Here is a 52,031-nt window from a genome sequence, read left to right on the forward strand (position 1 = left end):
ATCATGGCAAAGGAAAAGTTTGAGCGTACCAAGCCGCACGTTAACATCGGCACGATTGGGCATGTTGACCACGGCAAGACGACGCTTACGGCGGCGATCACGAAGCAGTTTGGCGACTTCAAGGCGTATGACGAGATTGACGGCGCGCCTGAGGAGAAGGCGCGCGGGATCACGATCTCGACGGCGCACGTGGAGTACGAGACGGACGCCCGTCACTACGCGCATGTCGACTGCCCCGGCCACGCCGACTACGTCAAGAACATGATCACCGGTGCGGCGCAGATGGACGGCGCGATCCTCGTGGTGAACGCCGCGGACGGCCCGATGCCGCAAACGCGCGAGCACATCCTGCTGGGCCGCCAGGTTGGCATCCCGAAGATGGTCGTCTTCATGAACAAGGTCGACCAGGTCGACGACGAGGAGCTTCTGGAGCTCGTCGAGATGGAGATCCGCGAGCTTCTGGAAAGCTACGAGTACCCGGGTGACGACATTCCGATCATCGCGGGCTCCGCGCTGGCCGCCCTCGAGGGGCGTGATCCGGAGATCGGCGAGCAGAAGATCGCCGAGCTGATGGCGGCTGTGGACGAGTATATCGACACGCCCGAGCGCGCGGTGGACCAGCCGTTCCTGATGCCGATCGAGGATGTGTTCTCGATCTCGGGCCGCGGCACGGTTGTGACCGGTCGTGTCGAGCGTGGCGTGATCAACGTGGGTGATGAGATCGAGATCGTCGGCATCCGCGACACCACCAAGACGACCTGCACGGGTGTGGAAATGTTCCGCAAGCTGCTGGACCGCGGTGAGGCGGGCGACAACATCGGCGCGCTGCTGCGTGGTGTGGACCGCGAAGGCGTTGAGCGCGGGCAGGTCCTGTGCAAGCCGGGCTCTGTGACCCCGCACACGAAGTTCGAGGCCGAGGCGTACATCCTCACCAAGGAAGAGGGGGGCCGTCACACGCCGTTCTTCGCGAACTACCGCCCGCAGTTCTACTTCCGCACGACGGACGTGACCGGGACGGTGACGCTGCCGGAAGGCACCGAGATGGTGATGCCGGGGGACAACCTGAAGTTCGGTGTCGAGCTGATCGCGCCCATCGCGATGGAAGACGGCCTGCGCTTCGCCATCCGCGAAGGCGGCCGCACCGTCGGCGCCGGCGTCGTCTCCAAGATCATCGAGTAACCACATCGCGCAGGGCCGGACAAAAACCGGCCCGCATGGTTCGACGAGGGGGGTGCGCTGCATCCTCCTCCTCTCAACTTCAAGCCGTGAAAGGCACTGACCAATGGCCATTCAAAGCCAGAACATTCGCATTCGCCTCAAGGCGTTCGACTACCGTGTGCTGGATGCCAGCACGCAGGAAATCGTTAACACTGCCAAGCGGACGGGTGCACAGGTGCGCGGTCCCATCCCGCTGCCGAACAAGATCGAAAAATTCACCGTGCTGCGTGGTCCCCACGTGGACAAGAAATCGCGCGATCAGTTCGAGATCCGTACGCACAAGCGTCTTCTCGACATTGTTGATCCGACGCCGCAGACGGTGGACGCGCTGATGAAGCTCGACCTCGCCGCTGGCGTGGACGTGCAGATTTCGGTCTGAGGAGGGCAACAGTGATGCGCTCTGGAATTATCGCAAAGAAGGTGGGGATGACCCGCCTGTTCATGGAAGATGGCAAGCAGATCCCAGTGACTGTCCTGCAGCTTGATAAGCTTCAGGTCGTCGCACAACGGACCGCTGAAAAGGATGGCTACTCGGCTGTCCAGCTTGGTGCGGGCACAGCGAAAGCCAAGCGCGTGAGCGCGCCAATGCGCGGGCACTACGCCGCCGCAAAGGTCGAGCCCAAGCGCAAGCTGGCCGAATTCCGTGTCGCCCCTGAGAACCTGATCAACGTCGGTGAGGAAATCACCGCGGACCATTACTTCGAAGGTCAGTTCGTCGATGTCTCCGGGACCTCGATCGGTAAAGGTTTTGCCGGTGCGATGAAGCGGCACAACTTCGGAGGTCTGCGGGCGTCCCACGGTGTGTCTATTTCCCATCGTTCGCACGGCTCCACAGGTCAGTGTCAGGACCCGGGAAAGGTGTTCAAAGGCAAGAAGATGGCCGGTCACATGGGCGCTGCCCGTGTCACTACGCAGAACCTTCAGGTCGTGAAAACGGATGCTGATCGCGGCATCATCATGATCAAGGGCGCGGTGCCTGGCTCCAAAGGTGGCTGGGTGACGATCAAGGACGCGGTCAAGAAGCCGACGCCCGAGAACGTGATCCTGCCCGCGGCTCTGAAGTCCGCAGGCGAGGAAGCCAAACGTCTGGCGGAGGAAGCTGCAGCTGCAGCGGAAGCCGAGGCGAAAGCCGCTGAAGAGGCCGCTGCAGCAGAGGCCGCAGCTGCAGAAGAGGCAGCTTTGAACGCGGCAGAAGCCGACATTGAAGCCGAGAAGAAGGAAGGTGACGCATGAAACTGAACGTCATCACTCTGGACGGCGGAGACGCGGGCTCGGTCGAGCTGTCCGACGATCTGTTCGGTCTCGAGCCGCGTGCGGATATCCTGCACCGTGTGGTCCGTTGGCAGCGTAACAACGCGCAGGCCGGTACGCACAAGGTCAAGACCCGCTCCGAGGTCAAGTACTCCACCAAGAAGATCTATCGCCAGAAGGGCACCGGCGGTGCACGACATGGCGCGCGCTCTGCGCCGATCTTCCGCGGGGGTGGTATCTACAAGGGCCCGACGCCTCGCAGCCATGGCCACGACTTGCCGAAGAAATTCCGCAAGCTCGGTCTGAAGCACGCTTTGTCCGCGAAGGCCAAGGAAGGCTCGCTTGTTGTGCTGGACACGGCGACAGCATCCGGCAAGACGGCAGAGCTGGCCAAAGCAGTCAAGAACCTGGGTTGGAAGCGCACGCTGGTGATCGACGGGGCAGAGGTCAACGAGACCTTCGCAAAAGCCGCCGCCAATATCACTGGTCTCGACGTGCTGCCGACCATGGGCGCAAACGTCTATGACATCCTCAAGCGTGACACACTCGTGCTCACCAAAGCGGGTGTCGAAGCACTGGAGGCTCGACTGAAATGAGCGCGAAGGCAGAACACTACGACGTGATCCGCAAGCCGATCATCACCGAAAAGGCCACCATGGCGTCCGAGTTCGGCGCGGTCGTCTTTGAGGTCGCGATCGACAGCACCAAGCCGCAGATCAAGGACGCGGTTGAGGCTCTGTTCGGGGTCAAGGTCAAGGCGGTCAACACAACCATCGCCAAGGGCAAGACCAAGCGGTTTCGGGGTCAACTCGGCAAGCGCAAGGATGTCAAGAAGGCCTACGTGACCCTCGAAGAGGGCAACACGATCGACGTCTCAACGGGTCTTTAAGGTCCGCGATCAAAAGTTGAAAAGGCCGTGCCAGTATTGGCGCGGCCTTACCTGTTTTGGGCGTTGGATTTGCCGCCGCTGCGTTAGCCTTTGCATTTGTAGCATTGCTGCCTGCCCCTTCCGTCTGGAAGAAGGTCCTCAAAGTCTGCTTTTTCTGAGAGCTGTATTGGCGCCTGGAGGTGTTCTAAGTCGATCCCAATGGGCGGGTCATGGGCAAGGCGCTCCTTACGATCTGTGCGATCATGATGATGCGTCGAAACTTCAAGTATGTGTATAAAGAAGGGTACCATGTCAGCGGGCATCGACACTGCGAAACTGTAATCGGAGCGACGGGAAACCAGCCAGTGTCGCGCCGTATCGCTAAACAGATCACCGGGGGTTTCGACCCGGACTCCTTTGCGGCCTTGCGACGTCAAGCCGTGATCGAACGCGGCACATCCGAAGATCTCCTTCTCACGGTTCTTTGCACGAAAGCATGATCGTGCATCTCCGGAAAATACATGTGAAATGACCGCCGTCCCGCCATCCCCGGGGGCAAAACGACGGCACGACAGATTGCTGTTTGATGGCCGTCTGAATGCTCACAGCACAATTGGAACTCCGCAAGTATCGGCGGGCGCTATTATTGGCAGCCCCCATACACACTGTCGATTTTACGCCCGAGGCCACAATTGCGGAAAGAAGTCGCCTGCAATCCGGTCTCCGTTGCGGTACCCCGCGGCTTCGAACTGGGCGCGTTCCTCTTTGGCCCAGTCGCCACGGTACCGGATCATTCCGTCGGGCGCCGTCATGCGCAGGGTAAACCGGCGCACGGTTTCGGTCGGCGTGACCGAAGACAACCCGCCATGAAGTGTGCGCATGTCGAAAAAGATGCAATCGCCCAGATCAAGATCCCATTGCAGCAACTCGTACGCGTCCGGATCGGCATTCACATCCGGCGGTGGGTGGTAGGTCTGCCCGGCCACTTCCGTTGGTTCAAAGCTTGGATGCCCGTCGGCGAACCTCACGCGCATGAAAAGCTTGTCCCACAGGTGCGACCCCTTTACGAATGCAATTCCGTTTTCCTTTGTGACCGGTTCCAGTGGAAGCCAGAGCACACACATAGTGCCCTCGAAATCGAAATACGACAGATCCTGATGGAACGGCGGGCGCGACTTCGATCCCGCCTCTCGCAGAAACCAGTTGTCCATGACGAGGTTGACAGAAGGCACGCCCATGAGGCCTGCCGCAAGACGAGCGCAGGGGGAGTTGCGCACAAAATCCTCGAACTCGGGAATTTTGCTCCAGGCCCAGTAGTCCTCGATGTAGGCAGGTGCGTTCTCGTCTTTGGTGTGGCGTGCGAAATTCTCGGTCGGCTTGGCTATATCGGCGTCTATGCCCGCGCGCAGCGTCTCTATCCAGGACCGAGAGAAGCTGTTCCGCAAGACAATGGCACCGTCCCTTGAAAACGCCGTTCGGTTGTCGGGTGTGATGGTCGAAGTCGTAGACATCTCAGCCTCCCTGTTTGGTGTCGTCGCGGTGCCAGAGGTCATGCGCGGAGCATAGCCGCTTTGGCCCTGCATGAACGAAGTTTCTTTCCTGCGACGTGATCTGCGCATATTACAGCATCATTGCGTTCGATTTTTTGCCGCCAGCGAGAATCCGGCTGTGCGTGCCCAGGTACTTCTCAGGAGACGACATTGGTTAGAGTTTTTGACGATCAGACGCGCGTTCAGGGGCGCGACTATTTCATGGTTGGGCGGCGCGCAATCTTTGTCGGTGCATGTGCGGTCGCCGTGGTTGGTGGGTGCATTACGTGGGGGACTATGGCCATCGCGCTCCGTGCCACTTCGGAACCTCATCACCTGAGCGCAACGCAAGCGATCACGGCGATATCCGAATTGCCGCCTGAAGAGCCCCCAGAGAACCTTGGCGCAGCGGCCTTTCCCGCCGGCGCCATTATACTGATGTCCAAAGACGCGGGCTGTCCGGCAGGGACAACGCCGTTCGCTCCGGTCATGCTTCTTGTGAACAACAACGCGTCGGCCCTGTACGAAGAGGCGCTTGCTGCAACGCAAGACTCCCTCCTTGACGAGGGGATTTCGTGGGACGCACGGATTTTCTCCGCCTGCCAGTACCGCCGACCGACAGGCGGATCGGCAGGTTTGAATTGAACGGGCCTCTGATTGCGCAAGATGCAAGCCGCTTTTGCCTGAAAAGAACGGATAATACGCGCTCTCAAGCTTGACCCACCCGAAGCATTCTCTTACACGACCCCATCGGCATGGCCCCGGATTCGTCCGGGGCCTCGCTTTTGTTCGCAAGAACATCTCTACCGGGGACCTTCGGGGCCCTTCAAACTGAAAAGCCGGGGTACACCCGGCACGAAGCAACGGAAGACAGAAAGCATGGCACTCAAGTCGTACAAGCCAACGACGCCGGGCCAGCGTGGGCTGGTTCTGATCGACCGTTCCGAGTTGTGGAAAGGCCGCCCGGTCAAAGCCCTCACCGAGGGTCTGACCAAGAATGGCGGACGGAACAACACTGGACGGATCACGATGCGCCGCAAGGGCGGCGGGGCAAAGCGCCTCTATCGCGTCGTGGACTTCAAACGTCGGAAATTCGATGTCGAAGGCGTCGTGACGCGGATCGAATATGACCCGAACCGCACAGCCTTCATTGCGCTCCTGACCTACACGGACGGGGAGCAGGCGTATATCCTTGCACCGCAGCGTCTGGCTGTGGGCGACAAGGTCGTCGCGTCGATGAAAGCGGACATCAAGCCGGGCAACGCAATGCCATTCTCGGGCATGCCGATCGGTACGATCATCCACAATATCGAACTCAAGCCCGGCAAGGGCGGTCAGATTGCGCGCGCCGCAGGCACCTACGCCCAATTCGTGGGTCGTGATGGTGGGTACGCTCAGATCCGTCTCAGCTCCGGTGAACTGCGTCTGGTGCGTCAGGAATGCATGGCGACCGTAGGTGCCGTGTCGAACCCCGACAACTCCAACCAGAACTTCGGTAAAGCCGGCCGCAACCGCCACAAGGGCATCCGCCCGTCGGTCCGTGGTGTTGTGATGAACCCGGTCGACCACCCCCATGGTGGTGGTGAGGGTCGGACCTCGGGTGGTCGCCATCCGGTCAGCCCCTGGGGCAAGCCGACCAAAGGGGCTCGCACCCGCAACAAGAACAAGGCGTCGCAGAAGCTGATCATCCGCTCGCGTCACGCCAAGAAAAAGGGCCGCTAACACATGTCGCGTTCTGTTTGGAAAGGTCCTTTTGTCGACGCTTACGTCCTCAAGAAGGCCGAGAAGTCCCGCGAGTCGGGCCGCAACGAGGTCATCAAGATCTGGTCGCGCCGCTCGACCATCCTGCCGCAATTCGTGGGCCTCACCTTTGGGGTCTATAACGGCCAGAAGCATATCCCGGTGAACGTTACCGAAGATATGATCGGCCAGAAGTTCGGTGAGTATTCGCCCACGCGGACCTATTACGGTCACGCGGCGGACAAGAAAGCGAAGAGGAAGTAAGTCATGGGTAAGGAAAAAAATCCCCGCCGCGTGGCTGAGAACGAAGCGATGGCCAAGACGCGCATGCTGCGCACCTCGCCGCAGAAGCTCAACCTCGTAGCGCAAATGATCCGTGGCAAGAAAGTCGACAAGGCGCTCGCCGATCTGACCTTCTCGCACAAGCGGATCTCCGAAGACGTTAAGAAGTGCCTTCAGTCCGCCATCGCAAATGCCGAGAACAACCACGGTCTCGACGTGGACGAACTGGTTGTGGCCGAGGCCTATGTTGGCAAGAACCTCACCATGAAGCGCGGACGTCCGCGGGCGCGTGGCCGGTTCGGCAAGATCGTCAAGCCGTTCGCAGAGTTGACCATCAAGGTCCGTCAAGTTGAGGAGCAGGCATAATGGGTAACAAGGTAAACCCCGTCGGTATGCGGCTTCAGGTCAACCGGACCTGGGACAGCCGTTGGTACGCCGACACCAAAGACTATGGTGATCTGCTTCTGGAAGACATCCGGATGCGTGAGTTCATCAAGGAAGAGTGCAAGCAGGCCGGCATCAGCCGTGTGATCATCGAACGCCCGCACAAGAAGTGCCGCGTGACGATCCACACCGCACGTCCGGGCGTGATCATCGGCAAGAAAGGTGCCGATATCGAAACCCTGCGTAAGAAGCTGGCGGCGATGACCGACAGCGAGCTGCACCTCAACATCGTCGAGGTCCGCAAGCCGGAGCTCGACGCGGCACTGGTCGGTGAAAGCATCGCACAACAGCTGGAGCGCCGGGTGTCTTTCCGCCGTGCGATGAAGCGGTCGGTGCAGAACGCCATGCGCATGGGTGCGCAAGGGATCCGCGTGAACCTCGCTGGTCGCCTTGGTGGGGCCGAGATCGCGCGGACAGAGTGGTATCGCGAGGGCCGCGTGCCCCTGCATACCCTGCGCGCCGATATTGATTATGCACATGTCGAAGCCATGACGCCCTACGGCATCATCGGGATCAAGGTGTGGATATTCAAAGGTGAGATCATGGAGCACGACCCGCAAGCGCGTGATCGCAAGCATGCGGAGCTTCAAGAAGGTGGTGGACCGCGCCCGCAGGGCGGCCGTCCGCGCCGTGACCGCTGAGGAGTAGAGAAAGATGCTGCAACCAAAGCGCACAAAATTCCGCAAGATGCACAAGGGCCGGATTCGCGGTCTGGCCAAAGGCGGTTCCGATCTGAACTTCGGCACCTTCGGTCTGAAAGCGATTGAGCCTGAGCGTATCACTGCCCGCCAGATCGAAGCCGCCCGCCGGGCCATGACGCGTCACATGAAGCGTCAGGGTCGCGTCTGGATCCGTATCTTCCCGGACCTGCCGGTCACGGCAAAGCCGATCGAAGTGCGGATGGGTAAAGGTAAAGGCTCCGTCGACCGCTGGACCGCCAAGGTCAAGCCAGGGCGGATCATGTTCGAGATCGACGGCGTGTCCGAGCCAGTTGCCCGCGAGGCCCTGCGCCTCGCCGCGATGAAGCTGCCGGTCAAAACCCGCACCGTGGTTCGCGAAGACTGGTAATTTCCGGATTGCTGGTTGGCGTTAAGCGCGTAACCCTTTTAAGCCCTCGCCACTGGCGGGGGCTTTTTCGTTGGATCAAGGCACTTTTTAGGGACTGCCACGCGGGCGCAACCTGCGCGCACGCGTCAGTGTAGCGGCCACGCCCTTACACTCTCGCTTCAACTCTGAAATGCGCAAAATCCGGGTCGCTCCCACCCGGTACGGTTTCTTATCCGTAGGTCGAAGAACCAGCGGAGTGACCTGTCCATGGACTTTCAGATCCGAGCCCTTCCGGCCGCAGAGTTTGAACATCTTTACGATCTCAGTGACGCAGAACTGGTTGCGCATCAGGCTTGCAGGCAGATCGTGAAGACCAAGCCCGGAACGCCCTGTCGCGTTAGCATGCAAGACGCGGAGGTTGGCGAGACGGTGATTTTGGTCAACTACGAGCATCTTCCCGCCGAAAGCCCCTATTGCGCGCGCCATGCCGTATTTGTCCGACAGGATGCAAAGCCCGCGCAGATTGCGATCAACGAGGTGCCTGAGGTGATACGCACCCGCCTGATCTCGCTTCGGTACTATGATGCGCAGCACATGATGATAGACGCGAATGTTGTTGAAGGAACGTCTGTAGGTGAGGAACTTTCTGTGGCGTTCAAACGTCCTGAGATCGCCTATGCGCACATTCACAATGCAAAGCCGGGCTGTTTTGCAGCGTCAGCTCATCGCGTGAAGGTGTAAGGCAAAGACGCCTAAGTCTACGTGCCTCGGCGTGGGCTAGATGTCCTAATCTAAATCACTGATCAGGTTTAGCGCATCTGCCCTGCTGCGCACGGTAACCAAGGGAACCTTGGGGCCATGAAGCGCGAGGCCTTTAATGATTTTCGGGCTTTGGCGCGCCTCAAAGGTCCAGATCCACTCCAGGAATTCACGGTCTGGCAGTTTCTCAGGGCAGCCCTCCGCCATATCCGGGCGGACCTTCCCATAGCTGGACCAGACGCGCTTTGCCAGTTGCAACAATGCCCGGCGTCGCGTGGGCCGTATCCAGATCACAAGGTCTGCACGGGGCACGCGCAGATCAAAGCTCGACACGGTCGTGCCATCAATCACCCAACGCTCTTGCGCCACAAAACCCTCAGTCAGGCGTCGCTGTTCGCCCCGGTCTCGGATTCGCCAACCGGGAAGCCACCGCACATCCCGGTCGATAGAAATGTGAGGGAGGCCGTATCTTGCTTCGATGGACCGGGACAGCGTCGACTTGCCGCCGCCGGACACGCCAATCACGAGGACGCGGTGCGCCTTGGCTAAAATACTGCGCGCTTCCACGACGCTACAGTCCGTCGGCACGATCTACCCCCAGGCGTAATTGAAACTGACTGAGATACGCTCGTCCTCGGCCATGTTCATGGGCACCTCGTGGCGCAACCACGACTCCCAAAGCAGCACATCGCCAACCGCGGGCTTTGCGTAGACGAAGGTTTTCAACTCGTCCCGCGCGTCTTTCTTGCGGGCGGGCGCGGCCATCATCCGGGCCGAGCGGGGATCTTCGAGCTTCAGCGCAGATGTGCCCTTGGGCATGGACACGTAGGTTGTGCCTGAAATCACCGAGTGCGGGTGGAGGTGAGAAGAATGGGTGCCACCCTCGGGCAGGATGTTGATCCAGATATCCTCCAACCGCAGGTCTTTGCCGTCCAGATCGAATTCCAGATCTTCGGCAAAAGCCGCGACGTGCTGATCCAATACTGTGACAAGATCCTTGAAGATCGGAAAGCGCCACGGCAGGTCAGTCAGCGACGCGTAAGAGGTGTAGCCGGGGTACCCTTCGGCCTCGCACCATTCTTGTCCCGCCTCGTCATCTTCGGCGATGCCGTAGCATGCAATCTCCAACTCTGCGGTGTCGATCTTGGGCGCAAACTCCGCCAGTTGCGCGCGGTAGAGGCGGGTCACGAACAGCGAGGTGATCGAGGGCATGTTGGGTCCTTCTAGGCTCAGATGCGGCAGCGCTGCGATGGCCCAAGAAAAACAGGGAAATCAGTGCTTGCCATGTGTCTCTAACGGGCCTATACGGCCCTCTCATCTTGAACTCCACCAGAATCGAGGTGACCCGGCGTGCGTATCGCATGACCCAGGGGCCCACTGGTGATGTTGAAAAAGGAACATGGCGATGAACGCCCAAGACCTGCGTGCAAAGACGCCGGACGAGCTGCGTGACCAGCTCGCATCCCTGAAGAAAGAGGCTTTCAACCTGCGCTTCCAGCAGGCCACAGCCCAGATGGAGAACACGGCGCGCATGCGTCAGGTTCGCCGCGACGTGGCACGCGTGAAAACCGTGCTGAACGAAAAAGCCGCCGCGGCGGCAGAATAAGGAGCCCGCATATGCCCAAGCGTATTCTTTCCGGCGTTGTGACCAGCTCCGCCAATGCTCAGACAGTCACCGTTTCCGTGGAACGCCGTTTCACGCACCCGGTTCTGAAGAAGACCATCCGTAAGTCCAAAAAGTACCGGGCTCACGATGAGAACAACGCTTTCAACGTTGGCGACAAAGTCCGCATTCAGGAATGCGCGCCGAAGTCGAAAACCAAACGCTGGGAGGTGGTCGCAAGCTAAGCGGCCACGTCTCGGTTTTATCGAAACCCTGGGGGAGCTAATGAGAACAGCCCCCAAAGGTCGGGAGAAACCACATGATCCAGATGCAGACCAATCTGGATGTTGCTGACAACTCTGGCGCACGCCGGGTTCAGTGCATCAAGGTCCTGGGTGGTTCCAAGCGTAAATACGCCTCCGTTGGCGACATCATTGTCGTCTCGGTGAAGGAAGCCATTCCGCGCGGTCGCGTGAAAAAAGGCGACGTCCGCAAGGCCGTCGTCGTACGCACCGCCAAAGAAGTTCGCCGCGAAGACGGCACAGCGATCCGCTTTGACCGCAACGCGGCCGTGATCCTGAACAACAACATGGAGCCGATCGGCACCCGTATCTTCGGGCCGGTTGTGCGCGAGCTGCGTTCCAAGAACTTCATGAAGATCATCTCGCTTGCGCCGGAGGTGCTGTAAGATGGCTGCGAAACTGAAATCCGGCGACAAGGTCGTCGTGCTGGCAGGTAAGGACAAGGGCAAGGAAGGAACGATTACTTCCGTCAACCCGTCTGCCGGCAAAGCCGTGGTTGAAGGCATTAACATCGCCATCCGCCACACCCGCCAATCCCAGAACAGCCAGGGCGGTCGCATCCCCCAGGCCATGCCGATCGACTTGTCGAACCTGGCGCTTCTGGACGGCAACGGCAAGGCCACCCGCGTCGGCTTCCGCATGGAAGAGGGCAAGAAGGTCCGCTTTGCCAAGACCACCGGGGAGGCTGTCTGATGCTTGACGCTGCAACCTATACGCCGCGCCTGAAGGTGGCCTATTCGGACACGATCCGTCCGGCCATGAAGGAAGAGTTCGGCTACAAGAACGACATGATGATCCCGCGCCTCGACAAGATTGTCCTGAACATTGGCGCCGGCGCGGAGGCCGTTAAGGACTCCAAGAAGGCAAAATCGGCGCAGGAAGACCTGACCGCGATTGCTGGTCAGCAAGCGGTCATCACGAAAGCCAAGAAATCCATCGCGGGTTTCCGGGTGCGCGAAGAAATGCCGCTTGGGGCCAAAGTGACCCTGCGCGGCGATCGGATGTACGAATTCCTCGACCGTCTGATCACCATCGCACTGCCCCGCGTGCGCGACTTCCGCGGCGTCAAGGGCAACTCCTTCGATGGTCGTGGCAACTACGCCATGGGCCTGAAAGAGCACATCGTCTTCCCCGAGATCGATTTCGACAAGGTCGATGAGACCTGGGGTATGGACATCATCATCTGCACCACCGCGCCCACTGACGCGGAAGCGAAAGCGCTGTTGAAGCATTTCAACATGCCCTTCAACTCGTGACGCGCGGGGAGAGATAGTTATGGCTAAAAAAGCAATGATCGAACGCGAGAAGAAGCGTCAGAAGCTGGTGGAAAAATATGCCGCCAAGCGTGCTGCGCTCAAAGAGATCGCGAATGACGAAAGCAAGCCCATGGAAGAGCGCTTCAAAGCGCGCCTGAAGCTTGCCGAACTGCCGCGCAACAGCTCGGCGACCCGGCTCCACAACCGCTGCCAGCTTACCGGTCGTCCGCATGCGTACTACCGCAAGCTCAAAGTCAGCCGGATCGCGCTGCGGGATCTTGGGTCCAACGGCCAGATCCCCGGCCTTGTGAAGTCCAGCTGGTAAGGAGGGTTAGACAATGATGAACGATCCTCTTGGTGATATGCTCACTCGTATCCGCAACGCCCAGATGCGTGGCAAGTCCACGGTCCGGACGCCGGCGTCCAAGCTGCGTGGCTGGGTTCTCGATGTGCTTCAGGACGAAGGCTACATTCGCGGCTACGAGGCCGTGACAGATGGTCCGCACCCTGAGCTTGAGATCAGCCTCAAGTACTACGACGGCATTCCGGTGATCCGGGAGCTCAAGCGCGTCTCCAAGCCCGGTCGTCGGGTCTATATGGGCGTCAAGGAAATCCCCACAGTGCGTCAGGGTCTCGGTGTCTCCATCGTCTCGACCCCGCGCGGTGTGATGTCCGATGCAAATGCACGCTCTGCCAATGTTGGCGGCGAAGTGCTTTGCACGGTCTTCTAAGGAGGGGCCGATGTCTCGAATTGGTAAAAGACCTGTCGACCTGCCGTCGGGCGTAACCGCCACCGTGTCCGGTCAGACCGTCGAAGTGAAGGGCCCCAAAGCGACCCGCAGCTTCAAGGCGACCGACGACGTGACGATCAGCGTCGAAGACAATGTCATCACTGTTGCGCCGCGCGGCAAGTCCAAGCGGGCGCGCCAGCAGTGGGGCATGTCCCGCACGATGGTTGCCAACCTCGTTGCCGGAGTGACGGACGGGTTCAAGAAAGAGCTTGAGATCCAGGGCGTTGGTTACCGTGCTCAGTTGCAGGGGAATACTCTCAAGCTGAACCTTGGCCTGAGCCATGATGTGAACTTCGAGGTGCCGGAAGGTGTGAAGATCACCGTTCCGAAGCCGACAGAGATCATCGTCGAGGGCACTGACGAGCAGCTTGTCGGTCAGGTCGCCGCTGAAATCCGCGACTGGCGCAAGCCGGAGCCCTACAAGGGCAAAGGCATCCGCTACAAGGATGAGTATATCTTCCGCAAGGAAGGCAAGAAGAAGTAAGGACGCGAACAATGGCAAACAGCAAACGAGACCTGTTCTTGAAGCGCCGCCTGCGCGTTCGGAACAAACTGAAGAAAACCGCAGACGGGCGCCCGCGCCTGTCCGTGCACCGTTCCGGCAAGAACATCAGCGTCCAGCTGATCGACGATCTGGAAGGCCGTACACTGGCCTCCGCCTCGACTTTGGAAAAAGACCTCGGCGTGGTCGGCAAGAACAACGTCGAAGCTTCCGCCAAGGTGGGTGCGGCGATTGCCGAGCGCGCCAAGAAGGCCGGTATCGAAGAGTGCTACTTCGATCGGGGCGGGTTTCTCTTTCATGGCAAGGTGAAGGCTCTGGCCGACGCCGCGCGTGAAGGTGGTCTGAAGTTCTAAACACTGCAGGGCGCCTGTTCGGGGCGCCCTCGATGATCCGGGGCCAAATGGTCACCAGGATTGATCCAATTCAAGCGCATGGAGGCCTGTATGGCAGAGCGTGACAACCGTCGGGGACGCCGCGAAGACCGCGATGAGACCCCGGAATTTCAGGATCGCCTCGTTGCGATCAACCGCGTTTCGAAAACCGTGAAAGGTGGTAAGCGCTTTGGCTTCGCCGCCCTCGTGGTTGTTGGCGACCAGCGCGGCCGCGTCGGTTTCGGCAAGGGCAAGGCTAAAGAGGTGCCCGAGGCGATCCGCAAGGCGACCGAACAGGCCAAGCGCAACCTGATCCGCGTGCCGCTGCGCGAAGGCCGCACCTTGCACCATGACATCGAAGGGCGTCACGGGGCCGGCAAGGTTATGATGCGCACTGCACCGACCGGTACCGGGATCATCGCAGGTGGTCCGATGCGTGCCGTGTTCGAGATGCTGGGTGTTCAGGACGTCGTGGCAAAGTCCATCGGCTCGCAGAACCCCTACAACATGATCCGTGCAACGCTGGATGGCCTGAAAAAGGAAACCAGCCCGCGTATGGTCGCGCAGCGCCGTGGCAAGAAGGTATCGGACATCCTGCGTAAGCCTGATGCGCCCGAAGCCGAAGCCGCGCCTGAAACCGCAGACGCGTAAGGAGAGCGAGACATGGCCAAAACCATCGTCGTAAAGCAGATCGGCTCCCCGATCCGCCGCCCGGAGAAGCAGCGTCAGACGCTGATCGGCCTGGGCCTGAACAAGATGCACAAGACCCGTGAGCTTGAAGACACACCTGCCGTGCGGGGCATGGTCAACAAGATCCCGCACCTGGTCGAGATCATCGAAGAGCGCGGCTAAGCGCAACCTGATTGAGCAGGCCCGTCATGGGCCTGTTACTTAACAAACAAGAAACGCCGTGGTCGGGGGCTTTCGCTTCGATCCCCGCATCCGGCAAGGAGAAGCGATATGAAACTACATGAATTGCGCGACAATCCTGGCGCCACCAAACCCCGCAAGCGCATTGGTCGTGGCCCGGGCTCCGGCACCGGTAAGACCGGTGGTCGCGGTATCAAGGGTCAGAAGTCCCGCTCGGGTGTGGCGATCAAGGGCTACGAGGGGGGCCAGATGCCGCTCTACCAGCGTCTTCCCAAGCGTGGCTTCAACAAGCCCAACCCCAAGAAGTACGCTGTCGTGAACTTGGGCCTGATCCAGAAGTTCATCGACGCAGGCAAGCTCGATGCGGGATCGGCGATCACAGAAGACACTTTGGTGGCTTCCGGCCTCGTGCGGCGCAAGCTTGATGGTGTGCGGGTGCTCGCCAAGGGCGAACTTTCCGCGAAACTCGACCTGCACGTGACCGGAGCTTCCAAGTCTGCTGTGGCAGCAGTCGAAAAGGCCGGTGGCTCCTTGACGGTCACAACCGCGCAAGCGGCGGCGTAACGGCTTGTGAGGGGCCCGGTGGCCGCTTACATCTAACCCAAGTTTTCCTACGCCGCCGGATCGGGAAACCGTCTGGCGGCGTTTGCACGAATTAGGTCCAAGGAACAGGACATGGCATCAGCAGCAGAGCAAATGGCCGCCAACATGAGTTGGAGCGCCCTTGGCAAGGCGACCGAACTCAGACAGCGTATCTTCTTTACGCTCGGCCTTTTGATCGTTTACCGGCTCGGCACGTATATTCCCGTTCCCGGTATCGACGGTGCGCAACTGCGTGAATTCATGGATCAGGCGGCAGCCGGTCTGGGCGGCGTGCTGAACATGTTCACCGGTGGTGCGATCTCCCGCATGGGCATCTTTGCGCTGGGGATCATGCCGTACATCTCAGCCTCGATCATCGTGCAGCTGCTGACGGCCATGGTGCCCCATCTTGAGCAGCTCAAGAAAGAGGGCGAGCAGGGCCGCAAGAAGATCAACCAGTACACCCGCTACGGTACTGTTTTTCTGGCCACGTTCCAGGCGTATGGGCTTGCTGTCAGTCTTGAGTCCGGCGGTCTTGTCACAGATCCCGGCTGGTACTTCCGCGCGGCCTGCGTGATCACGCTGGTTGGCGGGACGATGTTCCTGATGTGGTTGGGCGAACAGATCACCCAACGCGGCATCGGCAACGGTATCTCGCTGATCATCTTTGTCGGGATCATCGCGGAACTGCCCGCGGCCCTTGCACAGTTCTTTGAATCGGGTCGGTCCGGTGCGCTGAGCACTCCGGTGATCCTTGGCGTCTCTCTTATGCTGCTCGCAACGCTCGTCTTCGTAGTGTTCATGGAGCGTGCTCTCCGAAAAATCCACATCCAGTACCCGCGCCGCCAGGTCGGAATGAAGATGTATGATGGCGGCTCGAGCCACCTGCCCGTCAAGATCAACCCTGCGGGTGTGATCCCGGCCATCTTTGCCAGCTCTCTGTTGTTGTTGCCGACCACGGTCAGCACATTCTCAGGCGGGCAAACCGGGCCGATCATGTCGACGATCCTTGCCTATTTCGGGCCGGGTCAGCCGCTGTACTTGTTGTTCTTTGCGGGCATGATCATCTTTTTCACGTACTTCTACACCGCCAACGTGTCCTTTAAGACCGAGGATGTGGCGGACAATCTGAAGAAGCAGAACGGTTTTATCCCGGGTATCCGACCGGGCAAGAAAACCGAGGAGTACCTCGACTATGTGGTCAGCCGCATCCTTGTGGTTGGCTCGGGGTACCTGGCGCTGGTGTGTCTCATCCCGGAAATGGTGCGGACTGAACTTGCGATCACAGCTTATTTCGGCGGTACGTCGATCCTGATTATCGTGTCCGTGGGGATGGACACGGTACAGCAGATACAGTCACATCTGCTGGCCCATCAGTACGAAGGGCTCATTGAGAAGTCCCAGTTGCGCGGCAAGAAGCGCACCGGGAAGGGGAGGAAAGGGCCTGCACGGCGATGAACATTATTCTTTTAGGGCCGCCGGGCGCTGGGAAAGGTACCCAAGCACAGCGGCTCGTCGACGAGCGGGACATGGTCCAGCTGTCGACAGGGGACATGCTGCGGGAGGCGCGCACTTCCGGAACCGAAATGGGTCAGAAGGTTGCGGCCATTATGGATGCCGGGGAGCTGGTGACTGATGAGATCGTGATCGGTCTGATTGAAGAAAAGCTTCAGTCTGCGAACGGTGGCGGGTTCATCTTCGATGGCTTCCCACGCACGCTTGCGCAGGCGGATGCGCTGGACGCCTTGCTCGAAAAGAACGGTCAAAGTCTCGATGCTGCGATTGAGCTGCGGGTTGATGACGAAGCGCTCGTACACCGTATCGTAAACCGCGCGAAAGAAGCGGCCGCCGCCGGGAAGCCTGTTCGGGCCGACGACAACGAGGAAAGCCTCAAGATCCGCTTGATGGAGTATTACAAGAAGACGTCTCCATTGATCGGCTATTACTATGCCAAACGGCAGCATCACGGGATCGACGGGCTCGCTGAAATCGAAGCCGTTGCCGGCGAACTCAAGAAAACGCTTGACAGCTTGTGATTGGGGTTGACGGCACAGGCCATCAATCTTAGGTCATGCCATCCCTGCCGGGTGATGAGTCGTTGATGACCCCCGCAGTGATAGATAAGGGCCCGTGGCGACCCCGCGGGCCTTCGGTTGTGAAAAAAGGTTCTGGAATTACGGAACCGCGACGAAAGGAAGAGACATTTGGCACGTATTGCTGGCGTGAACCTGCCTACGGGCAAGCGCGTACCCATCGCCCTCACCTACATCACCGGGATCGGACCGTCGTCCGCGCAGTCCATCTGCGACGCGGTTGGCATCGATCAGACACGTCGTCTGAACGAATTGTCTGACGCCGAGGTTCTGTCGATCCGTGAGCACATCGACGCGAACTTCACCGTTGAAGGCGACCTGCGCCGCGAAGTGCAGATGAACATCAAGCGTCTGATGGATCTTGGTTGCTATCGCGGCCTGCGTCATCGCCGTAACCTGCCCGTTCGCGGTCAGCGTACCCACACCAACGCTCGTACCCGCAAAGGCCCCGCAAAGGCCATTGCCGGCAAGAAGAAGTAAGGGGAGGGCGCAGACATGGCACGTGACAAGCAGCGCACGAAGAAAAAAGAACGCAAGAACATCGCCGCAGGTGTGGCGCATGTGAACAGTTCGTTCAACAACACCAAAATTCTGATTTCCGACGTTCAGGGTAACGCGATCGCATGGTCGTCTGCCGGAACAATGGGCTTCAAAGGCTCGCGGAAATCCACGCCCTACGCCGCTCAGATGGCAGCCGAGGATGCGGGCAAGAAAGCTCAGGATCACGGCGTCAAGACCCTCGAGGTCGAGGTGCAGGGCCCCGGGTCTGGCCGCGAAAGTGCATTGCGCGCTCTGGCCGCTGTCGGGTTCAACATCACGGCAATCCGCGATGTGACCCCGATTGCTCACAACGGATGCCGCCCGCCGAAGCGCCGTCGCGTCTGAGGCCGGCCAATTTCTTCCGAGGGCCCCGGTTTTCCGTGGCCCTTGGTGTCATTTTATCCTCGGGCGTTCCCGCCCCCGGATCTCGGACGGGAACAAGTATGGAGGCGACACCTATGATCCATAAGAACTGGCAAGAACTTATCAAGCCCACCCAGCTGGACGTAAAGCCGGGCAACGACCCGTCGCGCCAAGCAACAGTCGTGGCAGAACCGCTGGAGCGGGGCTTTGGCCTGACGCTTGGCAACGCTGTGCGTCGTGTCCTGTTGTCGTCGCTTCAGGGCGCGGCCATCACCAGCGTGCAAATCGACAACGTGTTGCATGAGTTTTCCAGCGTTGCAGGCGTGCGCGAGGATGTCACTGACATTGTGCTGAACCTCAAGCAGGTATCGCTGCGTATGGAGGCCGATGGCCCCAAGCGTGTCTCGATCTCGGCCAAAGGCCCAAAGGTCGTGACCGCTGGCGATATATCAGAGACCGCCGGGATCGAGGTTCTGAACCGCGACCACGTGATCTGTCACCTTGACGACGGCGCCGATCTGTTCATGGAACTGACAGTCAACACCGGCAAAGGCTATGTCCCAGCCGACAAGAACCGCCCTGAGGATGCGCCGATCGGCCTGATGCCAATCGATGCCATCTATTCGCCCGTCAAGCGGGTCAGCTATGATGTTCAGCCCACCCGAGAGGGTCAGGTGCTCGACTATGACAAGCTGACTTTGAAACTTGAAACCGATGGATCGGTGAGCCCTGAGGACGCTGTGGCCTATGCTGCGCGCATTCTACAGGACCAGTTGTCGGTCTTCGTGAACTTCGACGAGCCCGAGGCGGCCCGCAGCCAGACCGAAGAAGATGATCTGGAGTTCAACCCGCTTCTGCTCAAGAAGGTGGACGAACTGGAGCTTTCTGTACGTTCCGCGAACTGCCTGAAGAACGACAACATTGTCTACATCGGCGATCTTATTCAGAAAACCGAAGCAGAGATGCTGCGTACACCGAACTTTGGCCGCAAGTCGCTGAACGAGATCAAAGAGGTGCTCTCGGGCATGGGTCTGCATCTGGGGATGGATATCCTCGACTGGCCGCCCGACAATATCGAAGATCTTGCGAAGAAGTTCGAAGATCAGTTCTAAGGTGGTGGCGGGCTTCGGCCCGCTGCGCCTACCCCGGGCAATTCCGCCCCAATAAGGAGGACACCGCAACGCATGGTGTCCGGACAAAGTATCAAAATTGGAGACTGAACAATGCGTCACGCACGAGGCTACCGCCGCCTGAACCGTACTCACGAGCATCGCAAGGCGCTCTTTGCGAACATGGCCGGCTCGCTCATCGAACATGAGCAGATCAAGACTACGCTGCCTAAGGCAAAAGAACTGCGACGGATCGTCGAGAAGCTGATCACGCTCGGCAAGCGCGGTGATCTGCACGCGCGCCGCCAGGCAGCATCGCAGCTCAAGCAGGACAAGCATGTTGCAAAGCTTTTCGAGGTGCTCGGCCCCCGCTATGCAGAGCGGCAAGGTGGGTACGTTCGTGTGCTGAAGGCCGGGTTCCGCTACGGCGACATGGCACCGATGGCAATCATCGAATTTGTTGATCGCGATGTGGATGCCAAAGGGGCGGCTGACAAGGCGCGCGTTGCCGAGGAAGAAGCCGCAGAACTTGGTTAATTCTTAATCTGCGACATTTTAAAGCGCTAGAAAGTGAAGGCCCCGCAACGGCGGGGCTTTTTCGTACCTAGCTGGCCTTCAAACAGTGGTGCTGCGCTGGCTCACTCTGGTAAGCAAGGTTGTCAATCAACTTTTCCAGGCTCAGATCGTCTACCGGCGATCCGCCCAGGAATTCCAACAAATCCTCGCGCGGACCGTCCGGCAAAGACATCACGCGGGCAAACAGAGTGGGTTCGATCGGTGCAGGCATTTAGGACCTCGATACAACCTTTGGTAGTATCACTTTTGCAGCTTGACGCAGATTCAATCAACTAGTCTAAAAAGACATGTCCATTAAGGCAGGTATAGATCTGGAACTTCGAAAGCTGGGACTGTTGTCTCCGGCTGGATACTACGTGGGCCTCCACATCCGGTTCGCTGCCCCCCTGCTGGACTATCAGACTTATCCACAGGAATGGAAAGATCGTTATACTGAGCAGGCCTACGCGCTGCGTGATCCTCTTTTGGCTTGGGGGTTCGGCGTCACTGGGTCTGCGCGTTGGAGCGAGCTTGGCATTCCGGACCCGTTCGGCATCCTCGAAGATGCGGCACGGCATGGTCTGAGTTTTGGTGTCGCCGTTTCCTGTGGCGAAATCAAATCCCGTACTATCGCCGGTTGTGCGCGATCGGACCGGGAGTTTACGGATGACGAGATTTCGTCCATCCATGACATTGTTCTGCGGCTTCATGACACGACGGAGCCGCCGGACAGCCTGACCAAGGCGCAGATCGAGGCGCTCAGCTGCATTGCAGCAGGTGATCGTCATACAGCTGCCGCTGCGAAGCTTGGTATTTCCGAAAGCGCATTGAAAGCTCGTCTGACTGCCGCGAGGCAGAAGCTCATGGCCAGGACGACGGCTGAAGCCATCCAACGTGCCAAGGATTACAGGTTAATGTAGCGGGTTTTGCGCTAAGGTTTCCACCACCACCAAAGACAATGGAGACTGACCAATGGAAAGCACGACCCTATCGTTCGAGAACTTTCACAACCATGGCGAGTTATTTGCGAACCTATTTCGCGCCCGTAAACAGTCGTTCATAGTGCAAAACAAATGGGATCTGCCGGAGGCGATGGACATGGAGTACGACCAGTACGACACGCCAGCCAGCCGTTGGGTTGCGGTGCACGAGTTCGGTGAAGTGTATGCGGGTATTCGCCTGACCCCGACTACGGCCCGCTGCGGTGTGTACACCTACATGATCCGTGACGCGCAAATGGGGCTTCTCGACACGATCCCACAGGACCTCTTGTTCGGACCTGCACCGGTACAGGAAAACGTCTGGGAATCGAGCCGTGTGTTCGTGTCCCACACCACGCCGCAAAAGCTCCGCCGTCGTGTCCACGCCTACCTGATCGCGGAAATGACCAAGACCGCGCGGGAGCTTGGAGCCGCGCGCGTGCTGGGTCTGGTACCTGCGGTTTGGACGCGGTTTGCGGACCGGTTGGGTCTGGAGATCGAACCCGCAGGACGTATCATGGAGATCGATGGCATTGAAAACCAATGCGTGTCGATCGACCTGAGCCGCAAACTGCACTAGACGCCCCCGTTGGGGGATACCTTGCGTGACGGGGGCAGAGGGCGCATATCATCGGACGATGCTGCCAAATCGAAAACCGATGTGTCTTCTGCTCCTACCTTTGACAGCCGTGCTCCGGACCGGCGCGATGCATGATGCGGCCATCTCCAATGGCTGACCTGTTCGAGACCGATGCCGAGCAGGCATCCGCAACGCCACGGCCTTTGGCGGACGAGCTGCGACCCAACACTCTTTCACAGGTGATCGGCCAGGATCATATTCTGGCACCTGAGGCGCCCCTCGGTTCGATGCTCAGCAGTGGCCACCTCAGCTCGATTATCTTCTGGGGGCCGCCGGGCGTGGGCAAAACGACTATCGCCCGCCTGCTTGCGCAGCATAGTGATCTGAGCTTCGTGCAGATCAGCGCGATTTTCACCGGTGTTCCCGACCTGCGAAAAGTCTTCGAGGCTGCGAAGATCCGCCGTGCAACCGGCCGGGGAACGTTGTTGTTCGTCGACGAAATTCATCGCTTCAACAAGGCGCAGCAGGACGGGTTCCTGCCGCACATGGAGGACGGAACAATCGTTCTGGTCGGTGCAACCACCGAGAACCCGTCGTTCGAGTTGAACGCGGCGGTTTTGAGCCGGGCACAGGTTCTGGTTCTCAAACGCCTTGATGATGTCGCTTTGCACCAACTTCTGGCCCGGGCGGAGGAGCATCTCGGCCGCCAACTGCCGCTGAATGACGCAGCGCGGGCCGCCTTGATTGAGATGGCCGACGGTGACGGGCGCGCGCTTTTGAACCTTGCAGAACAAGCCGCTGTATTCGCGGGCGATGCGCCGCTTGATCCGGTGGCCTTGTCGACGCGCCTGTCGCGTCGGGCGGCACAGTATGACAAAACCGGCGACGGTCATTACAACCTGATTTCTGCACTGCACAAATCCGTACGCGGGTCTGATCCGGATGCGGCACTCTACTGGCTTGCACGCATGCTGACCGCTGGGGAGGATCCGCGATACCTGATGCGCAGAATCACCCGCATGGCGGTTGAGGATATCGGACTTGCTGATCCGCAGGCGCAGACGGTCTGCCTGTCGAGTTGGCAAACCTACGAACGCCTCGGGTCGCCCGAGGGGGAGTTGGCCGTCGCGCAAGCGGTACTCTACCTTGCGCTCGCCCCAAAATCCAACGCCGCCTACACGGCCTACAAGGCGGCGACGAAGTCCGCGAAGACGTCCGGGTCCGCGCCGCCGCCGAAAAATATTCTGAACGCGCCGACTGCGTTGATGAAAGAGCAGGGCTATGGCGAAGGCTACGCCTATGACCACGACGCCGAGGACGGGTTTTCCGGCCAGACCTACTTCCCGGACGGGATGGAGCGAACGGCATTCTATACCCCGGTGAAACGCGGGTTCGAGCGTGACCTCGGCAAACGCCTTGAGTATTTTGACCGTCTGCGCGCCAAGAGGCAGAGTTGACATCCTGCGCGGCACGCAGGACAGAGACGCCATGATGACCAGCCTCGTTCAAGTCGCCCTCGGAGGAGCCATTGGCGCCAGTTGCCGTTGGCTGCTGGGGCTGGCGATCGTGCGGACATTCGGCATGACACCTCTGCCGGTCGCGGTCATGGCGGCGAATGTGCTCGGGTCCTTTGTCATGGGCCTGTTCGTTGTTCTGGCCGCCCAAAGGGGGCTGACCCACCTGTCGCCGCTGGTCATGACCGGGCTCCTCGGCGGGTTCACAACATTCTCTGCATTCTCACTGGAAACCGTAACCCTACTGGAGCGGGGGCAAATGGGGCTCGCGGCCATCTATGTTTTGCTGTCCGTGGTGTTGTCGGTGGGCGGGCTGATGGTCGGGCTCTGGGTTGCGCGCGGGGTTTTCGCGTGAGCGGTGTGCGCACAGTGACTGTGGAGGCCGGCGAGGGGGATCAGCGCCTTGATCGCTGGTTTCGCAGGCGGTTTCCCCATGTCGCGCAGGGGCGTATCGAGAAAATGTGCCGCAAAGGCGAGATACGCGTGGATGGTGGCCGGGTGAAAGCGTCCACGCGGGTCGTTGAGGGGCAAGCCGTGCGGGTGCCCCCGTTGGCCAGTGCCGATCATGCGCCACGCCCGCAAGTCGGCCGGATACCGATCTCGGATGCAGATGTGCGCATGCTGCGGGCGGCGGTCCTTTACAGGGACGATCATGTTCTGGCTCTGAACAAGCCGCCCGGATTGGCGGTGCAGGGCGGCTCCGGTCAAACGCGCCATCTTGACGGTTTGTCCGAAGCACTGAAGTTCGAGGCCGAGGAACGCCCGCGTCTTGTTCATCGCCTCGACAAGGACACGTCCGGTGTCTTGCTCATGGCGCGGTCCCGTCAGGTTGCAGCAGCGCTGACTGCCGCCTTTCGGGCGCGCGAGACTCGCAAGATATACTGGGCCCCCGTTGCCGGAGTACCCAAGCCACGGATGGGAACGATCAAGTATGCGCTGATGAAAGCCACGGGGCACGGTCGTGGCGGCGAGGCCGAGAAGATGATCTGTATTGATCCGCGCGAGATCGACCAACATCCGGATGCCAAGCGGGCCACGACGGACTACGCTGTTTTGTCGGCCCTTGGACAGCGGGTATCCTGGTGCGCGCTGGTGCCTGTCACGGGACGCACGCACCAGTTGCGTGCGCACATGGCTGCAATCGGGCACCCCATTATCGGAGATGGCAAGTATGGCGGCAGTGGGCAGGAAAACCTCGGTGACGGGTGGGGCGCGCAGCTCGGGGGCGAACTGTCGAAGAAACTGCACCTGCACGCGCGCAGCCTGTCGCTGATCCATCCGGTAACCGGTGCGCGCCTTGTATTGACGGCCCCGATGCCAGATCACATGAAACGCACATGGGCGGATCTCGGATGGGACGCGTCGGATGTCCCGGCTGATCCGTTCGAAGACCTGACATGACACTGAAGCTGGTTCTTTTCGACGTTGACGGCACATTGGTGGACGGCCAGGCGCAAATCATGACCGCCATGACCCACGCATTCGACGCCGAAAATGTACCGGTCCCGACGCGCTCTGCCGTCCGGGGCATCATCGGTCTGTCTTTGCCAAATGCGATTGCACAACTGGCGCCAGACCGGTCAGAGGCACAGGTTGCGCGCCTCGTCGAGCGCTACAAGGACGCCTACGTCGCGCAGCGCGTATCTGGCGGCGCGGAGGCCGCGTCGCCGCTCTATGATGGGGCCTTGGATGCGCTGGAAGCGCTCGCGCGCGTGGACAATGTGCTGCTTGGCGTTGCAACGGGCAAATCCCGTCGCGGCCTGTCGCACATGTTTGACGCCTATGACCTCAGTCGGTTTTTTGTCACAACGCAAGTCGCTGACGACCATCCGTCAAAACCGCACCCCTCGATGGTCCTTGCTGCCTTGGCCGAAACCGGGGTGAAGGCTTCGGACGCGGTCATTCTCGGGGACACGAGCTACGATATGGAAATGGGGCGCGCGGGCGGCATCACGGCGATCGGTGTCAGTTGGGGCTACCACGAAAATGTGGACCTGCTGGACGCTGGTGCGTCAACCGTGCTCGAAACCTATGCCGCGCTGATGCCAGCCCTTGAAGCATTCTGGAGCAAGACATGAGTGGTTGGGCCTCGAAACGGTTTTGGCAAACAACATCGGTGGACATTGCAGAGGGCGGGTATGCCGTTGCGTTGGACGGGCGTCCGGTTCGCACCCCGCTGAAGAAGCCCCTTGTGGTGCCAACCGCCGAGTTCGCAAATGCAATTGCCGCCGAATGGGACGCGCAGGAAGATACGGTCGACCCTACCACCATGCCTTTCACACGTGCTGCCAATGCCGCCTTGGACAAGGTAAGCGCGCAGCGCGAAGAGGTGCGTCAGATACTCGCCGACTACGCAGGTACGGACCTGCTGTGCTATCGGGCCACGGGACCAGAAACCCTTGTGGCGCGACAGGCCGCGGCTTGGGATGCGCACCTCGACTGGGCCGCGCAAAGATACGGAGCCCCGTTGACCGTGACCTCCGGTATCGTTCCCGTCGCGCAGCCCAAGGGCAGCCTTGATGCCTACCGCGCGGAGGTTGCATGGTTCTCGGATTTCGAGTTGACGGGGTTCCACGATCTGGTCGCGATTTCCGGGTCTCTGATCCTTGCCTTTGCCGTGGCAGAGGGCCGTATTTCGGCTGCCGAGGGGTACGACACCTCTCGAATCGATGAACTCTGGCAGATCGAACAATGGGGCGAGGACGAAGAGGCCAGCGCGCTCGCAGAGCACAAGCGCTCCGAATTCCTGCGTGCGTTTCGGGTGATGCAGATGTCAAAGCCTGAAATTTAAGGCGATTTCACAAGTTGACGTTGCGTCCCCCTGAGTTTGGCCTACCTTTGCAGCGGGAACAGGTATTGATCCTTGTCAACAAGGCTCGACTGCCGCGCAATTGCTTGAGTTGATTGGAAAATGGCGACAACGAACTCAGTCTGCCCAATTCACAGGCAATTCCTTGCAAGAACGCGGTCAGCTTCAGAGTTGAACCAGAAAGGTTCGAGCGCCACTTGACGCCATTTTGGGAAAATGCCCAATTTGGCGGCGCTGGATGGGCGTACCCGTCCCGTGATTTCAGGGCCGGCTCCGAAAGGGTCGGGAAAAGCTGCACAAATGGCAGCGACCACCAGGAAGAGGTAAAAATGAACAAATCCGTATTTTTGGGCGCGCTTACCGTCGCCGGACTGATGGCGAGTGGCGCATCCGCCGATACGCTGCAAGAGGTGCGCGACCGCGGTGCGGTTAACTGCGGCATCAGCACCGGTCTCGTTGGGTTCGCCTCCCAGGACGCAAACGGCGATTGGCAGGGCTTTGACGTTGCCGTTTGTCGTGCAGTTGCGGCTGCAGTCTTCGGCGATCCGACGGCCGTGAACTTCAACCCTGTCACCAACCAGGTGCGGTTCGAGGTTCTGAACTCCGGCGAAATCGACATGCTGGCTCGGAACACCACATGGACATTCTCGCGCGACGTTGACCTCAAGCTCGAGTTCACCGGCATCAACTACTACGATGGTCAGGGCTTCATGGTGCCCCGCGCACTCGGCGTGTCGTCGGCTACCGAACTGGACGGCGCCCGTGTTTGCATCCAGAAAGGGACCACGACCGAGTTGAACCTCGCGGACTTCTTCCGCGCGAACAACATCAACTTCGAGCCGGTGCCGATCTCCACGGCGGCAGAAGCGCAGCAGCAGTATCTTGCGGAGGCCTGCGACGTCTACACGACCGACGCATCCGGTCTGGCGGCAACCCGCGCTGCGTTTGAAACTCCGGGCGATCACGTTGTCCTGCCCGAGATCATCTCCAAGGAACCGCTCGGGCCGCTCGTGCGCCACGGTGACAGCGAATGGGGCGACATCGTACGCTGGTCTCTGAACGCCCTGATCGCCGCAGAAGAGCTTGGCGTCACATCTGCAAACGTGGATGAACTGGCGGCTGGTACCGACAACCCGGAAATCAACCGTCTGCTGGGCACCGAGGGTAACCTTGGCGAAATGCTCGGCCTGTCGGCTGACTGGGCGGCCAACGTGATCAAGGCCGGTGGCAACTACGGAGAGATCTTCGAGACCCATATCGGTGAGAACACGCCGATTGGTCTGGCCCGCGGGCTGAACGCCCAGTGGACCGAAGGTGGCCTGCTCTACTCGCCGCCTTTCCGCTAAACACTTCAAAGGGCGCGGTCTACTCCGCGCCCTTTTTCCTTTTTCAGACCTTCCTGAATTAGCGGGCCAGCGCACAGACGCACATCCGATAAGCCCGCGCCGACTAGGGGACCAATATGACAACGTTTAGCGATCCACCGCAGGCCAGTGGCCCGCCCACGCAAGCGTTTTCGCTTGGAATGCTGATCAACGATACCCGATACCGCGGGTATACGTTCCAGTTCATCGCCTTGTGCGCCCTGATCTTTTTCTTTGGCTGGCTCGGGTACAACGCGGTCCAGAACCTCGCGGCGCTCGGACAGGACATTGATTTCTCGTTCCTCGGCCAGCCGGCCAGCTATGAGATCGATCAGAAGCTCATCCCCTACACCTCGACGGACAGTCACATGCGTGCTGCCTTCGTCGGTTTGCTGAATACGCTGCTGGTGGCCTTTCTGGGCTGCATCACAGCAACGGTGTTCGGCGTCCTGGCCGGCGTCCTGCGACTTTCGCAGAACTGGCTGGTTGCAAAGGTCATGTCCCTGTATGTTGAGATTTTCCGCAACATTCCGGTCCTGATATGGATCGTCATCGTTTCATCTGTGATGAGCCAGGCCCTGCCGTCGCCGCGTGACTTCCGCGGTGAGACTCCCGAGGCGACGATGGTTCTTTGGGACTCGGTAGCCTTTACCAACCGCGGCGTCTATGTCCCCGCCCCGGTCTGGAACGAAGGCTCAGGCATCGTCGTTGCGGTGTTCCTGCTATCGATCATCGGTATTTTCTGGTTCCGCGCCTACGCCAAGAAGTTGCTGTTCGAAACCGGCAAGCTGCTGCCAACAGGCTGGATCACGCTTGGTATCTTCTTCATCCCGACGCTGCTGGCGTTCTTTATCATGGGACGCCCCGTCGGGCTCGACTATCCGTCGTTGGGTGGCTTCAACTTCACCGGCGGGATCAATCTGCGCGGCACCTTGATCGCGCTGTGGTTTGCGCTCGCGCTGTACACCGGGGCCTTCATCGCCGAGAACGTGCGCGCGGGTATCCTCGCGGTGTCGAAAGGCCAGACCGAGGCCGCCGGGGCTTTGGGTATGCGTCCGAACCGGATCATGAGCCTGATCGTTCTACCGCAAGCTCTCCGCGTGATCATTCCGCCCCTGATTTCCCAGTATTTGAACTTGACCAAGAACAGCTCTTTGGCCGCGGCCATCGGGTACATGGACCTGACTGGTACACTCGGGGGCGTGACCCTCAACCAAACGGGTCGGTCATTTGAATGCGTGCTGTTGCTGATGTTGTTCTATCTCATCATCTCGCTCAGCATCTCCGCGATCATGAACGTCTACAACAACGCCGTTAAACTGAAGGAGCGCTGAGATGAGTGACACGTCTGCACAAACCTCCGTCGCTTTCGTTCAGACTGAGCAGATCCCCGCATCGCCACCGCCCGCCACCGAGGTGGGTATCGTCAACTGGTTGCGCTCGAACCTGTTCTACTCCATCCCGTCGTCTTTGCTGACACTGCTGACGATTGCGTTCATCTACTGGCTCAGCACGATCATTGTGCCGTGGCTCTTCAACGGTGTTTGGGATGCGGACTCAATCCGCGACTGCCGCGACCAGCTGCAAGGGGAGGTCGGCGGCTGTTTCGCCGTAATCGGCGAACGCTGGCCGCAGTTGGTGTTCGGGAACTACCCGGCGGAGCAATACTGGCGTGCCGTGCTCGCCTTTATCGGTCTTTTTCTTGCGCTTGCGCCGGTCCTCTTCTTCAAGCTGCCCCGCCAAATGCTATGGTTCACAGGTTTGTTCCCCTTTATTGCCTATTGGCTGATCTGGGGGGGCTCACTCTGGGTGTCCATCTTTGCGCTTGTTGGCGTGGTTGTCGGCTTCTTCGTGTTTCGGGCCTTGCAGGAACGCTCCTTCTTCGGGGCGATCGTGGCCGGCCTCTTTGCGACGATCCTGTTCTGGATTTTTGCCACTCCGGCACTTGCCGGCGCGCTCAGCAGCGTTGTGGGCTTGAACCTTGTCTCGGTCGAGAGCCGGTTCATCGGTGGGTTCATGATCAACTTCATCCTTGGAACTTCCGGCATCGCCTTGTCCTTGCCATTCGGCATCGCGTTGGCGTTGGGGCGGCAGTCCAACCTGCCGATCATCAAGGGCATTTGCGTGGTGTTCATCGAGTTCATCCGTGGTGTCCCACTGATCACGCTGCTGTTCGTGGCATCCGTGATGCTGGCCTACTTCCTGCCACCGGGCACAACGTTTGACCTCGTGCTGCGGGTGATCATCATGATCACACTGTTCGCGGCGGCCTATATTGCTGAAGCGATCCGAGGCGGTCTGGCGGCCTTGTCGCGTGGACAATACGAAGCTGGTGACAGTCTCGGGCTGGATTACTGGCAGTCGATGCGGCTGATCATCCTGCCGCAGGCGCTCAAGATCTCGATCCCGTCCATCGTGAATATCGCGATCGGTCTGTTCAAGGACACAACGCTCGTTTCGATCATCTCCATGTTCGACATGCTCGGCATGATCCAGGGCCCAATCCTCGCATCAACCGAATGGTTCGGCGTCTATTGGGAACTTCTGGGCTTCGCTGGCCTGCTGTTCTTCGTCTTCTGCTACGGCATCTCTCAATACTCCCAATGGTTGGAGCGGCAGCTTCAAACAGGGCATCGTTAAGGAAAGGGCACTGATATGGCTATGACTGACCAAGCCCCCGCAATGACCGTCTCAGACGAGGTTGCGATTGAAATCCAGAAAATGAACAAGTGGTACGGCCAGTTCCATGTTCTACGGGATATCGATCTTACCGTGTATCGCGGCGAACGGATCGTTATCTGCGGCCCGTCAGGGTCCGGCAAATCTACGCTCATCCGGTGCATCAACGCACTTGAGGAGCACCAGGCAGGCTCGATTGAGGTTGACGGTACTCTGCTGTCTTCTGACCTCAAGAACATCGACAAGATCCGGTCGGAGGTTGGCATGTGCTTTCAGCACTTCAACCTGTTTCCCCATCTTACCATTCTTGAAAACTGCACATTGGCGCCGATCTGGGTTCGCAAAACCCCCAAGAAGGAGGCAGAAGCCACGGCGATGCACTTTCTTGAAAAGGTGAAGATTCCCGACCAGGCCAATAAATACCCTGGACAGCTTTCGGGCGGTCAGCAGCAGCGTGTGGCGATCGCCCGCTCGCTCTGCATGAAGCCGCGGATCATGCTCTTTGACGAGCCGACCTCGGCCCTTGATCCGGAGATGATCAAGGAAGTGCTCGACACCATGATCGAACTCGCGGAGGAGGGGATGACCATGCTCTGCGTGACCCACGAGATGGGTTTTGCGCGCCAGGTGGCCAATCGCGTGATCTTCATGGATGCCGGCCAGATCGTAGAGCAGAACGAACCGGAAGAGTTCTTCAACAACCCGAAATCCGACCGGACGAAACTGTTCCTGAGCCAGATTCTGGGGCACTGAACAGCAAGACTTCGTTGGCGGGCCCCGATCGCAAGATCGGGGCTTTTTACTTGCGAACGCCCAGATCGTGCGGCGTGAGAAACCGGGTCAGCTTACCGCTTTTCCAGTCTACATCCCCCCACGCCTCCGTGTCGAACGTCAACACGCTCAGCGCGCCGGTGGGGTATTGCGCGAACCTGTGATGATCCGACGGCGATACGGCTACCGCGCTGGAAAACTCTGCCAGACCGGGGTTATGGCCGATTACGAGCACACGCTTCCCAGATGCTGCCCTAACCGTCTCCAGAACTGTATCCGCGCTGGCATGGTAGAGTTCAGACTTGAGGTCAGCCGCGCCGGGCAAGCCGGTGCGTGCCCAGGTTTCCTGCGTGCGAACGGCATCGGAACAAAGAACTTGATCCGGAAGAAGACCCTCCTCCGCAATCCATGCGCCTATGGCGGCAGCCCCGCGTCTTCCGCGGGCATTCAGGGGGCGTTCGTGGTCGTCTCGTCCCGGGTCTGTCCAGCTTGATTTGGCATGCCGCAGTACGAGTAGGGTTTTCATCGCAGGTGGTCCGGGTTCGTGGAAGTTCGAGTTTTGCCATCACAAACCACGGTGCTGCGACTGTCCAGAAAAGAATAGAGCGGCATCAGCCGTGTCGTATGATCGAACCAGCGCCCTGCTCAGTGAAGAGTTCCAGCAGACAGGCATTGGGAACCGTACCGTCCAGAATGACTGCGGCCCGCACGCCCCCTCTGATCGCTGTGACGCAGGTTTCCGTCTTTGGGATCATGCCACCCGCAATGGTCCCGTCCTGTGTGAGCTTTTCGATATGGTCGATTGTCAGCTCGGTGACCACGTCACCGGACGCGTCCTTGACCCCCGGCACGTCTGTCAGCAAGAGCAGACGATCCGCCTTGAGAGCCGCCGCTATTGCCCCGGCCGCCGTATCCCCGTTGATGTTGAATGTCTCTCCCTCACGGCCGGTGCCGATAGGGGCAATAACCGGGATGATCTCTGCCTTGAGCAGTTGAAGCAGTGTATCGGGTGTGACCTCAACCGGATTGCCGACAAAGCCGAGTGCCGGGTCGGCCGGGTCGCAAACAATCATGTTGGCGTCCTTGCCGCTCAGGCCAACGGCCCGTCCCCCTTCGTCATTTATGGCCTGGACAATGCTCTTGTTGACCCGGCCGGACAGGACCATCTCCACCACCTCGACCGTCGCGGCGTCGGTCACGCGTTTGCCCTTGACGAACTCCGACGTGATATTCAGCCGGGAGAGCATGTCGTTGATCATGGGGCCGCCGCCATGCACCACTACCGGGTTTACGCCCACCTGGCGCATCAGAACGATGTCTCGGGCGAAACTGGCCATGGCCTCGGCGTCCCCCATCGCGTTGCCACCGAACTTCACCACGACGATCGCGTCGTCATAGCGGCGCAGGTAGGGTACGGCCTCAGACAGGGTACGGGCGGTGGCGATCCAATCGCGTTTCATGTTGCGCTGCTTCATGGTTAGGCCTTTGGGGCGGAGTGCCGCGTGCTAGCGGGTTTTACCCGTTATGCCAAGGACATCGGGCAGGAGCACGCGGTTTTTGCGCGTTGTTGCGGTCTATTCCAGTCCCGCCACAATCGCGCGGAGGGTCGGGATTCCCCAGCCCTTTTCAGAGGATGTCACGACGATCTCGGGATAGGCGGCGGGATGCTTGGCCAGGACCTTTCGCACTTGGGACAGGACCTTCGCGCGGTCTTTTTCCTTCACTTTGTCTGCCTTTGTTAGGACGATCTGAAAAGTTACGGCAGCTGTATCCAGAAGCTGAAGGATTTCTGAGTCGACCTTTTTGATGCCGTGGCGCGCGTCGATCAAAACAAATGCGCGGCGCAGGGTTTGACGGCCGGTCAGATACGCTTTCAGCAAGGCCTGCCATTTCTGCACAACTGCAACCGGGGCTTCGGCAAAGCCGTATCCCGGCACGTCGACCAAATACCGGTCATCACCGAGCGTGAAGTAGTTGATTTCTTGTGTGCGGCCGGGCGTATTGGACGTACGGGCAAGCGCCTTGCGGCCGGTCAGGGCGTTGATCAGCGATGATTTTCCAACATTGGACCGCCCTGCAAAACACACCTCTAGCCGGTCCGCAGGCGGCAGGCCATCCATGGCCACCACCCCTTTGAGAAACTCTACCGGCCCGGCAAACAGCTTGCGTGCCGCCTCGGCCGTATGGGCATCAGGGGCCGGAGTCTCGGGAAATGGCAGCGTGTCACTCATGCGATCAATTGCGCGGTATCGCCCTCCGAAATCACCCCGGATTTGGTGACCACGGCGTAAACCCCGAAATTCTGGTGGTTCCATCCGTCCATCAAAGCCCCAAGGGTATCGGCATCACGCCGTCCCGTCTCGGGGTTCGCGGCAGTCGCAAGGCAGCGCCCGATCGGTTCGACTACGTCAAGCTCCGCCGTTCCAAGTTTGATCTTTCGCCCGACCCATTCAAATTCTTCCCATGGTCCAAGCCCATCCAACCATACATTCCCGCGCCACCGCAGCGTGTTCAGCTCGCGCCCGATTTTCTGGGATACCGCGCGATGGGAGGATAGGTTGTTCAAGCTAAGCGTCGGCTCCGGACTGTCGGTCAGTCCGCGGTCCACGGCCTTAACCAGGCGGACCGGCTGCGCACGGCTCGGGTCCATCAGGGGCCTTACCCATTCCAGAAAGAGATCTTCATCCGTGTCAGGTGCGAGTTCGAGGTCCGGTCGGGTCGGGTGGGTCAGCGTCACACGGGTTTCGTCCGTCGACAGCACCGCGCGCATGGCCGCAAGCATCGGCATCTTGGTCACGCGCGTAAAGTTGTTGCATGATATCCAGCCGTCGGGTGCGTCTTTGGCGGCCTCGTGCAAGACAGCCCATATACGGTCGCCCGGCAGTGTTTGTCCGGGCGAGAGATTTGCCTGCTCCAGTCGTTCCGATCCATGGGACTTGATCGGATAACGCCAGATCTCCGTAATGGTGCCCGCCACGCTACTTGCTGTCCGTGGACTTGGCCTTGTTGAAACCGGCCTTGATGTTGCCGAAAACGTCCGGTTTGTATCCGTGGCTGCGCATGATCAGGTACTGCTGAGAGAAGGTGATCACGTTGTTTGCGATCCAGTAAACGATCAGGCCACTGGCGAAAGTCCCCAGCATGAACATGAAGACCCATGGGAGCCAGGCGAAAATCATCGCCTGCGTCGGGTCGGTTGGGGCCGGGTTCAGCTTTTGTTGGAGCCACATGGAAATTCCGAGTAGCAGAGGCAGAATGCCGATGAAGATCAACGCCATGATTGAACCCGGTTCCGGTGCGCCCCAACCGAACAGGCCAAAAAGGTTGAAGATCGACGTTGGGTCAGGCGCAGACAGGTCCTGAAACGGACCGAAGAAGGGCGCGTGCCGCAATTCGATGGTAACGAAGATGACCTTGTAGAGGGAAAAGAAGATCGGGATCTGCAGAAGAATGGGCAAACACCCTGCCGCCGGATTCACCTTCTCCTTCTTGTAAAGCTCCATCATGGCCATTTGCATTTTCTGGCGGTCATCTCCGACGCGTTCCTTGATCTTCTCCATCTCCGGCTGAAGTTCCTTCATGCGCGCCATGGAGACGTAGGATTTGTACGCAAGCGGGAACAGGACCGCCTTGATCAGGAGTGTCAGAGCGATGATTGCAACGCCCATGTTCCCGATCAGCAGGTTGAGTTCGTGCAGAACCCAGAAGATCGGCTTCGTCAGGAAGTAGAACCAACCCCAGTCGATCGAGTCGATGAAGCCTTCGATCCCGAGATCCTGCTCATAGCTGCGGATCGCTTCCCATTCCTTGGCCCCGGCAAACAGCCGCGTGCTAACGCCAGTGGACGTGCCCGCAGCGATCTCGACCGTCGGGAGCCGGATCTCGGTCTGGTAGATATCCGCAGCATCGACGTATTTCGAAACGGACGTAAACGCCTGACCCGGCGTGGGGACAAGCGTCGTCATCCAATTCTTGTCGGTGAACCCGATCCAGCCGTTCTCGGTGATCTGTGTAACCTCGGTGCGTGCCCCTTCGGCTTGCACGAAATCGAAATCGGTCATGTCGCCGTAGTCAGCCTCGATCAGCTCGCCGTCTGCCATCGCGACGACGCCTTCGTGCAGGACGAAGAAGTTGATCGTATCGGGCCGCCCGTGGCGGGCAATAATCCCGTATGGCTGCATACGCTGCGTGACATCAGACGTGTTCTCGACGTTTTGCGCGATCTCGAACATGTAGTCCGCGTCCACCGAGATGGTTCGCCGGAAGACAAGGCCATTGCCGTTGTCCCATCTGAGCGTAATCGGGCTGTCCGGGGTGAGTTCCGTGCCGGAGTCGAGCGTCCACAGCGTGTTGGCGTTCGGCACGTCATCAAATGTCAGATCGCCCGCAGGTGCCCATCCGTGGAGTGCGTAGTACGAATTTGGCTGCCCTACAGGTGACAAAAGGCGCACGATCGGCGAGTTATCATCCAGCGTCTCGTTGTAGTCTTTCAGCGACAGATCATCGATCCGACCACCCTGAAGGGAAATTGATCCGGAAACGCGCGGCGTATCGATGACAACGCGCGGAGCTTGAGTGGAAACTTCGGCGGGTGCGGTGTCGGCTTGTGCCTGCGGTGCAGCCCCGGGCGTAGCTGGCGCGACGACCGCGGGCGGGGCCACGGCAACACTTGGGGCTGTCTGCGTCTGGCTGACTTGCCCGGGCGCGTTTGGATCGGTGACAGGTTCTTCGGGCGGGAAGACCAGAAACCAGACCAGGATGACGAGAAAGCTGAGCGCCGTCGCGAGAATGAGGTTTTTGTTCTGATCGTCCATCTGGACCCACACCTGTGTTTTTGAGTTAGCAGGGTTCAACCCACAGGACAGGTAAAGGTCAAGTCGATTTCCCGAAACCCCCAAGGCGCAAATTACAGCGTCGAGGCGCCGGTATTTCAGGTTTTTTTGTTCAGGCTTCGCGTTTGGCGGGAATCATCGGGGTTGCAGGCAGTTTGCCGATATAGGCCGGAAGCCAGTCGAACGTGTCTTCAAGCGGCATCGGACGGGCGATTCCGAAGCCTTGCACATGCTGGCAGCCAAGTTGTGCCAACATCGAGTGCTCTCCAAGTGTTTCCACACCCTCGGCAAGACTCTCCACATCCAGTTGGTGCGCCATGGTGAGAATCGCCGACACCATACGCTGCTGATCGCCATCCTTGTCCATCTTGGTAACGAAAGACCGGTCAATCTTGATTCGGTTGATGTTGAAGCGCTTGATTGCGCTGATCGAGGCATTACCCGTGCCAAAATCGTCGAGGTCCAACTTGCAACCCAGCGCATTCAGCGCGGCAAGATTGCGTAAGACAATATCGTCTTCCGTCTCCGAGACGACGTTCTCGAGGATTTCGACAGACAGGCGATCTGCCGACAAACCAAACCGGTCCAACTCCCACTTGACCTTTTCCACGAGGTGCGGGTTTCGCAACTCAGTGCCCCCGAAGTTCACACCAACACTGGGAATGTGGTAGCCAGCCCGTTCCCATGCACTCAGCGCCTTCAGGCTTTGGTAGAGCATGACTTCGCTCAAGCGCTCGGTGCGTCCTGTCGCCTCGATCGCCGGAAGGAATTCTGCTGGGGAAACGGTCCCACGATCGGGGTGTTGCCAGCGCGCGAGCGCTTCGAATCCTGTAACGCGCCCTGTATCCGTCGAGATTTGCGGTTGAAACCATGCTTTGATCTGTCCATTTTCCAAAGCTTGGGCCAAGTCTTCGGCCAGCGCATGCGTGCTGGAGACTTCCGTCTGCATTTCTTTTGAGTAAACGCGCAGGGCCCCTGCGCCGTGGGCGCGTGCCGTTACCATGGCGCGTTCGGCTGCAAGAAGCAGGCTGGCACCGTTGGCCTCCGGGCTCTTGCTTGCTAGGGCGACCCCGATACAAGCGGATGTGTAGGTTGTCGTACCACCCACGGGGACCGGCTCGCTCAACGCGCGTTGCAGGCGATCGGCGATCGACAATATGGCATCGAGGGTCATGCCTTCGGCAGGCGCCAGATAGAGCGCGAAGGCATCTGCGTCGAGCCGCACCACCAGATCATCGTCGCGCACCGCGGATTGCAAGCGGTCGGCCGTGATCCTGAGCACCTTGTCCGCAAGGTCGCGGCCCCACCTTTCATTGAAGCTGTGGAACTCGTCCAGATCGACAACAAGGCATGCGGCGGTCCGCGTGCTTGCGCCGGGTGTGGCGAAGTACTGGTCGACTTTTTCGATCAAGGCGTCTCGAATTGGCAGTCCGGTCAGTCCGTCACGCCCACCTTTCGGGGTCGAGACGAAGTCGAGCGCGCGCAAACACAGAACCATGATAGGCAAAAGCGAGCTTGCCCCGATCAGCCAGCGAATGTCTCTCGTTGAATAGGAGATTGCCACGAACAGAGGGAGGAAACCGACGAGAAGCACCGGGTCCTTAAAGACATTCATACCCGTTGTTTTCAGAAAATGGGATACTCGTAACATTACCGCGCTGTGCCTCTCGCCGTTCACTGGGACCAACTGGCAAGGACACTAGACGGGTAAAATGGGCACTATGTTAATGCAATGTGCCCTTTTTATTCCGTTTTCGTTCTAATTTTCGGAAAGTTCGTCGAGATTCTCTGCAACCCGGGCAAGTTTCTGGAAATCGAAGAGTTTCGGGTCCAGCATGTGGGAGGGGCGGATGTTTGTGAGGGCGCGGAAGATGACCTGGCGGCGGCCGGGGCTGTTTTTCTCCCAGCCGTCCAGAATCGCCTTAACCTGTTGGCGTTGCAGCCCGTCTTGCGAGCCGCAGAGATCGCAGGGAATGATGGGGTAGTCCATCGCGCGGGCGAACCTTGCGCAGTCGTCCTCGGCGACATGGGCGAGGGGGCGGTAGACAAAAAGGTCACCGTCCTCGTTCAAGAGCTTCGGCGGCATGGTTGCGAGCCGCCCGCCGTGAAAGAGGTTCATGAAGAACGTCTCCAGTATGTCGTCGCGATGGTGGCCGAGCACCACGGCGGAGCAGCCCTCCTCTCGCGCGATTCGATAGAGGTTTCCGCGCCGCAGGCGCGAACACAGCGCGCAAAAGGTCCGCCCCTCGGGCACCTTGTCCATGACGATGGAGTAGGTGTCCTGATACTCGATCCGATGGGGCACGCGCATGCGCTCAAGGAACTCCGGCAGGACCGTCGCGGGAAAGCCCGGCTGGCCCTGGTCGAGGTTGCAGGCAAGCAACTCCACCGGCAACAGCCCGCGCCATTGCAGCTCGTACAACGCCGCCAGCAGGGTGTAACTGTCCTTGCCGCCGGACAGACACACAAGCCATCTCGCCCCGCGTTCGATCATGCCGTAGTGCTCGATCGCCTCGCGCGTCTGGCGCACGATCCGCTTGCGTAACTTCTTGAATTCGGTGGAATTTGGCGCGCCTTCGAAAAGCGGATGGATCTCTGTTTCGTCAAGCATGGCAAGCCCCGGATAACGGTCTCATCAGCCATATTGGACGCAAGGCCCCCTCGTCAATCGCGCGGGCTTGCCGGGCCGGGTGGCTGGATTAGCTCCTGCGTCAATCACACCGGAAGGGATGGCCATGAAACATCTTGTCCTGATCGCTGCGCTCGCGCTGGGCGCCTGCACGGGAAAACCCGCGCTCGACGATGCCAAGCTGAGCGACCGGGCGCTGAACCTTGAGGATTTCTTCGAAGGGCAGACCGTGGCCTATGGCCAGTTCCAGGATGTGCTGGGCACCGTGCGCCGCCGGTTCGAGGTGCAGATCGACGGGCAGTGGGACGGGCGGGTGCTGACCCTGACGGAGGATTTCGTCTATGAGGATGGCAGCACCGAGCAGCGGGTCTGGACCCTGACCAAGACCGGCCCCGAGACATGGGAGGGCACGGCCCCGGGCGTGGTCGGAACGGCGTTCGGCGAAGAACGCGGCGACACGTTCAACTGGGCCTACACGATAGATCTGCCGATGCCCGATGGATCGACCGCCCGGTTTACCTTTGACGACTGGATGTGGCTTCTGAGCGAGCACCGGCTGCTCAATCGTGCCTATATGTCGAAGTTCGGACTGCCCGTCGGAGAGGTGATTTTAACCTTCGAGAAAGACACCTGAACGCCGCGGTAAGACATCCAGATTAGAAATTCTTAGAAACTTTTGAGTTATTTAAAAATTCTAATGTTTGGCGAAGGCGAATTTTTGGAGCCGCCGCGTTGCGCGCCAAGGATGTTGCGCGAACGGCGGTGTAACGGAAAAGAACATCGGTTTCGGGGGCGTTGGCGAGACGCACCTTGCAGGCAGTGACGGCTATCCTGACCTGCCGCGATGGATGAGTTGTGCGTGGTTTGCGGGCTCGGGGGACGTCGGCGGCATCGGACCGCTTCGAGCGCATTTTGACGGATGCCGCAGAACGGGGCAGAGGCAACTTCGCCGAACTTGCGGGAACGTAACGGAAGTGGTCGTTCGAATTCTTCGAGACCGACGGACACTGTTCGAACCGCGATCGGCATCCGGGCACCGCCCCCAGATGAAACCTCTGGCGGATTGAGACTGCTCATGCTGATCGCCGCCACAAGAAGCCGCGTCGGCTACGGGTTGATCAGGTATTTGGCAATAAAGGATCGGTTGCGATCAAATGATACCAGTCGGCCCTATGGCCAAAGCAGGTTCAGGATAAACATCACCGCTGCGACGGCGAAAAACAACGGCCAGCTCCAACGCGGACCGCCGTCCCTGTGGGGGGTGTAGAGGCCAGCTTTCTGCATGCCGATGATCACGGCAAAGATCAGAACGCCGGAGACCAACGCGTGTGCCAAGTCGAATGTCATGATGTTTCCCCGGTGTTAAGGGTTACGGCGCCGCCTGACGGCGCGATGGCGGCAAACGATCCCAAGCAAGGTCAGGTTGATGAGTGGAACCAAGGCCGCTGCAAAAAGCAACGCCGCTTCAGGTAGCCCGTCCAACCAGAGCGACCAAGGCAAGCCGAGAGGCATCAGGAAGACACCCGCCAGCGGATCGCGTTCCTGACCGAAGAGACCGAAGGTTCCGATCAGGAGCAATACAAACGCGACAAGGTACAGGGCCGCGAACGCACGGGTCACCCACATACACATCATGCACCCGAATTATCATGGATGCAGCGTGTCGCGGCCGACCTTGTTGTCGGCCAGTAGGTCGTGCGGGCTGCCCACCCGCGCTTGACGTGCGTCAATTGCATGCAGGGTAGTTGGCACGGTCAGCCTCGGTGACGTCAACCGGGCATTCCGTGGCGCGATTTGCCTCTGAAATGTCTGCCTCCGTAGTGAAGGCTTCCTCCTGACTACATCCAGCCAAGGCGATCGTCGCTAGCGCTAGGGCAATATAAGTTTTCATGCGTTTTCCTTTTTCATTTCGTGTGACGCCAAAAACAGGAATTATCATACTTCTTTTCCTGGTCGTGGAATTACTCGATGCCGAAGATCACATTGTAGGATTGGGCGCCATTTGCCGTGTTGTAGACTTCCACAACATGGTCGCCCGACTGCCAGAGTTGCCCTCGGTACTCCTGCGACGCGTTCATCTCGTCCAAAAGGACCGACCCATCCGGGTTATAGATTACATAGGTCATTCCGGGTCCGTTGGCGGCTATGCGCACGTACAGAAACTGGCCGTCTTTTGCTCCCAAGATATAGCGGCGGCTTTCCTGCGGAAGCAGCGAGCCCGTCAGTTCCGCGCCCGAGGTTCCAGGTGTGAAGGCGACGCGTTCGGTCCCCGACCCGGACGTGCCCGAAGCGCCGGCCATGGCGCCGTTGCCATCGTCAGCGGCTTCGGCAACCGAGAGGTCGGCAACAACGCCATCGTTCGAAACAAGGCATCGCCAGATCGTGTTTCCACTGTCGCGGAACATCACGAGAGAGTTGGCTTCGGAATACTCCGATGAGAGCACCGTTCCGCTTTGACCATCAGGTCCCCCAATGGCCCGGATTTGGTCGATGCAGCCATCGATAGCATCCTGTCCCACGTTTGCGACTACAGGCGAAGCCAGCGACTGGAGAAGACTTGCAGCGAGCGCTGCTCCAACGATTTTCTTTAGCATCATGTAACCTGATCCAGCCTCACTGCATTTCCTCGACGCGAGAAATATAATCACGTTTGACAACCTACGTTAACCCGTCCTTTCACAGACAGTATTCGACCTGGAAGTATTGGCATTGCGTTTCCGGTTCTACGAAAGCTTGCCGAGGTCGCTAACCAGACCACCAAGCGCGGGGTGCGGGTTTCCGCCACGCGGCATCTTGTGAGTGGCAGAAGTGTCCGCAACGCGGAAATGCCTCTCCGCGATCAACGCTCCACGGTGCCGCTCCCCGATCCGTCCCATGGGTGGCCGCGCAAGGTGCGGCGTGCGGGCAGCGTGCCGCCTTTGAGCCCGCAGTGTTTGGCGGGGCCTCGGTGATGCGAGGATAACCGCGTGTGCAGACGAGACGTCAAAGACACCCGTTGTGCTTTTTCCACATCTCGGGATTGTGGCCGTCCGGAATGTTGGCGCACGGGTCAGACGTGTAGCCTCTGAGGACTTGATACTGCTGTATCTGGTGTTGCGTCAGAAGGGGCACGGTTGCCAAGTGGCGTGACAGGTGAATGAAGCGCAGCTCGGCTCTCGCGGTTTCGGCGGCCTCTATCAGGCGTTCGAGCTCCGCTGCGCCCAGACTGTCGTTTTCGAACGCCGTGCTGAGGGCGGCTTCGGCGGAAATCAAGCGCTCGCCCACGACCATCGCCTCGCGGCGCATGTCCTCGAAAAGCCTCGTGATCTGCTGGACCTGTTCGTCGGAGAGGTCCATCTCCGCCTGCAGTTCGAGCAGGTGGGCCGGTCCGGGTTTGCCGTTCAACTCCGCCGGGAGCGCCAGACCCCATCCGCCGCCCCGGCGCAGTTCCTCGATGTCGCTGTCAGACAGGCTCTTGATGTCCCGCGTCTCCAGTCCGGCATAGGGCGTCGCAGGGGCGTCGGTGCCGCCGTGCTGCGCGCCGGCAGCGGTGGGGCCGAGACATGTGAGCGCGAGCAGAATGCAAAGTCTCTTCATCTGAAAACCTCGATCTTCGGTTGGTGGCGCACGCCCTGTCTTATTGGTGTGGCGGGTTCCGCATGGACTGAATCTCCTTGACCCGGTCCGGCCACGTGGACCGGATATACGCGAGGACATTCCAGATGTCGTCGTCGGTCATGACGTCCGAGAACCCGGGCATGCCGCTTTTGACACTGTCGACGCCGAGCGCGGTGAGAACCTCCTGGCCGCCCATGCGCGTGTAGTCAAACAGCAACTGATTGTCGTGGTGCCACGTGTGCCCGGTTTCATCATGGGGCGGCGCGGGCATCGTTCCGTCGCTGTTGGGCGTTTGCCAGTTCGGCTGTCCCTCGAGGTCGACGCCATGGCAGGCGGCGCAATGCGTGCTGTAAAGGAGCTGCCCGGCGGAGATGTCCCGGTTCTCGAGTTCATGTCCGGCCAGTGCCGGAGATACGAAAAGGATCAGGGTCCACGGAAAGACGGTGACTCTCATGCGTGCTTGCCTCGTGTCATTTCCTGTAGGTTTCGTGGCAGGACTTGCAGGTCTCTCCGACCGCCGAGAGCGCCGACCGCAGGTCTTCGGGGGTCTCGATCGTTTCGGAGAAGCGCGTTGCCACCGCTTCGAGACGGCCGGCTTCCTTCGTGAAGTCGTCGAACGTGTCCCAGATCGCAGGCAGCGCCTCGGATTTCGGGTCGTCTTGCCGGGGCGTGAACAGGGCAGGGGTGCGCCCGGCACCCTCGGCCACCTTGCCCATCGCCGTGCGGGCCGCGGTGGCATCGAAGCGCGCCGTGCCCTTCGCCATGTCACCGACGATTTTCATGTTTCCGGCGATCGCCTTCATGTCATTCATGCGTGCCATCACGGCCGGATTCTTGACGCCTTCATGTGCGCCAACCTGAGTTCCCAGCAGGATCGCTACTGCGGCGGTGAGACATCTCATGTGTGTTTCTTTCGGTTCGCGCGTCTGTACCTGCCACAGATAAGGTTTCCAGCCGGGGGAAGGTCAAGCGTCTTTGGTCTGTGGGTCTTGTGCAAGCTGAAGAGCCATGCCGTATGCCCATGCGCGTACCACGCATCGCTGCTTCAATTGTCGGATTGCACCAAATCAAGGTGGGGTCGGTCTGCGTCTGGCACTGTGATCACATTGGAGGGGAGGACCAATCATGTATTCACGAATTCTGGTTCCGATTGATCTGGCCAACACGCCAAAGCTGACCCGAGCGCTGGAGGCTGCGGCGCGCCTTGCGCGGGATCATGATGCAAAGGTCATCTATCTGAACGTGGTCGATACCGCGCCGAGTATGCCGGGCGAAAGCGAAGGGCAGCGGACAAGGGATGCGATGGATGTCTTTGCCGCGGAGCAAGCCAATCTGCACGGGATCGAGACGGCGGATCACGTCGCCCTGCGCGGCGACCTGCATCTGCATGTCGGCAAGGAGATCATCGCGGCGGCGACCCAAAGCAAATGCGACCTGATCGTGATGGCTAGCCACATGCCTGGATTGATGGATCATGTCTTTTCATCGAACGCGGGTTACGTGGCCACGCACGCGCCGGTTTCGGTGTTCGTGGTGCGGTGAGGGTTCGCTCGGGCGCTATGGTTTTCTGGGCTGCGGCAAAGACCCTGAAACACTTCGGCCGTACGGTTGCCGAGACGGATTAGAGCTTGAAGAAGTCGGTCACTTGGAACGCAGCGAATGACCAGTTTGAGCCCATAACTACTGATTGCTGCAACCGGTAGTAACAGTAACAAAGCACCAAAAGCAGACATTGCTTTGGTGGACACGGTCAAACTGTATCGGCGCAACGCGACAACTATAGATCGAGTGTGACCACCCACTTGTGTTTGCCGATCTTGCGAGTGCGCTCGAATCCCTGTCGGTCAAACATATGCAGGGCACCGTTGAAGAGAAATGCAGGTGTTGCCTTACGGTCTTCGATGTCTTCCGGGTAACCTTCGACGCGCCCTCCGCCAAGTTCCTTTATCTGCGATACCGCTCCGCCAAGTGCCGCAGAAGCGACACCACCGCCTCTGTGGCCCTTTCCGGAAAAGAAACAGGTGATGCGCCAGTCTGGTAGCGCGACGAGGTCCTTCTGATAAGCGCGTGCGTTGTGGAGACGGGGAAGTTCTTTGGGTGGTCCAAACTGACACCAACCCACGCACTTGCCATTGTGGTAGACCAAGGCAGCATGCGCCTCGCCAGACCTTACGCGGGCTTCTTTCATCGCGCGTTTTTGCTCAAGCGGTGCCTTCTCTTCCGCCTTGCCATGATACCAGAGGCACCAGCAACCACCCCAGACGCCGTTATTCTCTTCGACAAGATCGGCGAAGTCATCCCAGGTATCTGCGCTGAGTGCTTTGGTTTCGTATTCGATCAAGAGAACGCTCTTCAACTGTTGCGACGCGCAAGTTTAACCTGCACCTTTGATTACAGAAAGCTGGTAAAGCGGTCGTTGAATGCAAACCCGGATATGGCAGCTCCGTCCGCAAAGCGGACACGTCTTCCCCGCTTCAATCCGGGACGTTGTCGATCCCCGAGCCGCCCCACGGGTGGCAGCGGAGGATGCGGCGGAGGGTGAGGTAGCCGCCTTTGAGGCCACCGTGCTTGCGGAGCGCCTCCAGCGCGTAGGCGGAGCATGTCGGGTGGTAGCGGCAGTTATGGCCGACCCAAGGCGAGAACACCGCCCGGTAGGCGCGCACGGGCAGCGACAGGGTCCAGGCGAGCGGGGTCATTTGCGGCTCTTGTGGATCTGGCGCAGGGCGGTGGCCAGATCGGCGCGCAGGGCCTCGAACGGCCGCGTCGCGGTGGCGTCCTTGCGCCCGATCAGCACGTAGTCCCACCCGGGCTGGCCGTGGGTTGCGAGGTCCATCCGGGCGATCTCGCGCAGGCGGCGTTTGGCGCGGTTGCGGGCCACGGCGTTGCCGACCTTTTTCGAGCAGGTGAAGCCGACGCGGATCAGGTCGGCAGGCGCCTCGTCTGGTTTGCGGCGGCGGGCCTGTAGCAGGAAGGCGGGCGCCGATTGGCGGCGGGCGCGGGCGGCGGCCAGGAAATCGGCGCGTTTCGATAAAACGACAAGCGCCGCCTGCGCAGGGGCGGGCGGCGTGACGGACAGGTCGGTGTCCGGTGTGTCAGGTGCTGTCACGGCCCGGACCATGCGGTCAGGGGCAGACGGCTTATGCGCTCAGCGACTTGCGGCCGCGGGCACGACGGGCGTTCAGGATCTTGCGGCCGGCCTTGGTGGCCATGCGCGCGCGAAATCCGTGACGGCGCTTGCGAACAAGGTTCGACGGCTGAAAGGTGCGCTTCATCGCTTCTCTCCTTCGGTTGGTGCGGCACCCGGATGGCGGTCGCACCAGTGCATCTCAGAGCCCGTCCAATAGGCGCACGGGCCGGTCAAGTCAACGCAGTTTGGTGCGTTTTCCCCCTGACCGCGGGCCTTTGCAGGTCACCGGACCGGTGGGAGAGTGGCGCGCTGGGGAGGATTCGAACCCCCGACCCCTTGATTCGTAGTCAAGTACTCTATCCAACTGAGCTACCAGCGCGTGGAGGTGGTGACTAACGCCCCGCCTGACCCAATGCAAGTGGGTTTTTTGCCGTTTCGGCCTATTCGGCGACCGCGTCGAGGAGGGCAGTGTTGCGGGGCAGGCGGATGCGGAACTCCGTGCCGGTCTCATCGGAGCGTTTCAGCTCCAGATGGCCGCCGTGGCCGCGCACCAGTTCGGAGGCGATCACGAGGCCGAGGCCTGTGCCGCCCTTGCGCGCGCCGCCCTGAAACGCGGTGAAGAGGTTCTCTTTCGCCTTTGGGGGCAGGCCGGGGCCTGTGTCGGCGACGCAGATGACCCAGTGGTCGTCTTCCTCGCGGGCGGTGATGCAGATCTGCGCGGGCGTGCCCGAGGTTTCAATCGCCTGCCTGGCATTTCGGACGAGGTTCGTGAGCACGCGGTAGAGCTGTTCGTTGTCCGCGCGCAGGCTGAGGCCCGGGGGGATGTCGCTGACGAAGGTGACCATGTCGGGCTGGCAGGACAGTTCCTCGCTGCCCAGCACGTCATCGACGAGGGGGCCCAACTGGAAGACCGTGAGGGCGGGCGCGCGTTCCTCGGCCTTGCCGAATGCGAGTGTGCTTTCGCACAGGGTCACGGCGCGGCTGATGGCGTTCACGAGCTTGGGGGCGGCGCGTTTGACGGTCGGATCCTCGGAGGTCTCCATCCGGTCGGCGAGAAGTTGCGCCACGGTCAGCACGTTGCGCAGGTCATGGCTGATCTTCGCCACGGCGCTGCCAAGCTGGGCGAGGCGGTCTTTCTGCTTGAGCGCCTGGGTCAGCTGGGTCTGCAGGGACATCAGCGCGTCTTCGGCGTCGCGCAGTTCGGCCACCCCGGCATCGGGCGAAATGATGCGACGCGCATCCTCGGGAGCCTCGGCATAAGAGGTCATGTGGTTCACGACGCGGCGCATTGGCTTCACCAGAAACCGGCGGACGGCAAGAAACAGCAGCGTGGCGGTGAAGATCGAGATCGCCGCCGACAGGATCAGGATGGTGATGCCGTAATCGATAAGTGCCGCGCGCAGCGGGGCGGTGGGCATCGTGATCTCGATCACCTCGCCCGCGCCGCGCACCGGGGTGCCGATGACACGGATCACGTGATCCTCGGTGTCGACGATCCCGGCCAACGCATCGCGGATCAGTTCGAAGGCAGACGGGTCGCGCAGATCGTAGGTGGCATAGATCGACGCCGGCATCGGTTGCGACAACACCAGTTGGCGCACCTCGTCCCGGCGCAGGACCACGTTGAACACCTCGGCATTGGCGAGAAGCTCTGTCTCAAGCTCGGGGTCGATCATGTCATCGGGGGTGGTCAGGAGCGCGAGCGAGGCAATTTGCGCGCGCTCCAGACGGTTGAGCAGGTAATCCTCGCGAAACCGCGCCACGGACGGCACGAAGATCAGAACCTCGGCCAACATGACGAAGACCACGGTCAGGATCAGGAAGCGTCCGGACAGCGAATTCAAATGGGCAGCTCCTTGGTGCGTGGGGCAGACATAACCCCCTCAGAACTTTTGAACAATGCGTACGATGCGTTTGACCAAATCGCTTTGGAACAGACGCGGGCTGAAATAGGCTCCGGCGGCCCGTTTGTTGACCTCGCCCAGTGTGGGATAGGGCGCGACCATGTTGGCCACGGCCGATATCTTGTGGCCGTTCGCAATGGCGTAGGCCCAGAGCCCGATCAATTCCCCGGCATCGGCCCCGACGATCGACGCGCCAATTGGCTTGCCCTTGACGATCATGACCTTGATCAAGCCCGTGGTGCGACCGCTGGCAATGGCGCGGTCGTTTTCGTCGAACGCGAACCGGGCAACTTCGAGCTTGGGGCCATGCGCCTTGCGGGCCTGGTCTTCGGTCAGCCCGACCTGCGCGATCTCCGGATCGGTATAGGTAGCCCACGGGATATGTTCAGTGCGGGCCTTGGCGGGCAGACCCAGCACAAGCTGCCGGATCAGAACGCCTGCGTGGTAGCCCGCGACATGGGTGAATTGCAGCCCGCCTGCGACGTCGCCGGCGGCATAGACCTTCTTGTTGGTCGTGCGCAGGGACGCGTCGACCTTCACGCCGCGGCGGTCGTAATCTACCCCAGCAGCTTCGAGGTTCAGCTTGTCCACGTTCACCGCGCGGCCCACGGCCATCAGCAGGTGCGATCCGGCAAAGCTGCGCCCGTCTTCGGTCTTGACGGTGATATCGCCAGCAGTTCCCGAAACTTCGGAAACCTGCGCGCCTTCGACAATCTCGATCCCTTCGCCGCGCAGGCGTTCAAGCGCGATGGCGGCGAGTTCGGGGTCGTCCTTGCCAAGCGCTTGCGCGCCCTCCAGCACGGTCACTTTCGACCCCAGCCGCACATGGGCCTGTGCCATTTCCATCCCGATCGGGCCCCCGCCGATGACGATCAGGTGGTCCGGGCGGTCGCGCAGGTCAAACAGGCTTTCGTTGGTCAGATAGGGCACGCTGTCGATGCCCGGGATGGGTGGCACGAAGGGGCGTGAGCCGGTGGCGATGACGAAGCGGCGGGCGGTGATGGTGGTGTCGCCTGCCTTGACCTCTGTCGGGGAGACAAATTCGCCGAACTCGCGGATCACATGCACGCCCAGGCCTTCGAACCGTTCCTGGCTGTCGACGGGTTCGATGGTGGCGATCACGTCATGCACGTGGTCCTTGGCCGCCGCGTAGTCGATCACCGGTTCCGCCGGGGCGATGCCGAAGCCGCCCTTGCGCACGGTGTGGGCCTGCTTGGCCGCCGCGATCAGCGCCTTGGAGGGGACACAGCCGTAATTTAGGCAGTCGCCGCCCATCTTGTGGCCTTCGAGCAGCACGACGCGCGCGCCCATCTGGACCGCCCCGGCTGCAACGGACAGCCCTCCGGAGCCTGCGCCGATGACGCAGATGTCAGTCTCAATTCGGTTTGTCATGGGATCAGGCGCTTTCGGTCTTGCGGAATTTCTTCAGGAGGATGGGCAGAAGCGCCAGCGCGCTGAGGCCCAGGATCGGGCCGAGGATGTGCGGCTCGAAGATGATGCCGAGGTTGGGCGTCTCGCCCCGGGCGAACACCTCGCCCAGACCTGCGCCGACCCAGGTGTAGACGGCGGTGCCGGGGATGATGCCGAAAAAGGTCGTGATGATGAAGTTGCGGAGTTTCACCCCGACAAGCGCGGGCAACAGGTTGGCCACAAAGAACGGGATCGCCGGAACAAGGCGCATCAGGAACAGCACCGAGATCTCGTTTTCCGCCAACCCTTGCTTGAGCTGTTTGATCTTGCCTTCGGAGGCGTCCATTTTCGCAGCAAGTTTTTCACCCAGCCCCCAGCGGGCGGCGAGGAAGATCACCGTGGCCCCGATGGTGGCGGCAAACACGGTCACGACCGTGCCGGTGGCGAGGCCGAACAGGAACCCGCCCGTCAGCGTCGCAATCGTCGCACCGGGAAGGGAGAAGGACACGATGGCGATATACAGCGCGAGATAGACGGCGATAGTGGCGATGAAATTCGCGTCGCGGAAGGCCAGGAGCGCCTCGCGGTTCGCGGCCAGCGCCTCGAAACTGAGGGTGTCTTTCAGGGTGAATGCCCCGATTGCGGCGACAAGGCCGATGGCGGCCAGTGGCACCCATTTGGGCAGGCGCGTCTTGGGGTGTGCGCGCGGTTTCTCTTCCATGATCGACATTCCGGGGTTCCTTTTGGGTGTCTCTGTTGTCCCATGAAATCGTGCGGAATGCGCGGGTGTGTTAGCCTGATCACGCCCGGTTGATGGCAGGTGATGTCCAGCGGGGCTTTTGCAACATCGCCACGGTGTTTCTGTAACCTTGCACGGGGACGCGCAGGCGATTGTTACAGGCTGGACCCGGGCCAGTGCTTGCGCATAGGGTTCTGCAACCGGAAAGAGAAGGAGCCGTCATGCTGCGAGCGGGATTAGTCGGGATGGTCATGCTGGGCGTTGCGGGTGTGCAGGCGGCCCAGGCGCAGACCGCCATGCGCGAGGATACGTTCGATATCCAGACCGCGCTGCATTTCTATGGGTTCATGGATGGCCCGGTCGATGGCGAGGTGGGCCCGGATACCGTGCGGGGCCTGTCGCGTCTGGGGACGTATCTGCGTCTGGGCGGGTTGTCTGTCGATGTGCTGGACGCCGACCCGCGCCCGTTGCCGCTGCGTGCCTTGATGGATGCCTATGCGGCCAAGGATGATGTCGAGGCGTTTGACCTGGACGAACGGGATCTGGCGCGCCTGCGCCGCGAGGGGGAGCGGTTCTGGGTGCGCAAGCAGTTGCAGGCCGACCCGGCGACTTGGGGCGTCGACATTTCGGTCGAGAGCGACACATGCGGGGCCTGGGCGAACGAGGCGCTGATCGGCGAGGTGATCAACCCGGACGAATTGCCCGAGCTGGAAGGCGCGGGATCGGTGCGGGTGCTGTATTTCGGGCCGATGACCACGGATTTTCGACCCGACCGCCTGAACGCGCTGGTCGATCCGTGGAACATGGTGACAAACCTGAACTGTGGCTAGGCCGGTGCGCAGTGGTCTGGCCATGCTCGGCCTAACCATCGCACTTGCGCTCGGGGCCCCGCAGGTCATCGCGTCCGAGACTGACAGCGGTGCGCTGACGATCGGCAAACTGCTTGCCGGACGCAAACCGCTGACGGACGAAGAGCGGGCCGCACGGGCCGAGACGGTGCGCGCGAACACGGCGGCGTTGCAAGAAGCCCTTGGATTTTTCGGCTTTGACGCCGGGCCTGCGGACGGGGTGTGGGGTGCGCGCACGGAAGCGGCGGTCGCGGCTTATTCGGATTATGCGTTCACCTCTGTGGCGCGCTTCGAGCTGACGAAACCGGATTTGCAATCAAGGACGGCGGGGGGCATCGGGCTGCTGTTCCGTGTGCGCGCAGATTTCGACACCTACGACGCGGAGGCGCTATCGCCGAAGTTTCGCGCACGGCTGGAGGCGGAGGGGCGCAGGTTCTGGCTGCGCTATGCCAGCCGCGCCACCCCGCGCGGGGTGGTTCCGACCCCGGAGCAGGACACCTGCGGTGCGCAGTCGAATGCCGCAATGCTCGGCACGCAGATCGATCCGAGCGCGCCGTTGCAGGTTGCGATGGGTGGACGGGCACGCATAGTCGGACGCGGGCCGGTCACGATGGACTTTCGCCGTGATCGGCTGAACGTTGAAGTGGACCCCTGGGGCGAAGTGATCACGCTGAGTTGCGGCTAGGGCTGCTTAGAAGTCGATCTCGACACCGGGCAGGTTCAGTTCCCGCATCAGGTCGCGCAGTTCCTGCCGGGCCGCGAGGTTCGACATGTTCATCTTCTCGATCCCGATATCCCTGAGGTCGAGCAGCGTCATGCCGCGCGGGAACAGTTCGCGAAAGATCACGCGTTCGGAAAAGCCGGGTGCGATCCGGCAGCCGATCCGTTTTTGCAGATCCTTGAGCGCGTCGCCGATCTTTTTCTTGTTGTGCATGTACTGCGTGCCGAGCCGGTTGCGCACGACGATCCAGTCGATGGGCTGCAACCCCGCGCGGGCGCGCAGTTGTCGTGCGCTCCAGACCATTTCGGAATAGACCGACGGCCCCAGCACCTTGTTGGTCAACGGATCGACGCGCGCGAGCATGTCGAAGTCGACATAGCTGTCGTTCAGCGGCGTGATCAGCGTATCGGCCAGCGAGTGGGCCACCTGGCTGAGCCGTGTGTGCGAGCCGGGGCAGTCGATCACGATGAAATCGTGCGTCTCCTCCGCGCTGGCGATGGCCGCGGTCAGGCGACGGTCCCAGATGTTCTCCCCCGGGTCGAGATCGGCCTGATCCACGCTCGGCAATTCGATCAGACGCGGGCTTGCCAGCGCCACGCCCTCGCGTTCCGAGGTCGTGGCGCGGTTTTCGAGGTAGCGCCCGAAGCTGCGCTGGCGCAGATCGAGGTCGATCCCGCCGACAGTCTTGCCCGCCCGCGCGAGCGCGGTGGCCACATGCATGCAGGTGGTCGATTTGCCCGACCCGCCCTTTTCGTTCCCGAAGACGATGATATGCGCCAAAGCCCGATCCATTCTTGTCAGCGGCGGCTCGTACGGCCGCCTTTGCCCCAATCTACCTAGGTGATTCGCAGTTTGGAATCGTAAAAAGGCAGTTTTTTGGTGGTGTGATCGGATCGCGGACATGACAAACGGGCTGCCCCGCCGAGGGACAGCCCGTGTCGGTCCGCAGGTTGCACGACGCGCGCAGGTCAGCCTTCGGCGGGCGTGTACCAGATCGGCGAGGAATAGGCGCGTTCCTGATGCGTCAGTTGTGCGTCCGCGGGCAATTCCGCGCCAAAGCGCACTTTGTCATAGAGAACCCAGCGCGGTGTCGGAATCTCCAGCGCGCGCAGATAGTAGAACGCGCGTTCCGACGGATCGAATTCCGGGTCTGTCCAGATTGTCAAAAGCTCTGCCGTGCCGATCGAGTTCGACCAGCTTGCGTTTTCCACATCAACGGTGCTTCCGACGGGCGGCAGCTTGCCGTTGGCGTCCGGTTGCCGGTCATCGGACCACGCCACGTCGAAGACTTTTTCCTGCAACGTGCCCTCGGCATCCAGCCAGCCCTTGACCACCTGAACCCGGTCCAGATTGGCCCCGATCGGGTCCCGCAGCGCGGCGATCAGGAAACTGGGCGCGGCGTCGCCTTCGCGCGGGCGCAAATCCCCGCCCATCGGCACGCCCTTGGTATAG

At 60.3% G+C, this 52,031-nt stretch carries 72 protein-coding genes and 1 tRNA gene (1 of these 73 running past the window's edge); 45 read left to right on the top strand and 28 right to left on the bottom strand.

What is annotated here, in order from left to right; all coding sequences use genetic code 11:
* Positions 1–3: 3 nt before the first annotated feature.
* The 5 genes from tuf (at position 4) to ACP15N_RS07485 (ending at position 3,358) form a co-directional block, all read left to right on the top strand.
* Positions 4–1,179 (top strand): elongation factor Tu, encoded by a 1,176-nt coding sequence (gene tuf, locus ACP15N_RS07465; protein WP_425092103.1) that lies wholly within the window; start codon positions 4–6, stop codon positions 1,177–1,179.
* 109 nt (positions 1,180–1,288) lie between these two features.
* Positions 1,289–1,597, top strand: a complete 309-nt coding sequence (gene rpsJ / locus ACP15N_RS07470; RefSeq protein ID WP_044028221.1) for a 30S ribosomal protein S10 — start codon at positions 1,289–1,291, stop codon at positions 1,595–1,597.
* Positions 1,598–1,608: 11 nt separating this feature from the next.
* Complete coding sequence (rplC, locus tag ACP15N_RS07475) at positions 1,609–2,451, top strand: 50S ribosomal protein L3 (RefSeq protein ID WP_425091616.1); 843 nt, start codon at positions 1,609–1,611, stop codon at positions 2,449–2,451.
* Positions 2,448–3,065 (top strand): 50S ribosomal protein L4, encoded by a 618-nt coding sequence (gene rplD / locus ACP15N_RS07480; protein WP_425091617.1) that lies wholly within the window; start codon positions 2,448–2,450, stop codon positions 3,063–3,065. Before rplC ends, rplD begins: the two co-directional genes overlap by 4 nt.
* Complete coding sequence (locus ACP15N_RS07485; RefSeq protein WP_425091618.1) at positions 3,062–3,358, top strand: 50S ribosomal protein L23; 297 nt, start codon at positions 3,062–3,064, stop codon at positions 3,356–3,358. The genes rplD and ACP15N_RS07485 overlap by 4 nt, the downstream gene beginning before the upstream one ends.
* A 653-nt stretch (positions 3,359–4,011) precedes the next feature.
* On the opposite strand, the gene ACP15N_RS07490 is transcribed toward ACP15N_RS07485, so the two are convergent.
* Complete coding sequence (locus ACP15N_RS07490; RefSeq protein ID WP_425091619.1) at positions 4,012–4,848, bottom strand: phytanoyl-CoA dioxygenase family protein; 837 nt, start codon at positions 4,846–4,848, stop codon at positions 4,012–4,014.
* Between the two features lie 189 nt (positions 4,849–5,037).
* Here ACP15N_RS07490 and ACP15N_RS07495 point away from each other — a divergent pair, with 189 nt between their 5' ends.
* From ACP15N_RS07495 to ACP15N_RS07525, 7 genes are all read left to right on the top strand, one after another.
* Positions 5,038–5,511: a hypothetical protein gene (locus tag ACP15N_RS07495; protein ID WP_425091620.1), complete on the top strand. Its 474-nt coding sequence runs from the start codon at positions 5,038–5,040 to the stop codon at positions 5,509–5,511.
* 234 nt (positions 5,512–5,745) lie between these two features.
* Positions 5,746–6,588, top strand: a complete 843-nt coding sequence (gene rplB / locus ACP15N_RS07500; RefSeq protein WP_425091621.1) for a 50S ribosomal protein L2 — start codon at positions 5,746–5,748, stop codon at positions 6,586–6,588.
* A 3-nt stretch (positions 6,589–6,591) separates the two neighbouring features.
* On the top strand, positions 6,592–6,870 hold the full coding sequence (rpsS, locus tag ACP15N_RS07505) for a 30S ribosomal protein S19 (protein WP_425091622.1): 279 nt from the start codon (positions 6,592–6,594) through the stop codon (positions 6,868–6,870).
* Between the two features lie 3 nt (positions 6,871–6,873).
* Entirely contained in the window at positions 6,874–7,254 is a 381-nt protein-coding gene (gene rplV, locus ACP15N_RS07510; protein WP_425091623.1) for a 50S ribosomal protein L22, read from the top strand.
* A complete protein-coding gene (rpsC, locus tag ACP15N_RS07515; RefSeq protein WP_425091624.1) occupies positions 7,254–7,973 on the top strand; it encodes a 30S ribosomal protein S3 in 720 nt (239 codons plus the stop codon). Before rplV ends, rpsC begins: the two co-directional genes overlap by 1 nt.
* 13 nt (positions 7,974–7,986) lie before the next feature.
* Positions 7,987–8,400: a 50S ribosomal protein L16 gene (gene rplP / locus ACP15N_RS07520; protein ID WP_425091625.1), complete on the top strand. Its 414-nt coding sequence runs from the start codon at positions 7,987–7,989 to the stop codon at positions 8,398–8,400.
* A 246-nt stretch (positions 8,401–8,646) separates the two neighbouring features.
* The gene (locus tag ACP15N_RS07525; RefSeq protein WP_425091626.1) at positions 8,647–9,120 is read left to right on the top strand and encodes a DUF1203 domain-containing protein; all 474 of its coding nucleotides are present in this window, start codon (positions 8,647–8,649) and stop codon (positions 9,118–9,120) included.
* 45 nt (positions 9,121–9,165) lie between these two features.
* Here the strand turns inward: ACP15N_RS07525 and ACP15N_RS07530 are convergent, their stop codons facing one another.
* Both ACP15N_RS07530 and ACP15N_RS07535 read right to left on the bottom strand, forming a co-directional pair.
* On the bottom strand, positions 9,166–9,726 hold the full coding sequence (locus ACP15N_RS07530) for a hypothetical protein (RefSeq protein WP_425091627.1): 561 nt from the start codon (positions 9,724–9,726) through the stop codon (positions 9,166–9,168).
* Positions 9,727–9,729: 3 nt separating this feature from the next.
* On the bottom strand, positions 9,730–10,350 hold the full coding sequence (locus tag ACP15N_RS07535) for a 2OG-Fe(II) oxygenase family protein (protein ID WP_425091628.1): 621 nt from the start codon (positions 10,348–10,350) through the stop codon (positions 9,730–9,732).
* A gap of 193 nt (positions 10,351–10,543) precedes the next feature.
* Here ACP15N_RS07535 and rpmC point away from each other — a divergent pair, with 193 nt between their 5' ends.
* From rpmC to rplQ, 18 genes are all read left to right on the top strand, one after another.
* The gene (rpmC, locus tag ACP15N_RS07540) at positions 10,544–10,744 is read left to right on the top strand and encodes a 50S ribosomal protein L29 (RefSeq protein WP_425092104.1); all 201 of its coding nucleotides are present in this window, start codon (positions 10,544–10,546) and stop codon (positions 10,742–10,744) included.
* A gap of 11 nt (positions 10,745–10,755) precedes the next feature.
* Positions 10,756–10,986: a 30S ribosomal protein S17 gene (gene rpsQ / locus ACP15N_RS07545; RefSeq protein ID WP_425091629.1), complete on the top strand. Its 231-nt coding sequence runs from the start codon at positions 10,756–10,758 to the stop codon at positions 10,984–10,986.
* 74 nt (positions 10,987–11,060) lie between these two features.
* Positions 11,061–11,429, top strand: a complete 369-nt coding sequence (gene rplN, locus ACP15N_RS07550) for a 50S ribosomal protein L14 (protein ID WP_425091630.1) — start codon at positions 11,061–11,063, stop codon at positions 11,427–11,429.
* 1 nt (position 11,430) lies between these two features.
* Complete coding sequence (gene rplX, locus ACP15N_RS07555) at positions 11,431–11,736, top strand: 50S ribosomal protein L24 (RefSeq protein ID WP_425091631.1); 306 nt, start codon at positions 11,431–11,433, stop codon at positions 11,734–11,736.
* A complete protein-coding gene (gene rplE / locus ACP15N_RS07560) occupies positions 11,736–12,299 on the top strand; it encodes a 50S ribosomal protein L5 (RefSeq protein WP_425091632.1) in 564 nt (187 codons plus the stop codon). The genes rplX and rplE overlap by 1 nt, the downstream gene beginning before the upstream one ends.
* 19 nt (positions 12,300–12,318) lie before the next feature.
* Positions 12,319–12,624, top strand: coding sequence for a 30S ribosomal protein S14 (gene rpsN, locus ACP15N_RS07565; RefSeq protein WP_425091633.1), 306 nt, complete (start codon positions 12,319–12,321; stop codon positions 12,622–12,624).
* Between the two features lie 16 nt (positions 12,625–12,640).
* Positions 12,641–13,030 (top strand): 30S ribosomal protein S8, encoded by a 390-nt coding sequence (gene rpsH / locus ACP15N_RS07570; RefSeq protein ID WP_425092105.1) that lies wholly within the window; start codon positions 12,641–12,643, stop codon positions 13,028–13,030.
* Positions 13,031–13,040: 10 nt separating this feature from the next.
* Positions 13,041–13,574 (top strand): 50S ribosomal protein L6, encoded by a 534-nt coding sequence (gene rplF / locus ACP15N_RS07575; protein WP_425091634.1) that lies wholly within the window; start codon positions 13,041–13,043, stop codon positions 13,572–13,574.
* Between the two features lie 11 nt (positions 13,575–13,585).
* Positions 13,586–13,945 (top strand): 50S ribosomal protein L18, encoded by a 360-nt coding sequence (rplR, locus tag ACP15N_RS07580; RefSeq protein ID WP_425091635.1) that lies wholly within the window; start codon positions 13,586–13,588, stop codon positions 13,943–13,945.
* 90 nt (positions 13,946–14,035) lie between these two features.
* Positions 14,036–14,614, top strand: a complete 579-nt coding sequence (rpsE, locus tag ACP15N_RS07585) for a 30S ribosomal protein S5 (RefSeq protein WP_425091636.1) — start codon at positions 14,036–14,038, stop codon at positions 14,612–14,614.
* Between the two features lie 12 nt (positions 14,615–14,626).
* Positions 14,627–14,815, top strand: coding sequence for a 50S ribosomal protein L30 (gene rpmD / locus ACP15N_RS07590; protein WP_425091637.1), 189 nt, complete (start codon positions 14,627–14,629; stop codon positions 14,813–14,815).
* 108 nt (positions 14,816–14,923) lie between these two features.
* The gene (gene rplO / locus ACP15N_RS07595; RefSeq protein ID WP_425091638.1) at positions 14,924–15,397 is read left to right on the top strand and encodes a 50S ribosomal protein L15; all 474 of its coding nucleotides are present in this window, start codon (positions 14,924–14,926) and stop codon (positions 15,395–15,397) included.
* 111 nt (positions 15,398–15,508) lie between these two features.
* On the top strand, positions 15,509–16,873 hold the full coding sequence (secY, locus tag ACP15N_RS07600; RefSeq protein ID WP_425091639.1) for a preprotein translocase subunit SecY: 1,365 nt from the start codon (positions 15,509–15,511) through the stop codon (positions 16,871–16,873).
* A complete protein-coding gene (locus tag ACP15N_RS07605; RefSeq protein ID WP_425091640.1) occupies positions 16,870–17,451 on the top strand; it encodes an adenylate kinase in 582 nt (193 codons plus the stop codon). Before secY ends, ACP15N_RS07605 begins: the two co-directional genes overlap by 4 nt.
* A gap of 168 nt (positions 17,452–17,619) precedes the next feature.
* The gene (rpsM, locus tag ACP15N_RS07610) at positions 17,620–17,988 is read left to right on the top strand and encodes a 30S ribosomal protein S13 (protein ID WP_425091641.1); all 369 of its coding nucleotides are present in this window, start codon (positions 17,620–17,622) and stop codon (positions 17,986–17,988) included.
* 15 nt (positions 17,989–18,003) lie between these two features.
* Positions 18,004–18,393, top strand: a complete 390-nt coding sequence (gene rpsK, locus ACP15N_RS07615) for a 30S ribosomal protein S11 (RefSeq protein ID WP_425091642.1) — start codon at positions 18,004–18,006, stop codon at positions 18,391–18,393.
* A gap of 113 nt (positions 18,394–18,506) precedes the next feature.
* Positions 18,507–19,523, top strand: coding sequence for a DNA-directed RNA polymerase subunit alpha (locus tag ACP15N_RS07620; RefSeq protein ID WP_425091643.1), 1,017 nt, complete (start codon positions 18,507–18,509; stop codon positions 19,521–19,523).
* A gap of 111 nt (positions 19,524–19,634) precedes the next feature.
* Complete coding sequence (gene rplQ, locus ACP15N_RS07625; RefSeq protein WP_425091644.1) at positions 19,635–20,057, top strand: 50S ribosomal protein L17; 423 nt, start codon at positions 19,635–19,637, stop codon at positions 20,055–20,057.
* 67 nt (positions 20,058–20,124) lie between these two features.
* Here the strand turns inward: rplQ and ACP15N_RS07630 are convergent, their stop codons facing one another.
* Positions 20,125–20,307 (bottom strand): hypothetical protein, encoded by a 183-nt coding sequence (locus ACP15N_RS07630; RefSeq protein ID WP_425091645.1) that lies wholly within the window; start codon positions 20,305–20,307, stop codon positions 20,125–20,127.
* Positions 20,308–20,383: 76 nt separating this feature from the next.
* On the opposite strand from ACP15N_RS07630, the gene ACP15N_RS07635 reads away from it, so the two are divergent.
* The 11 genes from ACP15N_RS07635 (at position 20,384) to ACP15N_RS07685 (ending at position 30,754) form a co-directional block, all read left to right on the top strand.
* Positions 20,384–20,995 (top strand): autoinducer binding domain-containing protein, encoded by a 612-nt coding sequence (locus tag ACP15N_RS07635; protein ID WP_425091646.1) that lies wholly within the window; start codon positions 20,384–20,386, stop codon positions 20,993–20,995.
* Between the two features lie 52 nt (positions 20,996–21,047).
* On the top strand, positions 21,048–21,635 hold the full coding sequence (locus ACP15N_RS07640; protein ID WP_425091647.1) for an acyl-homoserine-lactone synthase: 588 nt from the start codon (positions 21,048–21,050) through the stop codon (positions 21,633–21,635).
* Between the two features lie 149 nt (positions 21,636–21,784).
* Complete coding sequence (locus ACP15N_RS07645; protein ID WP_425091648.1) at positions 21,785–23,092, top strand: replication-associated recombination protein A; 1,308 nt, start codon at positions 21,785–21,787, stop codon at positions 23,090–23,092.
* Positions 23,093–23,123: 31 nt separating this feature from the next.
* Positions 23,124–23,504, top strand: coding sequence for a fluoride efflux transporter CrcB (crcB, locus tag ACP15N_RS07650; RefSeq protein WP_425091649.1), 381 nt, complete (start codon positions 23,124–23,126; stop codon positions 23,502–23,504).
* Positions 23,501–24,550, top strand: a complete 1,050-nt coding sequence (locus tag ACP15N_RS07655) for an RluA family pseudouridine synthase (protein WP_425091650.1) — start codon at positions 23,501–23,503, stop codon at positions 24,548–24,550. Before crcB ends, ACP15N_RS07655 begins: the two co-directional genes overlap by 4 nt.
* Positions 24,547–25,227, top strand: a complete 681-nt coding sequence (locus tag ACP15N_RS07660) for an HAD-IA family hydrolase (protein WP_425091651.1) — start codon at positions 24,547–24,549, stop codon at positions 25,225–25,227. The genes ACP15N_RS07655 and ACP15N_RS07660 overlap by 4 nt, the downstream gene beginning before the upstream one ends.
* Positions 25,224–25,940, top strand: coding sequence for an ATP12 family chaperone protein (locus tag ACP15N_RS07665; protein WP_425091652.1), 717 nt, complete (start codon positions 25,224–25,226; stop codon positions 25,938–25,940). The genes ACP15N_RS07660 and ACP15N_RS07665 overlap by 4 nt, the downstream gene beginning before the upstream one ends.
* Positions 25,941–26,287: 347 nt before the next feature.
* On the top strand, positions 26,288–27,304 hold the full coding sequence (locus ACP15N_RS07670; RefSeq protein WP_425091653.1) for an amino acid ABC transporter substrate-binding protein: 1,017 nt from the start codon (positions 26,288–26,290) through the stop codon (positions 27,302–27,304).
* 116 nt (positions 27,305–27,420) lie between these two features.
* Positions 27,421–28,656: an amino acid ABC transporter permease gene (locus ACP15N_RS07675; protein ID WP_425091654.1), complete on the top strand. Its 1,236-nt coding sequence runs from the start codon at positions 27,421–27,423 to the stop codon at positions 28,654–28,656.
* Between the two features lies 1 nt (position 28,657).
* On the top strand, positions 28,658–29,962 hold the full coding sequence (locus ACP15N_RS07680; protein ID WP_425091655.1) for an amino acid ABC transporter permease: 1,305 nt from the start codon (positions 28,658–28,660) through the stop codon (positions 29,960–29,962).
* A 21-nt stretch (positions 29,963–29,983) separates the two neighbouring features.
* Positions 29,984–30,754, top strand: a complete 771-nt coding sequence (locus ACP15N_RS07685) for an amino acid ABC transporter ATP-binding protein (RefSeq protein WP_425092106.1) — start codon at positions 29,984–29,986, stop codon at positions 30,752–30,754.
* Positions 30,755–30,800: 46 nt separating this feature from the next.
* Here ACP15N_RS07685 and ACP15N_RS07690 read toward each other — a convergent pair whose 3' ends face one another.
* The 7 genes from ACP15N_RS07690 to ttcA form a co-directional block, all read right to left on the bottom strand.
* Positions 30,801–31,298, bottom strand: coding sequence for a SixA phosphatase family protein (locus ACP15N_RS07690; protein WP_425091656.1), 498 nt, complete (start codon positions 31,296–31,298; stop codon positions 30,801–30,803).
* 85 nt (positions 31,299–31,383) lie between these two features.
* Complete coding sequence (gene argB / locus ACP15N_RS07695) at positions 31,384–32,247, bottom strand: acetylglutamate kinase (protein ID WP_425091657.1); 864 nt, start codon at positions 32,245–32,247, stop codon at positions 31,384–31,386.
* Positions 32,248–32,346: 99 nt separating this feature from the next.
* Positions 32,347–33,003, bottom strand: a complete 657-nt coding sequence (gene yihA / locus ACP15N_RS07700; RefSeq protein WP_425091658.1) for a ribosome biogenesis GTP-binding protein YihA/YsxC — start codon at positions 33,001–33,003, stop codon at positions 32,347–32,349.
* Positions 33,000–33,749, bottom strand: coding sequence for an MOSC domain-containing protein (locus ACP15N_RS07705; RefSeq protein ID WP_425091659.1), 750 nt, complete (start codon positions 33,747–33,749; stop codon positions 33,000–33,002). Before ACP15N_RS07705 ends, yihA begins: the two co-directional genes overlap by 4 nt.
* A 1-nt stretch (position 33,750) precedes the next feature.
* Complete coding sequence (gene yidC, locus ACP15N_RS07710; protein ID WP_425091660.1) at positions 33,751–35,586, bottom strand: membrane protein insertase YidC; 1,836 nt, start codon at positions 35,584–35,586, stop codon at positions 33,751–33,753.
* A 130-nt stretch (positions 35,587–35,716) separates the two neighbouring features.
* Positions 35,717–37,219, bottom strand: a complete 1,503-nt coding sequence (locus tag ACP15N_RS07715; RefSeq protein ID WP_425091661.1) for a putative bifunctional diguanylate cyclase/phosphodiesterase — start codon at positions 37,217–37,219, stop codon at positions 35,717–35,719.
* A gap of 144 nt (positions 37,220–37,363) precedes the next feature.
* On the bottom strand, positions 37,364–38,215 hold the full coding sequence (gene ttcA / locus ACP15N_RS07720) for a tRNA 2-thiocytidine(32) synthetase TtcA (RefSeq protein ID WP_425091662.1): 852 nt from the start codon (positions 38,213–38,215) through the stop codon (positions 37,364–37,366).
* Positions 38,216–38,339: 124 nt separating this feature from the next.
* Here ttcA and ACP15N_RS07725 point away from each other — a divergent pair, with 124 nt between their 5' ends.
* On the top strand, positions 38,340–38,867 hold the full coding sequence (locus tag ACP15N_RS07725; RefSeq protein ID WP_425091663.1) for a DUF3833 domain-containing protein: 528 nt from the start codon (positions 38,340–38,342) through the stop codon (positions 38,865–38,867).
* Positions 38,868–39,403: 536 nt separating this feature from the next.
* Here the strand turns inward: ACP15N_RS07725 and ACP15N_RS07730 are convergent.
* The 7 genes from ACP15N_RS07730 to ACP15N_RS07760 form a co-directional block, all read right to left on the bottom strand.
* On the bottom strand, positions 39,404–39,580 hold the full coding sequence (locus ACP15N_RS07730) for a hypothetical protein (protein WP_425091664.1): 177 nt from the start codon (positions 39,578–39,580) through the stop codon (positions 39,404–39,406).
* Between the two features lie 15 nt (positions 39,581–39,595).
* Positions 39,596–39,859: a hypothetical protein gene (locus ACP15N_RS07735; RefSeq protein WP_425091665.1), complete on the bottom strand. Its 264-nt coding sequence runs from the start codon at positions 39,857–39,859 to the stop codon at positions 39,596–39,598.
* A 100-nt stretch (positions 39,860–39,959) separates the two neighbouring features.
* Positions 39,960–40,124: a hypothetical protein gene (locus ACP15N_RS07740; RefSeq protein WP_425091666.1), complete on the bottom strand. Its 165-nt coding sequence runs from the start codon at positions 40,122–40,124 to the stop codon at positions 39,960–39,962.
* 70 nt (positions 40,125–40,194) lie between these two features.
* Complete coding sequence (locus ACP15N_RS07745; RefSeq protein WP_425091667.1) at positions 40,195–40,830, bottom strand: hypothetical protein; 636 nt, start codon at positions 40,828–40,830, stop codon at positions 40,195–40,197.
* 385 nt (positions 40,831–41,215) lie between these two features.
* Complete coding sequence (locus ACP15N_RS07750; protein ID WP_425091668.1) at positions 41,216–41,809, bottom strand: Spy/CpxP family protein refolding chaperone; 594 nt, start codon at positions 41,807–41,809, stop codon at positions 41,216–41,218.
* Positions 41,810–41,849: 40 nt separating this feature from the next.
* Complete coding sequence (locus ACP15N_RS07755; RefSeq protein ID WP_425091669.1) at positions 41,850–42,284, bottom strand: c-type cytochrome; 435 nt, start codon at positions 42,282–42,284, stop codon at positions 41,850–41,852.
* Between the two features lie 16 nt (positions 42,285–42,300).
* Positions 42,301–42,732 carry a c-type cytochrome gene (locus ACP15N_RS07760; RefSeq protein WP_425091670.1) on the bottom strand — a complete coding sequence of 144 codons (432 nt, stop codon included), beginning with the start codon at positions 42,730–42,732 and terminating at the stop codon, positions 42,301–42,303.
* A gap of 223 nt (positions 42,733–42,955) precedes the next feature.
* On the opposite strand from ACP15N_RS07760, the gene ACP15N_RS07765 reads away from it, so the two are divergent.
* Positions 42,956–43,372: a universal stress protein gene (locus ACP15N_RS07765; protein ID WP_425091671.1), complete on the top strand. Its 417-nt coding sequence runs from the start codon at positions 42,956–42,958 to the stop codon at positions 43,370–43,372.
* 235 nt (positions 43,373–43,607) lie between these two features.
* Here the strand turns inward: ACP15N_RS07765 and ACP15N_RS07770 are convergent, their stop codons facing one another.
* The 8 genes from ACP15N_RS07770 to ACP15N_RS07805 form a co-directional block, all read right to left on the bottom strand.
* Positions 43,608–44,171 carry a GNAT family N-acetyltransferase gene (locus ACP15N_RS07770; protein WP_425091672.1) on the bottom strand — a complete coding sequence of 188 codons (564 nt, stop codon included), beginning with the start codon at positions 44,169–44,171 and terminating at the stop codon, positions 43,608–43,610.
* Positions 44,172–44,304: 133 nt separating this feature from the next.
* Positions 44,305–44,526, bottom strand: a complete 222-nt coding sequence (yidD, locus tag ACP15N_RS07775; protein WP_425091673.1) for a membrane protein insertion efficiency factor YidD — start codon at positions 44,524–44,526, stop codon at positions 44,305–44,307.
* Positions 44,523–44,948 carry a ribonuclease P protein component gene (gene rnpA / locus ACP15N_RS07780; RefSeq protein ID WP_425091674.1) on the bottom strand — a complete coding sequence of 142 codons (426 nt, stop codon included), beginning with the start codon at positions 44,946–44,948 and terminating at the stop codon, positions 44,523–44,525. Before rnpA ends, yidD begins: the two co-directional genes overlap by 4 nt.
* A gap of 19 nt (positions 44,949–44,967) precedes the next feature.
* Entirely contained in the window at positions 44,968–45,102 is a 135-nt protein-coding gene (rpmH, locus tag ACP15N_RS07785; protein ID WP_012177012.1) for a 50S ribosomal protein L34, read from the bottom strand.
* Between the two features lie 157 nt (positions 45,103–45,259).
* Positions 45,260–45,336: transfer RNA gene (locus ACP15N_RS07790), tRNA-Arg, on the bottom strand.
* Between the two features lie 61 nt (positions 45,337–45,397).
* Positions 45,398–46,753, bottom strand: a complete 1,356-nt coding sequence (locus tag ACP15N_RS07795) for a sensor histidine kinase (RefSeq protein ID WP_425092107.1) — start codon at positions 46,751–46,753, stop codon at positions 45,398–45,400.
* A gap of 87 nt (positions 46,754–46,840) precedes the next feature.
* Positions 46,841–48,253: a dihydrolipoyl dehydrogenase family protein gene (locus ACP15N_RS07800; RefSeq protein WP_425091675.1), complete on the bottom strand. Its 1,413-nt coding sequence runs from the start codon at positions 48,251–48,253 to the stop codon at positions 46,841–46,843.
* 4 nt (positions 48,254–48,257) lie between these two features.
* Positions 48,258–49,001, bottom strand: a complete 744-nt coding sequence (locus tag ACP15N_RS07805) for a TVP38/TMEM64 family protein (protein WP_425091676.1) — start codon at positions 48,999–49,001, stop codon at positions 48,258–48,260.
* A 230-nt stretch (positions 49,002–49,231) separates the two neighbouring features.
* Here ACP15N_RS07805 and ACP15N_RS07810 point away from each other — a divergent pair, with 230 nt between their 5' ends.
* Positions 49,232–49,840 (top strand): hypothetical protein, encoded by a 609-nt coding sequence (locus ACP15N_RS07810; protein WP_425091677.1) that lies wholly within the window; start codon positions 49,232–49,234, stop codon positions 49,838–49,840.
* Between the two features lie 22 nt (positions 49,841–49,862).
* Positions 49,863–50,543 carry an I78 family peptidase inhibitor gene (locus ACP15N_RS07815; protein ID WP_425091678.1) on the top strand — a complete coding sequence of 227 codons (681 nt, stop codon included), beginning with the start codon at positions 49,863–49,865 and terminating at the stop codon, positions 50,541–50,543.
* Positions 50,544–50,549: 6 nt separating this feature from the next.
* Here the strand turns inward: ACP15N_RS07815 and ACP15N_RS07820 are convergent, their stop codons facing one another.
* Both ACP15N_RS07820 and ACP15N_RS07825 read right to left on the bottom strand, forming a co-directional pair.
* Complete coding sequence (locus ACP15N_RS07820) at positions 50,550–51,359, bottom strand: division plane positioning ATPase MipZ (RefSeq protein WP_425092108.1); 810 nt, start codon at positions 51,357–51,359, stop codon at positions 50,550–50,552.
* A gap of 188 nt (positions 51,360–51,547) precedes the next feature.
* On the bottom strand, positions 51,548–52,031 hold the final stretch of the coding sequence (locus ACP15N_RS07825) for a DUF3604 domain-containing protein (RefSeq protein ID WP_425091679.1). The gene runs 1,448 nt beyond the window's last position; the window shows 484 of its 1,932 coding nt (coding positions 1,449–1,932); its start codon lies beyond the right edge, outside the window; it ends in the stop codon at positions 51,548–51,550.

Origin of the sequence: Tropicimonas sp. S265A (assembly GCF_049800835.1) — a bacterium.
Taxonomy (GTDB): Bacteria; Pseudomonadota; Alphaproteobacteria; order Rhodobacterales; family Rhodobacteraceae; genus Dinoroseobacter.

Excerpts from the sequence above, each read along its gene's own strand:
- ACP15N_RS07730 (WP_425091664.1), bottom strand. The coding sequence starts at position 39,580 with ATGACATTCGACTTGGCACACGCGTTGGTCTCCGGCGTTCTGATCTTT.
- rplX (WP_425091631.1), top strand. The coding sequence starts at position 11,431 with ATGGCTGCGAAACTGAAATCCGGCGACAAGGTCGTCGTGCTGGCAGGT.
- ACP15N_RS07725 (WP_425091663.1), top strand. The coding sequence starts at position 38,340 with ATGAAACATCTTGTCCTGATCGCTGCGCTCGCGCTGGGCGCCTGCACG.
- crcB (WP_425091649.1), top strand. The coding sequence starts at position 23,124 with ATGATGACCAGCCTCGTTCAAGTCGCCCTCGGAGGAGCCATTGGCGCC.
- ACP15N_RS07630 (WP_425091645.1), bottom strand. The coding sequence starts at position 20,307 with ATGCCTGCACCGATCGAACCCACTCTGTTTGCCCGCGTGATGTCTTTG.
- rplD (WP_425091617.1), top strand. The coding sequence starts at position 2,448 with ATGAAACTGAACGTCATCACTCTGGACGGCGGAGACGCGGGCTCGGTC.
- yidC (WP_425091660.1), bottom strand. The coding sequence starts at position 35,586 with ATGGACGATCAGAACAAAAACCTCATTCTCGCGACGGCGCTCAGCTTT.
- ACP15N_RS07675 (WP_425091654.1), top strand. The coding sequence starts at position 27,421 with ATGACAACGTTTAGCGATCCACCGCAGGCCAGTGGCCCGCCCACGCAA.
- rpsK (WP_425091642.1), top strand. The coding sequence starts at position 18,004 with ATGGCACGTGACAAGCAGCGCACGAAGAAAAAAGAACGCAAGAACATC.
- rplO (WP_425091638.1), top strand. The coding sequence starts at position 14,924 with ATGAAACTACATGAATTGCGCGACAATCCTGGCGCCACCAAACCCCGC.
- ttcA (WP_425091662.1), bottom strand. The coding sequence starts at position 38,215 with ATGCTTGACGAAACAGAGATCCATCCGCTTTTCGAAGGCGCGCCAAAT.
- ACP15N_RS07765 (WP_425091671.1), top strand. The coding sequence starts at position 42,956 with ATGTATTCACGAATTCTGGTTCCGATTGATCTGGCCAACACGCCAAAG.
- ACP15N_RS07810 (WP_425091677.1), top strand. The coding sequence starts at position 49,232 with ATGCTGCGAGCGGGATTAGTCGGGATGGTCATGCTGGGCGTTGCGGGT.
- ACP15N_RS07525 (WP_425091626.1), top strand. The coding sequence starts at position 8,647 with ATGGACTTTCAGATCCGAGCCCTTCCGGCCGCAGAGTTTGAACATCTT.
- ACP15N_RS07715 (WP_425091661.1), bottom strand. The coding sequence starts at position 37,219 with ATGAATGTCTTTAAGGACCCGGTGCTTCTCGTCGGTTTCCTCCCTCTG.
- ACP15N_RS07815 (WP_425091678.1), top strand. The coding sequence starts at position 49,863 with ATGCTCGGCCTAACCATCGCACTTGCGCTCGGGGCCCCGCAGGTCATC.
- yidD (WP_425091673.1), bottom strand. The coding sequence starts at position 44,526 with ATGACCCCGCTCGCCTGGACCCTGTCGCTGCCCGTGCGCGCCTACCGG.
- rpsE (WP_425091636.1), top strand. The coding sequence starts at position 14,036 with ATGGCAGAGCGTGACAACCGTCGGGGACGCCGCGAAGACCGCGATGAG.
- rplQ (WP_425091644.1), top strand. The coding sequence starts at position 19,635 with ATGCGTCACGCACGAGGCTACCGCCGCCTGAACCGTACTCACGAGCAT.
- ACP15N_RS07635 (WP_425091646.1), top strand. The coding sequence starts at position 20,384 with ATGTCCATTAAGGCAGGTATAGATCTGGAACTTCGAAAGCTGGGACTG.
- rpmC (WP_425092104.1), top strand. The coding sequence starts at position 10,544 with ATGAACGCCCAAGACCTGCGTGCAAAGACGCCGGACGAGCTGCGTGAC.
- ACP15N_RS07535 (WP_425091628.1), bottom strand. The coding sequence starts at position 10,350 with ATGCCCTCGATCACCTCGCTGTTCGTGACCCGCCTCTACCGCGCGCAA.
- rpsC (WP_425091624.1), top strand. The coding sequence starts at position 7,254 with ATGGGTAACAAGGTAAACCCCGTCGGTATGCGGCTTCAGGTCAACCGG.
- rplF (WP_425091634.1), top strand. The coding sequence starts at position 13,041 with ATGTCTCGAATTGGTAAAAGACCTGTCGACCTGCCGTCGGGCGTAACC.
- ACP15N_RS07735 (WP_425091665.1), bottom strand. The coding sequence starts at position 39,859 with ATGTGGGTGACCCGTGCGTTCGCGGCCCTGTACCTTGTCGCGTTTGTA.
- ACP15N_RS07645 (WP_425091648.1), top strand. The coding sequence starts at position 21,785 with ATGGCTGACCTGTTCGAGACCGATGCCGAGCAGGCATCCGCAACGCCA.
- ACP15N_RS07680 (WP_425091655.1), top strand. The coding sequence starts at position 28,658 with ATGAGTGACACGTCTGCACAAACCTCCGTCGCTTTCGTTCAGACTGAG.
- ACP15N_RS07750 (WP_425091668.1), bottom strand. The coding sequence starts at position 41,809 with ATGAAGAGACTTTGCATTCTGCTCGCGCTCACATGTCTCGGCCCCACC.
- ACP15N_RS07640 (WP_425091647.1), top strand. The coding sequence starts at position 21,048 with ATGGAAAGCACGACCCTATCGTTCGAGAACTTTCACAACCATGGCGAG.
- rpmD (WP_425091637.1), top strand. The coding sequence starts at position 14,627 with ATGGCCAAAACCATCGTCGTAAAGCAGATCGGCTCCCCGATCCGCCGC.
- ACP15N_RS07745 (WP_425091667.1), bottom strand. The coding sequence starts at position 40,830 with ATGATGCTAAAGAAAATCGTTGGAGCAGCGCTCGCTGCAAGTCTTCTC.
- yihA (WP_425091658.1), bottom strand. The coding sequence starts at position 33,003 with ATGAGTGACACGCTGCCATTTCCCGAGACTCCGGCCCCTGATGCCCAT.
- ACP15N_RS07760 (WP_425091670.1), bottom strand. The coding sequence starts at position 42,732 with ATGAGATGTCTCACCGCCGCAGTAGCGATCCTGCTGGGAACTCAGGTT.
- ACP15N_RS07605 (WP_425091640.1), top strand. The coding sequence starts at position 16,870 with ATGAACATTATTCTTTTAGGGCCGCCGGGCGCTGGGAAAGGTACCCAA.
- ACP15N_RS07620 (WP_425091643.1), top strand. The coding sequence starts at position 18,507 with ATGATCCATAAGAACTGGCAAGAACTTATCAAGCCCACCCAGCTGGAC.
- ACP15N_RS07685 (WP_425092106.1), top strand. The coding sequence starts at position 29,984 with ATGACTGACCAAGCCCCCGCAATGACCGTCTCAGACGAGGTTGCGATT.
- ACP15N_RS07485 (WP_425091618.1), top strand. The coding sequence starts at position 3,062 with ATGAGCGCGAAGGCAGAACACTACGACGTGATCCGCAAGCCGATCATC.
- rplV (WP_425091623.1), top strand. The coding sequence starts at position 6,874 with ATGGGTAAGGAAAAAAATCCCCGCCGCGTGGCTGAGAACGAAGCGATG.
- ACP15N_RS07490 (WP_425091619.1), bottom strand. The coding sequence starts at position 4,848 with ATGTCTACGACTTCGACCATCACACCCGACAACCGAACGGCGTTTTCA.
- secY (WP_425091639.1), top strand. The coding sequence starts at position 15,509 with ATGGCATCAGCAGCAGAGCAAATGGCCGCCAACATGAGTTGGAGCGCC.
- ACP15N_RS07755 (WP_425091669.1), bottom strand. The coding sequence starts at position 42,284 with ATGAGAGTCACCGTCTTTCCGTGGACCCTGATCCTTTTCGTATCTCCG.
- rplB (WP_425091621.1), top strand. The coding sequence starts at position 5,746 with ATGGCACTCAAGTCGTACAAGCCAACGACGCCGGGCCAGCGTGGGCTG.
- rplP (WP_425091625.1), top strand. The coding sequence starts at position 7,987 with ATGCTGCAACCAAAGCGCACAAAATTCCGCAAGATGCACAAGGGCCGG.
- ACP15N_RS07660 (WP_425091651.1), top strand. The coding sequence starts at position 24,547 with ATGACACTGAAGCTGGTTCTTTTCGACGTTGACGGCACATTGGTGGAC.
- rpsH (WP_425092105.1), top strand. The coding sequence starts at position 12,641 with ATGAACGATCCTCTTGGTGATATGCTCACTCGTATCCGCAACGCCCAG.
- ACP15N_RS07670 (WP_425091653.1), top strand. The coding sequence starts at position 26,288 with ATGAACAAATCCGTATTTTTGGGCGCGCTTACCGTCGCCGGACTGATG.
- ACP15N_RS07665 (WP_425091652.1), top strand. The coding sequence starts at position 25,224 with ATGAGTGGTTGGGCCTCGAAACGGTTTTGGCAAACAACATCGGTGGAC.
- rplE (WP_425091632.1), top strand. The coding sequence starts at position 11,736 with ATGCTTGACGCTGCAACCTATACGCCGCGCCTGAAGGTGGCCTATTCG.
- rpsS (WP_425091622.1), top strand. The coding sequence starts at position 6,592 with ATGTCGCGTTCTGTTTGGAAAGGTCCTTTTGTCGACGCTTACGTCCTC.
- rplN (WP_425091630.1), top strand. The coding sequence starts at position 11,061 with ATGATCCAGATGCAGACCAATCTGGATGTTGCTGACAACTCTGGCGCA.
- rplR (WP_425091635.1), top strand. The coding sequence starts at position 13,586 with ATGGCAAACAGCAAACGAGACCTGTTCTTGAAGCGCCGCCTGCGCGTT.
- ACP15N_RS07690 (WP_425091656.1), bottom strand. The coding sequence starts at position 31,298 with ATGAAAACCCTACTCGTACTGCGGCATGCCAAATCAAGCTGGACAGAC.
- rpsN (WP_425091633.1), top strand. The coding sequence starts at position 12,319 with ATGGCTAAAAAAGCAATGATCGAACGCGAGAAGAAGCGTCAGAAGCTG.
- rnpA (WP_425091674.1), bottom strand. The coding sequence starts at position 44,948 with ATGGTCCGGGCCGTGACAGCACCTGACACACCGGACACCGACCTGTCC.
- argB (WP_425091657.1), bottom strand. The coding sequence starts at position 32,247 with ATGAAGCAGCGCAACATGAAACGCGATTGGATCGCCACCGCCCGTACC.
- ACP15N_RS07795 (WP_425092107.1), bottom strand. The coding sequence starts at position 46,753 with ATGTTGGCCGAGGTTCTGATCTTCGTGCCGTCCGTGGCGCGGTTTCGC.
- ACP15N_RS07740 (WP_425091666.1), bottom strand. The coding sequence starts at position 40,124 with ATGAAAACTTATATTGCCCTAGCGCTAGCGACGATCGCCTTGGCTGGA.
- tuf (WP_425092103.1), top strand. The coding sequence starts at position 4 with ATGGCAAAGGAAAAGTTTGAGCGTACCAAGCCGCACGTTAACATCGGC.
- ACP15N_RS07800 (WP_425091675.1), bottom strand. The coding sequence starts at position 48,253 with ATGACAAACCGAATTGAGACTGACATCTGCGTCATCGGCGCAGGCTCC.
- rpsQ (WP_425091629.1), top strand. The coding sequence starts at position 10,756 with ATGCCCAAGCGTATTCTTTCCGGCGTTGTGACCAGCTCCGCCAATGCT.
- rpmH (WP_012177012.1), bottom strand. The coding sequence starts at position 45,102 with ATGAAGCGCACCTTTCAGCCGTCGAACCTTGTTCGCAAGCGCCGTCAC.
- ACP15N_RS07805 (WP_425091676.1), bottom strand. The coding sequence starts at position 49,001 with ATGTCGATCATGGAAGAGAAACCGCGCGCACACCCCAAGACGCGCCTG.